49 protein-coding genes and 3 pseudogenes (1 of these 52 running past the window's edge) are annotated in these 57,671 nt (G+C 55.1%); 11 read left to right on the top strand and 41 right to left on the bottom strand.

What is annotated here, in order from left to right; translation table 11 throughout:
- Positions 1–440 precede the first annotated feature (440 nt).
- Positions 441–854 (top strand): heat shock protein HslJ, encoded by a 414-nt coding sequence (gene hslJ, locus K5I40_RS00005; RefSeq protein ID WP_223073981.1) that lies wholly within the window; start codon positions 441–443, stop codon positions 852–854.
- Here hslJ and K5I40_RS00010 read toward each other — a convergent pair whose 3' ends face one another.
- Positions 855–1,121, bottom strand: a complete 267-nt coding sequence (locus tag K5I40_RS00010; RefSeq protein WP_039028502.1) for a DUF333 domain-containing protein — start codon at positions 1,119–1,121, stop codon at positions 855–857.
- Positions 1,122–1,389: 268 nt separating this feature from the next.
- On the opposite strand from K5I40_RS00010, the gene nifJ reads away from it, so the two are divergent.
- From nifJ to K5I40_RS00025, 3 genes are all read left to right on the top strand, one after another.
- Entirely contained in the window at positions 1,390–4,914 is a 3,525-nt protein-coding gene (nifJ, locus tag K5I40_RS00015; protein ID WP_223073980.1) for a pyruvate:ferredoxin (flavodoxin) oxidoreductase, read from the top strand.
- Positions 4,915–5,315: 401 nt separating this feature from the next.
- Complete coding sequence (gene ompC, locus K5I40_RS00020) at positions 5,316–6,425, top strand: porin OmpC (protein WP_223073979.1); 1,110 nt, start codon at positions 5,316–5,318, stop codon at positions 6,423–6,425.
- Between the two features lie 197 nt (positions 6,426–6,622).
- A complete protein-coding gene (locus K5I40_RS00025; protein WP_039028499.1) occupies positions 6,623–6,835 on the top strand; it encodes a KTSC domain-containing protein in 213 nt (70 codons plus the stop codon).
- Between the two features lie 19 nt (positions 6,836–6,854).
- Here the strand turns inward: K5I40_RS00025 and K5I40_RS00030 are convergent, their stop codons facing one another.
- From K5I40_RS00030 to K5I40_RS00040, 3 genes are all read right to left on the bottom strand, one after another.
- On the bottom strand, positions 6,855–7,271 hold the full coding sequence (locus tag K5I40_RS00030) for a GFA family protein (RefSeq protein WP_223073978.1): 417 nt from the start codon (positions 7,269–7,271) through the stop codon (positions 6,855–6,857).
- Positions 7,272–7,356: 85 nt separating this feature from the next.
- Complete coding sequence (locus K5I40_RS00035; RefSeq protein WP_039028497.1) at positions 7,357–7,863, bottom strand: hypothetical protein; 507 nt, start codon at positions 7,861–7,863, stop codon at positions 7,357–7,359.
- Positions 7,864–8,077: 214 nt separating this feature from the next.
- Positions 8,078–8,155, bottom strand: coding sequence for a hypothetical protein (locus K5I40_RS00040; RefSeq protein WP_225759512.1), 78 nt, complete (start codon positions 8,153–8,155; stop codon positions 8,078–8,080).
- A 241-nt stretch (positions 8,156–8,396) separates the two neighbouring features.
- Here K5I40_RS00040 and ttcA point away from each other — a divergent pair, with 241 nt between their 5' ends.
- Positions 8,397–9,332, top strand: coding sequence for a tRNA 2-thiocytidine(32) synthetase TtcA (gene ttcA, locus K5I40_RS00045; RefSeq protein WP_223073977.1), 936 nt, complete (start codon positions 8,397–8,399; stop codon positions 9,330–9,332).
- Between the two features lie 45 nt (positions 9,333–9,377).
- Here ttcA and dbpA read toward each other — a convergent pair whose 3' ends face one another.
- From dbpA to K5I40_RS00060, 4 genes are all read right to left on the bottom strand, one after another.
- Positions 9,378–10,751, bottom strand: a complete 1,374-nt coding sequence (gene dbpA, locus K5I40_RS00050; protein WP_039028495.1) for an ATP-dependent RNA helicase DbpA — start codon at positions 10,749–10,751, stop codon at positions 9,378–9,380.
- Positions 10,752–10,779: 28 nt separating this feature from the next.
- Entirely contained in the window at positions 10,780–10,956 is a 177-nt protein-coding gene (locus K5I40_RS24050; protein ID WP_375540627.1) for a hypothetical protein, read from the bottom strand.
- 281 nt (positions 10,957–11,237) lie between these two features.
- A complete protein-coding gene (gene zntB, locus K5I40_RS00055) occupies positions 11,238–12,221 on the bottom strand; it encodes a zinc transporter ZntB (RefSeq protein WP_138369157.1) in 984 nt (327 codons plus the stop codon).
- Between the two features lie 155 nt (positions 12,222–12,376).
- Complete coding sequence (locus K5I40_RS00060; RefSeq protein ID WP_223073976.1) at positions 12,377–13,504, bottom strand: methyl-accepting chemotaxis protein; 1,128 nt, start codon at positions 13,502–13,504, stop codon at positions 12,377–12,379.
- A 543-nt stretch (positions 13,505–14,047) separates the two neighbouring features.
- On the opposite strand from K5I40_RS00060, the gene K5I40_RS00065 reads away from it, so the two are divergent.
- Complete coding sequence (locus K5I40_RS00065; protein ID WP_223073975.1) at positions 14,048–15,280, top strand: sensor domain-containing diguanylate cyclase; 1,233 nt, start codon at positions 14,048–14,050, stop codon at positions 15,278–15,280.
- Between the two features lie 48 nt (positions 15,281–15,328).
- The gene (locus tag K5I40_RS00070) at positions 15,329–15,898 is read left to right on the top strand and encodes a DJ-1/PfpI family protein (RefSeq protein ID WP_223073974.1); all 570 of its coding nucleotides are present in this window, start codon (positions 15,329–15,331) and stop codon (positions 15,896–15,898) included.
- 114 nt (positions 15,899–16,012) lie between these two features.
- Here K5I40_RS00070 and K5I40_RS00075 read toward each other — a convergent pair whose 3' ends face one another.
- The 25 genes and pseudogenes from K5I40_RS00075 to K5I40_RS00195 form a co-directional block, all read right to left on the bottom strand.
- Entirely contained in the window at positions 16,013–17,308 is a 1,296-nt protein-coding gene (locus tag K5I40_RS00075) for a VasL domain-containing protein (protein ID WP_223073973.1), read from the bottom strand.
- A gap of 23 nt (positions 17,309–17,331) precedes the next feature.
- Positions 17,332–17,784, bottom strand: coding sequence for a type VI secretion system baseplate subunit TssE (tssE, locus tag K5I40_RS00080; RefSeq protein ID WP_223073972.1), 453 nt, complete (start codon positions 17,782–17,784; stop codon positions 17,332–17,334).
- Positions 17,777–18,313 (bottom strand): type VI secretion system lipoprotein TssJ, encoded by a 537-nt coding sequence (gene tssJ / locus K5I40_RS00085; RefSeq protein WP_223073971.1) that lies wholly within the window; start codon positions 18,311–18,313, stop codon positions 17,777–17,779. Before tssJ ends, tssE begins: the two co-directional genes overlap by 8 nt.
- Positions 18,294–19,397: a type VI secretion system baseplate subunit TssG gene (gene tssG / locus K5I40_RS00090; protein ID WP_223073970.1), complete on the bottom strand. Its 1,104-nt coding sequence runs from the start codon at positions 19,395–19,397 to the stop codon at positions 18,294–18,296. The genes tssJ and tssG overlap by 20 nt, the downstream gene beginning before the upstream one ends.
- Positions 19,352–21,115, bottom strand: coding sequence for a type VI secretion system baseplate subunit TssF (gene tssF / locus K5I40_RS00095; protein ID WP_223073969.1), 1,764 nt, complete (start codon positions 21,113–21,115; stop codon positions 19,352–19,354). The genes tssG and tssF overlap by 46 nt, the downstream gene beginning before the upstream one ends.
- A gap of 20 nt (positions 21,116–21,135) precedes the next feature.
- Positions 21,136–22,730, bottom strand: a pseudogene (gene tssA, locus K5I40_RS00100) (type VI secretion system protein TssA).
- Entirely contained in the window at positions 22,730–26,149 is a 3,420-nt protein-coding gene (locus tag K5I40_RS00105) for an ImcF-related family protein (RefSeq protein WP_223073967.1), read from the bottom strand. Before K5I40_RS00105 ends, tssA begins: the two are co-directional and overlap by 1 nt.
- Complete coding sequence (locus tag K5I40_RS00110; protein ID WP_223073966.1) at positions 26,136–27,290, bottom strand: hypothetical protein; 1,155 nt, start codon at positions 27,288–27,290, stop codon at positions 26,136–26,138. Before K5I40_RS00110 ends, K5I40_RS00105 begins: the two co-directional genes overlap by 14 nt.
- 3 nt (positions 27,291–27,293) lie before the next feature.
- Complete coding sequence (locus tag K5I40_RS00115) at positions 27,294–27,560, bottom strand: PAAR domain-containing protein (protein WP_223073965.1); 267 nt, start codon at positions 27,558–27,560, stop codon at positions 27,294–27,296.
- A gap of 54 nt (positions 27,561–27,614) precedes the next feature.
- On the bottom strand, positions 27,615–28,508 hold the full coding sequence (locus K5I40_RS00120; protein WP_223073964.1) for an SUMF1/EgtB/PvdO family nonheme iron enzyme: 894 nt from the start codon (positions 28,506–28,508) through the stop codon (positions 27,615–27,617).
- 55 nt (positions 28,509–28,563) lie between these two features.
- Positions 28,564–29,456, bottom strand: a pseudogene (locus K5I40_RS00125) (formylglycine-generating enzyme family protein).
- Between the two features lie 55 nt (positions 29,457–29,511).
- Positions 29,512–30,405, bottom strand: a complete 894-nt coding sequence (locus tag K5I40_RS00130; RefSeq protein WP_223073963.1) for an SUMF1/EgtB/PvdO family nonheme iron enzyme — start codon at positions 30,403–30,405, stop codon at positions 29,512–29,514.
- Between the two features lie 15 nt (positions 30,406–30,420).
- Positions 30,421–31,875: a hypothetical protein gene (locus tag K5I40_RS00135; protein WP_309487348.1), complete on the bottom strand. Its 1,455-nt coding sequence runs from the start codon at positions 31,873–31,875 to the stop codon at positions 30,421–30,423.
- 154 nt (positions 31,876–32,029) lie between these two features.
- Positions 32,030–32,686: a hypothetical protein gene (locus K5I40_RS00140; RefSeq protein WP_251930989.1), complete on the bottom strand. Its 657-nt coding sequence runs from the start codon at positions 32,684–32,686 to the stop codon at positions 32,030–32,032.
- Positions 32,687–32,702: 16 nt separating this feature from the next.
- Positions 32,703–35,219 (bottom strand): type VI secretion system Vgr family protein, encoded by a 2,517-nt coding sequence (locus tag K5I40_RS00145; RefSeq protein WP_223073961.1) that lies wholly within the window; start codon positions 35,217–35,219, stop codon positions 32,703–32,705.
- A 302-nt stretch (positions 35,220–35,521) separates the two neighbouring features.
- Complete coding sequence (locus tag K5I40_RS00150; protein ID WP_223073960.1) at positions 35,522–35,974, bottom strand: putative T6SS immunity periplasmic lipoprotein; 453 nt, start codon at positions 35,972–35,974, stop codon at positions 35,522–35,524.
- Positions 35,975–36,011: 37 nt separating this feature from the next.
- A complete protein-coding gene (locus K5I40_RS00155; protein WP_251929513.1) occupies positions 36,012–36,521 on the bottom strand; it encodes a type IV secretion protein Rhs in 510 nt (169 codons plus the stop codon).
- A complete protein-coding gene (tssH, locus tag K5I40_RS00160; RefSeq protein ID WP_223073959.1) occupies positions 36,514–39,153 on the bottom strand; it encodes a type VI secretion system ATPase TssH in 2,640 nt (879 codons plus the stop codon). The genes K5I40_RS00155 and tssH overlap by 8 nt, the downstream gene beginning before the upstream one ends.
- Positions 39,154–39,322: 169 nt before the next feature.
- Entirely contained in the window at positions 39,323–39,814 is a 492-nt protein-coding gene (hcp, locus tag K5I40_RS00165; protein WP_045781831.1) for a type VI secretion system effector Hcp, read from the bottom strand.
- Between the two features lie 4 nt (positions 39,815–39,818).
- Positions 39,819–41,543: an OmpA family protein gene (locus tag K5I40_RS00170; RefSeq protein WP_223073958.1), complete on the bottom strand. Its 1,725-nt coding sequence runs from the start codon at positions 41,541–41,543 to the stop codon at positions 39,819–39,821.
- A gap of 3 nt (positions 41,544–41,546) precedes the next feature.
- Complete coding sequence (gene tssL, locus K5I40_RS00175) at positions 41,547–42,200, bottom strand: type VI secretion system protein TssL, short form (protein ID WP_223073957.1); 654 nt, start codon at positions 42,198–42,200, stop codon at positions 41,547–41,549.
- Positions 42,197–43,531 carry a type VI secretion system baseplate subunit TssK gene (gene tssK, locus K5I40_RS00180; protein ID WP_223073956.1) on the bottom strand — a complete coding sequence of 445 codons (1,335 nt, stop codon included), beginning with the start codon at positions 43,529–43,531 and terminating at the stop codon, positions 42,197–42,199. The genes tssL and tssK overlap by 4 nt, the downstream gene beginning before the upstream one ends.
- Before the next feature lie 15 nt (positions 43,532–43,546).
- Positions 43,547–45,082 (bottom strand): type VI secretion system contractile sheath large subunit, encoded by a 1,536-nt coding sequence (gene tssC / locus K5I40_RS00185; protein ID WP_223073955.1) that lies wholly within the window; start codon positions 45,080–45,082, stop codon positions 43,547–43,549.
- A 42-nt stretch (positions 45,083–45,124) separates the two neighbouring features.
- Complete coding sequence (tssB, locus tag K5I40_RS00190) at positions 45,125–45,616, bottom strand: type VI secretion system contractile sheath small subunit (protein ID WP_223073954.1); 492 nt, start codon at positions 45,614–45,616, stop codon at positions 45,125–45,127.
- 366 nt (positions 45,617–45,982) lie between these two features.
- The gene (locus K5I40_RS00195; protein WP_223073953.1) at positions 45,983–47,599 is read right to left on the bottom strand and encodes an ABC transporter substrate-binding protein; all 1,617 of its coding nucleotides are present in this window, start codon (positions 47,597–47,599) and stop codon (positions 45,983–45,985) included.
- A 185-nt stretch (positions 47,600–47,784) separates the two neighbouring features.
- Here K5I40_RS00195 and mpaA point away from each other — a divergent pair, with 185 nt between their 5' ends.
- Positions 47,785–48,498, top strand: coding sequence for a murein tripeptide amidase MpaA (gene mpaA / locus K5I40_RS00200; RefSeq protein ID WP_223073952.1), 714 nt, complete (start codon positions 47,785–47,787; stop codon positions 48,496–48,498).
- On the opposite strand, the gene ycjG is transcribed toward mpaA, so the two are convergent.
- The gene (ycjG, locus tag K5I40_RS00205) at positions 48,489–49,454 is read right to left on the bottom strand and encodes an L-Ala-D/L-Glu epimerase (RefSeq protein ID WP_223073951.1); all 966 of its coding nucleotides are present in this window, start codon (positions 49,452–49,454) and stop codon (positions 48,489–48,491) included. The genes mpaA and ycjG overlap by 10 nt on opposite strands.
- Before the next feature lie 105 nt (positions 49,455–49,559).
- Here ycjG and tpx point away from each other — a divergent pair, with 105 nt between their 5' ends.
- Positions 49,560–50,066 carry a thiol peroxidase gene (gene tpx, locus K5I40_RS00210; protein WP_223073950.1) on the top strand — a complete coding sequence of 169 codons (507 nt, stop codon included), beginning with the start codon at positions 49,560–49,562 and terminating at the stop codon, positions 50,064–50,066.
- Between the two features lie 39 nt (positions 50,067–50,105).
- Here tpx and tyrR read toward each other — a convergent pair whose 3' ends face one another.
- The 7 genes and pseudogenes from tyrR to pspA form a co-directional block, all read right to left on the bottom strand.
- Complete coding sequence (gene tyrR / locus K5I40_RS00215; protein ID WP_139565309.1) at positions 50,106–51,647, bottom strand: transcriptional regulator TyrR; 1,542 nt, start codon at positions 51,645–51,647, stop codon at positions 50,106–50,108.
- 128 nt (positions 51,648–51,775) lie between these two features.
- Positions 51,776–52,825: a YcjF family protein gene (locus K5I40_RS00220; protein ID WP_223073949.1), complete on the bottom strand. Its 1,050-nt coding sequence runs from the start codon at positions 52,823–52,825 to the stop codon at positions 51,776–51,778.
- A pseudogene (locus tag K5I40_RS00225) lies at positions 52,822–54,218 on the bottom strand (YcjX family protein). The gene K5I40_RS00220 and the pseudogene K5I40_RS00225 overlap by 4 nt, the downstream one beginning before the upstream one ends.
- A 111-nt stretch (positions 54,219–54,329) precedes the next feature.
- Positions 54,330–54,548 (bottom strand): phage shock protein PspD, encoded by a 219-nt coding sequence (gene pspD / locus K5I40_RS00230; RefSeq protein WP_223073948.1) that lies wholly within the window; start codon positions 54,546–54,548, stop codon positions 54,330–54,332.
- A gap of 14 nt (positions 54,549–54,562) precedes the next feature.
- Positions 54,563–54,919: an envelope stress response membrane protein PspC gene (gene pspC, locus K5I40_RS00235; protein WP_223073947.1), complete on the bottom strand. Its 357-nt coding sequence runs from the start codon at positions 54,917–54,919 to the stop codon at positions 54,563–54,565.
- Positions 54,919–55,143 carry an envelope stress response membrane protein PspB gene (gene pspB, locus K5I40_RS00240; RefSeq protein ID WP_039031876.1) on the bottom strand — a complete coding sequence of 75 codons (225 nt, stop codon included), beginning with the start codon at positions 55,141–55,143 and terminating at the stop codon, positions 54,919–54,921. The genes pspC and pspB overlap by 1 nt, the downstream gene beginning before the upstream one ends.
- A gap of 51 nt (positions 55,144–55,194) precedes the next feature.
- Positions 55,195–55,863: a phage shock protein PspA gene (gene pspA, locus K5I40_RS00245; protein WP_223073946.1), complete on the bottom strand. Its 669-nt coding sequence runs from the start codon at positions 55,861–55,863 to the stop codon at positions 55,195–55,197.
- A gap of 167 nt (positions 55,864–56,030) precedes the next feature.
- Here pspA and pspF point away from each other — a divergent pair, with 167 nt between their 5' ends.
- Together pspF and sapA are read left to right on the top strand one after the other, a co-directional pair.
- Entirely contained in the window at positions 56,031–57,005 is a 975-nt protein-coding gene (gene pspF, locus K5I40_RS00250) for a phage shock protein operon transcriptional activator (RefSeq protein WP_039031874.1), read from the top strand.
- Between the two features lie 88 nt (positions 57,006–57,093).
- On the top strand, positions 57,094–57,671 hold the 5' portion of the coding sequence (gene sapA / locus K5I40_RS00255) for an ABC transporter substrate-binding protein SapA (RefSeq protein ID WP_039031873.1). 1,063 nt of this gene lie beyond the right edge of the window; the window shows 578 of its 1,641 coding nt (coding positions 1–578); it begins with the start codon at positions 57,094–57,096; its stop codon lies off the right edge, out of view.

The following is a 57,671-nucleotide window of genomic DNA, read 5'->3' on the forward strand; positions in this document are numbered from 1 at the left end:
TAATGCTGTACAGCCGCAAGTCTGATATGAAAAGGATGTTTCATCGTTCTGGACCTCCAGATTCCGGAATCTGGTGTCCAGGATCTGGGGTTCAGTGCAGATAGCCCCCTTTACAAGTTCACGGGTGACGTGGTTTGCAGAGAAGCGGCGAATGTATAGTGAACGGAACTACCCTCAGTGCGGCATGTTCCCCTCACCCCAGCCCTCTCCCCAAAGAGGAGAGGGAGCAGACCGTGCGGCATGTTCCCCCTCACCCCAGCCCTCTCCTCAAAGGGGAGAGGGCGCAGACCGTGCGGCATTTTCCCCTCACCCTAACCCTCTCCCCAAAGGGGAGAGGGAATAAACCCCGCCCCACTTTCAGATTAACCCGCAAGACAATCTTATCCACCGCAATACACTATCCATTAGCTATTTACGCAGTGAATATACCGAGAAGAAACATGAAAACGCTCGTCGCAGTAACACTCCTCAGCATGGCGCTGACTGGCTGTGTCAATCCAGGAAAAGCCTCTGTACAGGAAGAACAACTCCAGCAGCACCGCTTCGTGCTGCAAAGCATCAACGGCACCGCCATAGCCCCGGTCGCCACGCCGCCGGAAATCACGTTTGGCGAAAAAATGGCGGTCTCAGGGGTGATGTGCAACCGCTTCAGCGGCCAGGGCAAACTGTCTGATGGCGAGCTTAAGGTTAAGGAACTCGTCATGACGCGTAAACTGTGTACCGAGCCACAGCTTAACGAGCTGGATCACGCCATTGGAACGATGCTGCGCAGCGGTACGCAGGTCGATCTGACGGAAGATGTGTTAACCCTGGCGACGGCCGAGTCGACGCTGGTGTTTAAACGCGCAGAGTAATCAGTAACTTCCGCACGAACCTACGGCAAGCGACTGTTCACTGCAGCGTTTGCCGTTAGGCAGCGCACACATGCCGATGGCGGAACCATCCAGCTGACGCGCAACGGACAGCGAGCCGCCAATCATGGCGCAATTGGCCTCTCCTGAACTGGACATGGCCGCCCTCATCCCCGGCGCGACGTGCGCGGCGGTTGCCTGCTGAACAGGTTCATTGCTACAGGCCGACAGTAACAAAGCGGCACACCCAACCCAAAATGCTGCGCGCATAATCTCTCCCCTCGTTGAATTGCAAAACCTATGCATAATAGGCACCCCACGCCCTGCCGTCGAGAGCCGAAGCGCGGTTTTATGCGCTGTGAAAACAATTGCAGATTAATTTCAGGCAAAAGTTTGATCAAACCATTGATGGCGTTAATGAGCAGGACACAAAAGCGAAAATCGTTTCAGCGCCCCTTTGCTAAACTTAAAAGATAACTACAGGCCCCGTCGAAGCGTCACGGGTCCCTCTTTTCTTTGCGCAATGTAAGGGTGTCATATGCAAACTATTGACGGTAATGGCGCAGTCGCGTCCGTCGCGTTTCGCACCAGTGAAGTGATCGCCATCTACCCCATTACACCCAGCTCAACCATGGCGGAACAGGCCGACGCCTGGGCCGGGAACGGGCTGAAAAACGTCTGGGGTGATACGCCTCGTGTGGTGGAAATGCAGTCGGAGGCCGGGGCGATTGCCACCGTCCACGGCGCGCTGCAGACCGGGGCGTTGTCCACCTCGTTTACCTCGTCCCAGGGGCTGCTGCTGATGATCCCGACGCTGTATAAGCTCGCGGGACAACTCACCCCTTTCGTGCTCCACGTCGCGGCCCGCACCATCGCCACCCATGCGCTGTCGATTTTTGGCGACCACTCCGACGTGATGGCCGTGCGCCAGACCGGTTGCGCCCTGCTCTGCTCCGGCAGCGTGCAGGAGGCGCAGGATATGGCGCTGCTCTCCCACATGGCGACGCTGAAAAGCCGCGTGCCGTTTATTCATTTCTTCGACGGTTTCCGCACCTCCCACGAGATCAACAAGATCAAGTCGATCGCCGATGACACGATCTTAAAGCTGCTGCCTCAGGCGGAGATTGGCGCCCACCGCGCCCGTGCGCTGAACCCGGAACACCCGGTGATCCGCGGCACCTCCGCCAACCCGGACACCTACTTCCAGTCCCGCGAGGCGACAAACCCGTGGTACGACGCGGTGTATGACCATGTGGACCAGGCGATGGCCGACTTTGCCGCTGAAACCGGGCGCGAGTACAAGCCGTTTGAGTTTTACGGCCATCCGCAGGCGGAACGCGTCATTGTGATCATGGGCTCTGCCATCGGCACCTGTGAAGAGGTGGTGGATGAGCTGCTGCGCCGGGGCGAAAAAGTGGGCGTGCTGAAGGTGCGTCTCTACCGTCCCTTCTCGGCAAAACATCTGCTGGCGGCGCTGCCGGAAAGCGCGCGGTCGGTAGCGGTGCTGGATCGCACCAAAGAGCCCGGCTCTCAGGCCGAGCCGCTCTATCTGGACGTGATGACAGCCCTGGCGGAAGCCTTTAACAGCGGCGAGCGCGAGACGTTGCCGCGGGTGATTGGCGGGCGCTATGGCCTGTCGTCGAAAGAGTTTGGCCCCGAATGCGTACTGGCCATCTTTAACGAGCTGAGCGCCGCGAAGCCGAAGCCGCGCTTTACCGTCGGCATCTATGACGATGTCACCAATTTGTCCCTGTCGCTGCCGGAAAACACCCTGCCGTCCACCGCGAAGCTGGAAGCGCTCTTTTACGGGCTGGGCAGCGACGGCAGTGTGTCGGCGACCAAAAACAACATCAAGATCATCGGTAACTCCACGCCGTGGTATGCCCAGGGCTATTTCGTCTATGACTCGAAAAAAGCCGGCGGGCTGACGGTTTCTCACCTGCGCGTCAGCGAACAGCCGATCCGCTCGGCGTATCTGGTATCGCAGGCCGATTTCGTCGGCTGCCACCAGCTGCAGTTTATCGACAAATACCAGATGGCCGAGCGCCTGAAACCGGGCGGGATTTTCCTGCTGAATACGCCCTACAGCGCCGATGAGGTGTGGGCGCGCCTGCCGCAGGAAGTGCAGGCGGTGCTGAACCAGAAAAAAGCGAAGTTCTATGTCGTTAACGCCGCCAGAATCGCCCGCGAATGCGGCCTGGCGGCGCGTATTAATACCGTGATGCAGATGGCGTTTTTCCATCTGACCCATATTCTGCCGGGCGACAGCGCGCTGATCGAGCTCCAGGGCGCGATTGCCAAAAGCTACAGCAGCAAAGGCCAGGAGCTGGTGGAGCGCAACTGGCAGGCCCTGGCGCTGGCGCGGGAGTCGCTGGCGGAAGTGCCGCTGCAGCCGGTAAATGCCCACAGCCCGAACCGCCCGCCGGTGGTGTCGGACGCGGCGCCGGACTTTGTCAAAACCGTGACCGCCGCGATGCTGGCCGGTCTGGGCGATGCCCTGCCCGTCTCGGCCCTGCCGCCGGACGGCACCTGGCCGATGGGCACCACCCGTTGGGAAAAACGCAATATCGCCGAGGCGATCCCGATCTGGAAAGAGGAGCTGTGCACCCAGTGTAACCACTGTGTGGCGGCCTGCCCGCACTCGGCCATTCGCGCCAAAGTGGTATCACCGGAGGCGATGGAGAACGCCCCGGCCAGCCTGCACTCGCTGGATGTAAAATCCCGCGACATGCGCGGCCAGAAATACGTCCTACAGGTGGCGCCGGAGGACTGCACCGGCTGTAACCTTTGCGTGGAGGTCTGCCCGGCGAAAGACCGACAGAACCCGGAGATCAAGGCCATCAACATGATGTCGCGCCTTGAACATGTGGAAGAGGAGAAAGTGAATTACGACTTCTTCCTCGATCTGCCGGAGATCGATCGCAACAGCCTGGAGCGCATCGATATCCGAACTTCGCAGCTGATCACCCCGCTGTTCGAATACTCCGGGGCCTGCTCCGGCTGCGGCGAGACGCCGTACATCAAGCTGCTGACCCAATTGTACGGCGACCGGATGTTGATCGCCAACGCCACCGGCTGTTCGTCGATCTACGGCGGTAACCTGCCGTCAACGCCATACACCACCGACGCCAACGGCCGTGGTCCGGCGTGGGCGAACTCGTTGTTCGAAGATAACGCCGAGTTTGGGCTGGGCTTCCGCCTGACGGTGGATCAGCACCGCGTGCGGGTGATGCGTCTGCTGGAGCAGTTTGCCGATAAGATCCCGGCGGAGCTGAACACCGCCCTGCACAGCGAGGCGACGCCGGACGTGCGCCGTCAGCAGGTGGCCGAGCTGCGCCAGGCGCTGGTCGGGGTGGACGGTGCGGAGCAGCTGTTAACCGATGCCGATGCGCTGGTCGAGAAGTCAATCTGGCTGATTGGCGGCGACGGCTGGGCGTATGACATCGGCTTTGGCGGCCTGGATCATGTCCTGAGCCTCACCGAGAACGTCAATATTCTGGTGCTGGATACCCAGTGTTACTCCAATACCGGCGGTCAGGCATCGAAGGCGACGCCGCTGGGCGCAGTGACCAAGTTTGGCGAACACGGCAAACGCAAGGCGCGTAAAGATCTGGGCGTCAGCATGATGATGTACGGTCATGTTTATGTGGCGCAGATCTCGCTGGGTGCGCAGCTGAACCAGACGGTGAAAGCGATTCAGGAGGCGGAGGCCTACCCTGGCCCGTCGCTGATCATCGCCTACAGTCCTTGCGAAGAGCATGGCTACGATCTGGCGCTCAGCCACGATCAGATGCGCCAGCTGACCGCGACGGGCTTCTGGCCGCTGTACCGCTTTGACCCGCGTCGCGCCGATGAGGGCAAACTGCCGCTGGCGCTGGATTCTCGCCCACCGTCAGATGCGCTGGCAGAAACGCTAATGCAGGAACAGCGGTTCCGTCGGCTCAATGCCCAGCAGCCTGACGTGGCAGAGCAGCTGTGGAAAGATGCCGCTGCGGATCTGCAAAAACGCTACGACTTCCTGGCGCAGATGGCCGGGAAAGCCGAAAAATCGGCCAGCGAATAACCCGTTCAAGCCCGGCATGTCCGGGCTTTTTACGCATAAAAAAGGCCCGCCAGAATGTTCAGGCGGGCCGCTTCCATTTATGAATAAATAACAGTTCAGCTATTTAAACCTTATTTGTTCATTGATCAGAAAAATTTACTACAGGCATATAACGGGGAAAGTGTACTGATTTCTACCGGGAAAAAGTAATTTTTATTTCATATGATTTAATTCAATACATTCACCAAAATTATAACTATTTCTTCAGCAGTAATTCCTTTAGATTTTACTTAACTGGTAACAATTATGTTTTATCGTCTGGCGAGAGAGTGATTTAGCATGAGACCACTTTCCAGCGCAGGAAGTTCCATGGAAAGTTTAAAAATATTTAAAATATAAAAACAGCATAAGGATTAGTCATCATGCAAAGAAAAGTACTGGCTCTGATGATCCCAGCCCTGTTAATGGCTGGCGCAGCACATGCAGCGGAAATTTATAATAAAGACGGCAATAAATTAGATCTGTACGGTAAAGTGGACGGCCTGCATTATTTCTCCGACAACAGCAGCGCTGACGGTGACCAGACATATGTCCGTCTCGGCTTTAAAGGTGAAACCCAGATCAACGATATGCTCACCGGCTACGGCCAGTGGGAATATAACGTTCAGGCAAATAACACCGAAAGTTCTGGCAACCAGTCCTGGACCCGTCTGGCGTTTGCCGGTCTGAAATTTGGCGACTACGGTTCATTCGATTACGGCCGTAACTACGGCGTACTGTACGACGTGGAAGGCTGGACCGATATGCTGCCAGAGTTCGGCGGCGACTCTTACACCAATGCCGATAACTTCATGACCGGTCGCGCCAACGGCGTGGCGACCTACCGTAACAGCGATTTCTTCGGCATGGTTGAAGGCCTGAACTTCGCTCTGCAGTATCAGGGCAACAACGAAGGTTCCGGCAACGGTAACGAAGGCACCAACAACGGTCGTGACGTGCGCCATGAGAACGGTGATGGCTTCGGTATCTCCACCTCTTACGACTTCGGCATGGGCATCAGCGCAGCAGCGGCATACGCCTCTTCTGACCGTACCAACGACCAGGTGAGCAACACCACCGCAGGCGGCGACAAAGCGGACGCGTGGACTACAGGTCTGAAATACGACGCCAACAACATCTACCTGGCGGCCATGTACTCCGAAACCCGTAACATGACCCCGTACGGCGACAACGAGCACGCGGTAGCTAACAAAACGCAGAACTTCGAAGTGACTGCGCAGTACCAGTTCGATTCAGGTCTGCGTCCGGTTGTCTCTTACCTGCAGTCCAAAGGTAAAGATCTCGGCAACGGTCAGGGCGATCAGGATCTGGTTAAATATGCTGAAGTGGGTGCGGTTTACTACTTCAACAAAAATATGTCCACCTACGTTGATTATAAAATCAACCTGCTGGACGAAGACGACCAGTTCTACAAAGATAATGGCATCGGCACCGATGACATCGTAGCCATGGGTCTGGTTTACCAGTTCTGATGAAATTAGCCCGCGTTACGGCGCGGGCTAACTCTTTATATTTCTAAGCCATTCTGATTCTTTATTATCCATATCCACATCCCGTTCAAATATCCTGACTTTATCCTCGCCTCTTTTACACACTTTTAGTTGCGCCGACCGGACAATCTGATACAAGATAAATCGCATGTCTGCCCGGCTGTAAAGGACTTGCTATTATGAATCATCATACCGTTAAATCTTCGCGCATCGCCTCGATTGCCTACGATAAATGCAATGAAACGCTGGAGGTCCGTTTTCTGGATCGCAGCGCCTGGCAATATCAGCCGGTTCCGGTACGGATTTTTAACGACTTTTTGAACGTGGTTTCAAAGGGTCGATTTTACGATGGCGTTGTGAAGGGAAAATTCAAAGAGAAAAGAATCGCCTGAGCCCCTCTCAACTGCATCTTTATTCGTCCGGAGTGGCGCGATAGCTCAACACGCCAGCAACGCCGCCACCGCCATCATTGGGGTGAACCCTGCCTTCCATCACCAGCACTTCCGGGAAATCAAACGGCGACACGCCCTCAATGCAGGCGACGTTGACGCCATACTGATTTGGGTTTGAACGCCGCTGATGGAAAGTGTAAATCCCACAAACAGAACAGAAATAGTGAACCGCCGTCTGAGTGTTGAAGCGGTACTCGGTCAGCAGCGACTCGCCCTGAATAATGTTGATACCGGATAACGGCGCGGAAACCGCGATCGCCCCGCGCATCCGACAGAATGAGCAGTTACAGCGCCGGATGGTATTGAACCCGTCCGAGAGTTCGACGGTAAAGCGGACCGCGCCGCAGTGACACTGAGCAGAGACAGTATTCGCCATTGCAGGCTCCTTTCAGGTAAGCATGCCCAACATGGGCGGCGTGACGCCACGCCGCGTACTGACTAAGTGTACGCCAGACGCTCCGTCAGCGGCGGATATATTCCTCCGCGCTCTTTTTCAAATACGCTTCCTGAAATATTTGTTCTGAATAGGTAAGCTTCATCACCGGCGATAAATAGGGCGCATCAAGCTCGATTAAATCGTCGTCATTCTGGTATCTGGCGTATTTATCTCCGGCGAAAGAGATCTGTTTTTTCTGCACGACATATTTATGCGCCAGCATACTTTCAACTTCATCAAATCGGCTCTTATCCAGCTCAAGCATAATGGCGGTGATCTTGCCGTCCTTATTGAAGATTACGGCGTTGTTTTTTACTCCTTCTAAACCCAGCTCCCGGTTAGGGATAGAGAATATATCGCCGTCGCTCCACTTACTGCGCCCTTCATGCAGGGACGAGGGATAAGCCGTAATAAATTGCTGTAACGTTGTTTTGCCTAACGTCAACCCCATTGCCGTTGTGTTTGCCCGGACGGATGAAAACATTGCCAGTAAAATAAAAATACCCGCCAGTAATTGCCACTGTTTACGCATCGTTATCACCTCATTGTAATAGTCCTGTTTTGCCCACCATCGTCTTTATTACCTGTCTCTTCTCTATCGTACAGGGTCAACTATTATCGGCCTATGCGCCTTTATGGTGAGTGGGTTGCAGTGATACAGCACTACCTACTGAGTGAGGAGATGGCGAAAAAGGCATAAAAAAGCCACCCGTAAAAACGGGTGGCGGGGTATGACTCACGTTCAGCTATTTTTTAACAGGTTGGGGCTTCTTGTCGCCCGATTCCGGCGCCTCGCGCGGGTCATCTTTTTCAACATACTGCATGAGTACCTCCCTTTTGTGGATGGACTACAACTATAGACTGCATTGCAGAAAAACAGCCAGGCGGCAAATAGCGAAAATCACGGTGTACTGGAACGCGAGCCTTTGCTGTAAAACGTGCTGACATTCATCGCCGTAATCCGTACCATACACGCCATACTTTTTCATGTTGATCTGCAGTCCGCCTTCTCCAGACCGGGCCGCCTGAGCTGCTTTAGCCACAAACGAATTGAGCCACTATTAAATGTCGCAAAATCAAGATATTACCAAGAAAGAACAGTACAACCTTAACAAACTGCAGAAGCGTCTGCGCCGTAACGTGGGCGAAGCCATTGCCGATTACAACATGATTGAAGAAGGCGACCGCATCATGGTCTGCCTGTCCGGCGGCAAAGACAGCTACACCCTGCTGGAAATTTTGCGCAATCTTCAGCAAAGCGCGCCGGTCAACTTCTCGCTCGTTGCTGTTAACCTGGATCAGAAGCAGCCAGGCTTCCCGGAGCATATTCTGCCGGAATACCTGGACAAGCAGGGTGTTGAGTACAAGATTGTCGAAGAGAATACCTACGGCATCGTTAAAGAGAAGATCCCGGAAGGGAAAACCACCTGCTCGCTCTGCTCCCGCCTGCGCCGCGGCATTCTTTATCGTACCGCCACCGAACTGGGATGCACCAAGATTGCCCTTGGCCACCACCGCGATGACATCTTACAGACGCTGTTCCTGAACATGTTCTACGGCGGCAAGATGAAAGGGATGCCGCCGAAGCTGATGAGCGACGACGGAAAGCACATCGTGATCCGCCCGCTGGCCTACTGCCGCGAGAAGGACATCGAACGTTTCTCCGAGGCCAAAGCCTTCCCGATTATTCCGTGCAACCTGTGCGGCTCACAGCCAAAACTGCAGCGTCAGGTGATTGCCGATATGCTGCGCGACTGGGACAAACGCTATCCTGGCCGGATCGAAACCATGTTCAGCGCGATGCAGAACGTCGTGCCTTCACACATGTGCGATATCAACCTGTTCGATTTCATAGGCATTAAGCACGGTTCTGAAGTGGTTAATGGCGGCGATCTGGCGTTTGATCGCGAAGAGATCCCGATGCAGCCAGTGGGCTGGCAGCCGGAAGAAGATGACTCTCAGCTGGATGAGATGCGTCTGAACGTTATTGAAGTGAAGTGATTTTAAAGCGTCTCAGCGTGAAGGCTGAGACGCTTTCCCACCCGCTTATTTCAGCAGACGAACCCGACAGTTTTTGCCTTTGATCTTACCGTTTTGCAGCTGTTTCCACGCCTTCTGCGCCACAGACTGACGCACCGCCACATACACGTGCGCCGGATGTACGGCGATTTTACCGATATCCGCACCGTCCAGGCCAATATCCCCGGTCAGCGCACCCAGCACATCGCCCGGACGCATTTTGGCTTTTTTACCGCCGTCGATGCACAGGGTTGCCATCTCTGCTGCCAGCGGCGTGATGCTGACGTTTGCCGGGGCATCCACCCAGTTCAGCTTAATTTGCAGCATTTCAGCCAGAATATTGGCGCGCTGCGCCTCTTCCGGCGCGCAGAAGCTGATCGCCAGACCGCTGTTACCGGCACGCGCGGTACGGCCAATACGGTGAACGTGCACTTCCGGATCCCAGGCCAGCTCGTAGTTTACTACCAGCTCCAGGGATTTGATGTCCAGACCGCGGGCGGCGACGTCGGTGGCAACCAGCACGCGGGCGCTGCCGTTGGCGAAACGCACCAGGGTCTGATCGCGATCGCGCTGTTCCAGGTCGCCATGCAGCGCCAGCGCGCTCTGGCCCGCCTCGGCCAGGGCATCACACACCGCCTGACAATCTTTTTTGGTGTTACAGAACACCACGCAGGAGGCAGGCTGATGAAGGCTGAGCAGCTTTTGCAGCAGCGGGATTTTGCCACGCTGGGTGGTATCGAAGAACTGCTGCTCAATGGCCGGCAGCGCGTCTACGGAGTCAATTTCAATGGCAAGCGGATTTTGCTGCACGCGACCGCTGATGGCGGCGATCGCCTCTGGCCAGGTGGCGGAGAAGAGCAGCGTCTGGCGTGTTGGCGGCGCAAAACGGGTCACTTCATCAATGGCGTCGCTGAAGCCCATATCCAGCATGCGGTCGGCTTCATCCAGCACCAGGGTTTGCAGCGCATCCAGAGAGACCGTGCCTTTCTGCAGGTGATCGAGCAAGCGCCCGGGCGTGGCAACGATAATGTGCGGGGCATGCTGCAGAGAGTCACGCTGCGCGCCGAAGGGTTGTCCGCCGCACAGGGTTAAAATTTTGGTGTTCGGCAGAAAACGCGCCAGCCGACGTAGCTCACCCGCAACCTGATCCGCCAGCTCGCGCGTCGGGCAGAGCACCAGGGACTGCGTCTGGAACAGCGTGGCGTCAATTTGCTGCAACAGCCCAAGGCCAAAGGCAGCCGTCTTACCACTGCCGGTTTTGGCCTGCACACGGACGTCGCGTCCTTCCAGGATCGCTGGCAGCGCGGCAGCTTGTACAGGGGTCATCGTCAGGTAACCCAACTCGTTAAGGTTATCGAGTTGGGCGGCAGGCAGTACGTTCAGCGTTGAAAAAGCAGTCACAGTTATTCTCGCGGTAAAAGACTCACAGTCAGCAGGCGCGTATCCTCGCAGATCTCTGCCTCTGATGCGACATTTTAATCGGCACTTCATCAGGCGGTGGATCCGGCATCGGCTGCGGGCGTGGGATAGGATCGGGAACGGGCACCGGATCGGTAGGCACCGGGTCCGATAGCCGCGTTTGTTGCAGCAGCAGTGTTAAGAGCATGGCCATATTACCCTCCAGAAAACGCGTTGGTCTCTTTTAGGGTAGTCGCTGCTGGATTGCAGGCAAAAAAAAGCCGACTTATTTAAGTCGGCGTCGTACGAATCAATTTTGCTATGCAGTAATTCAAAAAAGGAAGTAAGACAATATGGAGCGCAACGCCCATCGCTTGACGTTGCATTCACCTGCGGGAGAGATATTGCACCTTATGGGTAAATCGTTTTTTGACTTCGCTCAATTAAAATGGCGTTTTAAGAAAGTTATGACGTCAAAAAAATGTAAATTTACAGCCATTTACTGCGATGTAACCACCATGCAACACCACCAATCAATACCACTAACATGATGCAAAACAGCGAGAAGCCGAAGCGGAAATCGCCGCCGGGGATGCCACCAAGATTGACGCCGAACAGGCCGGTCAGGAAGGTGCTGGGCAAAAAGACCATCGCCATCAGCGACATGGTGTAGGTTCTGCGGGAGAGCGACTCCTGCATCACCTGGGCGATTTCGTCGGTCATGACCGCCGTTCGGGCGATACAGGCATCAATTTCATCCAGCCCGCGTCCCAGCCGCTCGGCGATATCCTGCATTCTGCGGCGCTGATCGTCGCTCATCCACGGCAGCCGTTCACTTGCCAGCCGGGCATAGACATCGCGCTGGGGCGCCATGTAGCGGCGCATAACAATCAGCTGTTTGCGCAGTAACGCCAGAAAGCCGCGGGGCGGTATCTGCTGGTCGATGAGATTGTCTTCCAGGTCGATAATTTTATCGTGCAGCTCTTCAATAAACTCACTGGCGTGATCGGTGAGCGCGTCGCAGACATCCACCAGCCAGCCGCCGCAATCCTGCGGACCGGTGCCCTCTTTTAAATCGCCGATGACATCGTCCAGCGCCAGCACTTTTCGCTGCCGGGTGGAGACAATCAGCCGCTCGTCCATATAGAGGCGCATCGCCACCAGTTGATCCGGCCGCTCATCGGTGCTGCCGTTAATGCAGCGCAGCGTTATTAACGTCCCCTCGCCCATGCGGGTGACCCGAGGACGGAGGCTCTCGCCCGCCAGCGCGTCGCGCACGTTGTTGGGTAATAACGGCGTCGAGGCCAGCCAGTGGGCGCTCTCCGGGTGGGTGTAGTTCAGGTGCAGCCAGCAAGGATGCTGCTGATCGATAACGTCATCGTCGGTGAGCGGCCTTGCTCCGCCTTTACCATCCAGTACCCATGCAAAAACTGCGTCAGGAACGTTAACTTCCGATCCTTTTATGCCTTCCACAGCGCCTCCGCCAGTAGCTGTTCTTTGCTGTCAGTCTAGCCACCCTGCCAGCTTAAGCAACACTTTCCCCAGGCATCGCGCTGAATTTATTCATAAAAGAGACTATTCCTGAACCCTATAGCGCGAAAAAAAGCCTGGCGAACCAGGCTTTATTGTCAGGCACGGGCGGGATAGCTTCGCCCGTCATACATGGGCGCAGAGGCTCCCGGATCCAGATGGAAGTTGCGGGTGCGTGTTTGCAGTTCAACGACCTGATTTTTCAGTACTGCCGATGAGCCCGATAGCTCCTCTACCATGACCACGTTGCTCTGGGTCACCTGCTCCAGATCGCTCAGCGCCTGGGTGATTTGTGCGATGCCCCTCTCCTGCTCGTAGGTGGAAGTGGAGATTTCGTCCATCAGTTTGCTGACCTGCCCGGAGCCGCTGACGATCTCATGCATGTTCTTTTCGGCTTCCGCCACTACCATCGCCCCCTGACTGACGTTGCTACTGGTGACGTCGATCAGGGATTTGATATTTTTGGCCGCTTCGGCGCTCCGATGCGCCAGGCTGCGTACTTCCCCCGCCACAACGGAAAAGCCTTTACCATGATCGCCAGCCCGGGCGGCTTCGACCGCCGCATTCAGCGCCAGGATGTTGGTCTGGAACGCAATGCCGTCAATCAGGGTGATAATCTCCGTCATCTGCTGGGCGCATTCAGTAATGGAGTGCATGTTGTTGGCAACCTGCCCCATCAGTTCGCCGCCTTTTTTAGCCTGATGTGTTGCGACACTGGCTTTCTGATTGGCGAGACGAGTGTTGTCCGCCGTATTTTTGGTGGTGGCGGCCATCTGTTCCATGCTGGCGGAGGTCTGGATCAGAGACGCAGACTGCAGCTCGGTTTTAGAAGCCAGCGCCGTGCTACGGGCGGCAAGTTGTTCGGAAAGCGTCATCGCGGTATGGGATGACGAGCGGATCTCGCGCACCAGGGTAGCGAGATTGTTCGACAGCGTGTTGATGCCCGGGATCAGTCTGCCAGCGCAGTTGTTACCAAATTCCGGGATAGTGACGCCCAGATTGCCAGAGACCACCTCTTCGATACTCTTCTTCACCGTATTGATTGGCACGACCAGGTACTGAGTCATGTAAAGCCAGAGAAAACCCCATGTGATGACAAATAAACAGTTAAGTAATATTAACAAAGACATTTGTGGCGCTAAAAATACTACCAGTCCATCAATTACCAAAAACACAACTACCAGATAACTCAGAATAAAAGTCCTCACACTTATATTTCTAAGCATAATAGATCCTACAACGCTATTTTCAGAAGGTAACAACTATATAGCATTCAGTTTTTATTTTTTCACTTACATTTCGTAGAGACAAACTATTAATGACATTCACTCCATGGTTTACCTTAAGGCAGAATATAAACCCTGATCTCCCTGTGCGAATGGGTGTTCCACCTGAATCATTGCTCACCCAGCTCTTTTTACGGATTATATGCTTAACAATGCCAATTAACCTTTATACTTAAGCTGCATAGCTGTTCCGAGGTGTGGTATTTAGCCCTGCTTAAATAGCATGACGCGGGTTATTTCTTCTCTCAATGCAAAATAATATTAATGTTTTCATATCAGCGATCCGATACTGAATTAAATAGATAGCTCCGGGCGTAGTGGCGAATAAAACTGTTCCAGTTGGTAAAATTAATACGAAATTCACGCTGATATCACAAAAAATTCTGCCCGAGCGGATGAAGTGGAGTATGTTTCAAAGAACCCGGCGTGTGCCGCTCCGTCGTGGCCTTCCGGTATTTCGGTTGACGATAAATGAGATGAGCTATGTCGCCTTCAGGGTTTGATGCACTGGATATGCTTAAAACGCCCGTATGGTTAGTATCCCCGGTAACGGAGGATGTGCTGTTCGCCAATACGGCAGCCAAAACGATTATGCAGGATGCGACACTGGACATGCTGCGTAAAGGTGTCTGCTCGGCCCATGCCCAGGCGACACTTGCGATGTACGTGCCGGATTTAAAAGCCCGTCAGGAAATTATTGAAGTCTGGAGCGTGGTGGCGGATCGCCAGCAGACTAGCCTAACGTGTCGCCTCTCGCTGGCCGTTTTTGACACTCTCGGCGAGGTGATTGTCTTTGAAGGGATGGCGCGGCAGCCGGTAACGGGCCTCAAGGCCACCCGTTCAGGCACCTATCAGCGCAAGAAACAGGGCTTTTACGCCCGCTTTTTCCAGACTAACAGCGCGCCAATGCTGTTAATCGATCCCGCCCGGGACGGCCTGATCGTGGATGCCAATCTCGCAGCCCTCAACTTTTACGGCTATATCCATGAAGAAATGTGCAGCAAGCACACCTGGGAGATCAACACCCTTGGGCGCAACATTATGCCGGTGATGATGGAGATTGCGCGTCTGCCCGGCGGCCATAAGCCGCTCAACTTTATCCATCGCCTTGCCGACGGCTCCACCCGACACGTACAAACCTATGCCGGGCCGATTGAGATCTACGGCGATAAACTGATGCTCTGCATTATTCACGATATCACCGAGCAAAAACGTCTTGAGCAGGAGCTTGAACACGCCGCGCTGCGCGACTCATTAACCGGCCTGCTCAACCGCCGTCAGTTTTATAATCTCACCGATAATACCTCACCGAACCATCTCCCGGCCCAGCAGGAGTTCAGCCTGCTGCTGGTGGATACTGACCATTTTAAGGGTATCAACGATGTGTTCGGGCATCAGAAAGGCGACGAAGTATTAATTGCCCTCGCACGGACGCTGGAAAGCTGTAGTCGGAAAGACGATTACGTGTTCCGCTGGGGAGGTGAGGAGTTTGTGCTGCTGCTGCCCCGCACCTCTCTGGATGCAGCGATGCAGATCGCAGAGACCCTGCGCGCGGCCATCGCCCGCATTGCCATTCCCGGTCTGCCCCGCTTTACTGTGAGTATTGGCGTTGCGCGGCATAACCCGGATGAAAGCATCGACGAGCTGTTTAAGCGTGTGGACGATGCGCTGTATCGCGCCAAAAATGATGGTCGTAACAAAGTGCTGGCGGCCTGACAGTGCCTGCCGGCGTCATCTGTTTTTCAGTTTATTGCGTGAGGAGTGATGATGAGCAAGAAGATTTTAATGCTGGTCGGGGATTACGCTGAAGATTACGAAACTATGGTGCCTTTTCAGGCATTACAGATGATTGGCCATCAGGTTGACGCGGTTTGCCCTGACAAAGCCAAGGGCGATTATATCATGACGGCGATCCATGATTTCGACGGGGCCCAGACCTACAGCGAGAAGCCCGGGCACCGCTTTGTTCTCAACGCCAATTTTACCGGGGTGAAGGAAGCGGATTACGACGCCCTGTTAATTCCTGGCGGACGCGCGCCGGAATATCTGCGTCTGAATGAGCAGGTGCTTGAACTGGTGCGAGATTTTGACCAGGCAGGTAAGCCGATCGCCGCCGTTTGTCACGGTCCGCAGCTGCTGGCCGCGGCTGGCATCCTGAAAGGACGAACCTGTAGCGCCTACCCTGCCTGCGCGCCGGAAGTTCGACTCAGCGGCGGAGAGTATGCCGATATCGGTATTGACCAGGCGCACGTCGACGGCAATCTGGTTACCGCTCCGGCCTGGCCTGCCCATCCGCAATGGCTGGCGAAATTTGCCGAGGTGTTGCAGAAGTAAGAGTTGAATTTAGACAGGCTGGCGGTTCAGGCCAGCCTGTCGACAGCGTCAAAATAACGCTCTCTGGCTAACACGCTGTCGTCCCTGAAATTTTCTGTTTGCCCCAAACAGCCTTTATTCAGCCAGGCCATGTTTCAGCGCAGCATAAGAAGCAATCAGCTGCTGCAGATGTTGCTCCACCTGGCTCTGCCGCACGGCGTTACTGGCTTGCCCGGGGGGAGTAACGGAGAGCTGGCGCAACTGCTCCTCGGCAGGAACGGTACGGTTAAGCGACTGCAGAATGGCAAAGACCGCCGATTTCAGTTCGCTGACGGTCATATATTTGCCCTTCTGCTCGTCCAGCGCGTCAAGCCGGGCCGCCAGTTGCTCAAGCTGCGTCACACCCTGATGCCAGCCGGTCAGATTTTCCGGTGCCAGGGTAATAGCCACCTTCTGCTGCTGCCACTGCTGCGCCAGGCTTTTTCCTTGCTCCGGCCAGAGCCTGAACGCCTGCTGAACCAGGTTATCGCCATAGCTCAGCGCCCAGTCTGGCTTTAAGGCTATTAACTGTGCCAGTTGCTGCTGTGTATGAAGAATTCCACTCTCAGCTGACTGAGGAGACTGTTGCAGCGTCTGCAACTGCTCAGTAGAAAGCGCAGTGGGTAACGAGGTAAGCTGCTTCTCTACAGGATCGGGTTGATGCATTGCCCGCCATCCCCCTGTCAGGATCCCCCCCACCACCAACATGGTCATCATACCGGCGGCAAAAAGCTTCCAGGGCTTCCCGGCTGATGGAGGCACGGGCAACGATTCAGCTTGAACAACAGGATCGCATTTAACCTCTATCGCTTCATTCAACGATTGAGCCGGGGCGTTAACCTGCACAGGAGGCTTGTTATCCATCCCATTGCTTTTTCTCAACCGTGTCGCAGCGCTATGCATCTGCGCACGCAGGGTGTCGAGCTGGACGACTCGCGCAACGTCCAGACGCTGTAATACGTCGTCCAGCACGTTCAGATACTCCTCCGCCTGAGAAAGCTGAATGAGTTCGGCATGCGCCGGGGACTGGCTACGCAACACCCGCTGGAGCCTTTGACTCAGGGTGTTAAGGATTTCCATGCGGGCCTGGGCCGGTTGCGGCCATAGAGTGTCCCACTCACGCGTCACCAGCGTGGTCACAATCGCTAAACCTTCGTTTAGTCCAGGCAACCCGGCCAGGTGTGCGCGTGCCAGGGTATACCAGGCCGCGGTTTGCAGCTCCACGCCGTTATGTTCAAACAGGGTCAGGCTCAGTTTTTCCGCATGCTGCCAGTTCACATCCGGACGCGCCGGATGCGTCAGCTTATTCATTTCATTACGTAGGGCGACATAGTCCGCAAGCGTGCGCGGATCGCCCCCGGTTTTATAGGGGCGCTCAGAAGGTGTTGTCATAATATTTTCAGTCTGAAGAAGGGCTAAATTGCGGAGCGGGCATCCAGATACTGCTGTTGTTTAAGGTGCCGGATAAGCACCCGGCCTTCAGGCATGAATTCGGTGCCGTAGCGCACAAGGCCGATGCCTTTGAGTTCTGCATCGATTGCGTAGCGCAGTTCCCCTGGCTGCGTCTGCTCCAGCATCACCACCGTGACCCTGCTTAAGCGCGGCTCATACTTCAGCAGTACCGCGGACAGTATGGTAATCAGCTGATGCGCTGAACCCGGCATCCCCTGAAGAATTTTGGTCATATCCGGCAGGCCGTAATCCGGGAGATGCGCCAGCGTACCGGCGCGACAGTTGAGGATACGCTGCATGTTATCCAGCACAGAAATGATGGTCTGGTTTTGCTCACTGACCTGATGCAGGTCGAGGCCACCGGTGAAATTGCCATAAAGTGTTTCATACAATGAAGGACGGGGTGACTCATTCATCTTTCAGCGCCTGCAGGGTCAGCCGGTTGTTGCCCGCTTCAATGACGCGTGCCTTATCCGGATCAAGGTCATCGCGGCTCAGCACCATCCGCCAGGTGTTGTTCTCCTGGTCCGGCGACATAAACATGCCAGCCACCGCCACATACTGCACAGTTTGCTCCATCGGCATATCCACCATCACCGCCCCACCCGGCTGCAGACGAATATCTTTCTCCGCCACCAGGTCTGCCTTGATGGCCTGACTGTCAGCCTTAAACAGTGACGGATAGTCCGTGGTGTCGAACGTTTTCCGATCCCTGAGCTGGTAAATGCGCACCACCGTCGACAGTGCCACGCCGCCGGCGTTGTGGTTCACGGCCTCGCGGGCGCGAATATCCAGATGCAGGGTCTTTATCTGCTTATAAAATATCGATTTGGTCACGGCAACGGTGCCGTCCTTGACGCTCTGGGTCAGCCCACAGCCAGCGAGCATCAGTGTGATACCCGTGGCCAGTGCAACCAGGGGGAATTTACCAGCGGTATTCGCCATCTTCATCGGTCTCCCTGCGGTGAATATTTTCCTGTACCCGCTCATAGCGGCCCAGATTAATGGTGATTGTTTTTGGGTGTGATGCGGTGTTAGCCGTATTCAGCGGTCGCATCACGGCGGTGCGGCCCAGCAGCACTGCTCCGGCACAGGGTTTCGTGCTCATTGTCGCGTCCGGCAGCAGTCTTCTGTCGACACACAGTTGCAGGCGGGCATCGAGCCGTGCCCCAAGATACACGTGCAGCAGCGCCATCAGGTCCGTGTGAAGCTCCCCGCCCGGTAACCAGCCCTGCACTTCTACCGGGTCAGTGGTGGTCAGCCGCATCAGCACCTGACTGCTTACGTCGGTAACATAGTTGCCCATCACCGGTCGGCTGGTCAGGGTGACGGGCTGGCTGACGCTTATGGTCAGTGGCTTCTTCAGCGGCACACGGCGTTTGTCGTGGTGCCAGATTTTCGGCTGCGTGTTGGGTGCCAGCAGGCGCACCAGCGAGGCCATGCCTTCTGCGGTACGCCCCGGCAGTAACATGACTGGCAGCAGTGCCAGAAAGCCCGAAGCCGGGGTCGCGATACTGTCCGTGCAGCCGTTAATCCCGAGCCCGGCCAGTCCCAGCAGGTACTGCGAGGTGTTGTCCTTACCGCCTTCTTCGAAAGTCGCCGGGTATGAATATTTACGCCAGATACGATAGTACTGAGCAATCAGCCGGTGGTTGAAGATATCGAGGAAATCCGCGGTGGCCTCATACCCTTCCCGGCGCTGGGTGATGTCATCGATATAGTGCGTTGGCAGCGGGGACTCCACGCCGTAGAGCCCCATAAAGGTGATGCGTACCGTCGGCGGCAGATGCGAATGCTCAGACTGCTCAATCCCTTTGACTTCAGATGCCGGAAAGCCCATCCCCGGGTGTGGCCGAAAACGTACTGGTTCATGACGTACCTGCCAGGTACTGCCCGTAACCGGTTTGTCCGGCTGGCTCTGCTCCAGCAACTGGCAGAAGCGGTAAAAGTTAATATATGGCAGCCGGTCCCCCAGTTGCGCTATCAGCCGGGCAGACGCGGACTGTGATTCTCTTTCCACCGGATGCATTTTCCTTCTGGCTGAACAATGAGGGTGAGCTGGTTAAACTGGTTCATATCGGCATACAGCGCAAAGAACCGGTTGAGCATTTCACCGAACAGGTGAATATCGCCCTCACCGGTGAAGCCGTTGCTGTCGAGGGTCACTTCGATATCCAGCCCCCGAAGCAGGTAGCCCTGTTCAAAACGTTGAAGGCGATGGTGCTCTACATGCTGAATCGCCTCCAGACGTCGGGTGTTCAGTTCATCTTCCTGCCAGTTGTAGAGCGCAAGCGTCCCGCGCAGCACTTCGGCGGTACTCATCATGTTCAGGAAACCGGATCCCAGGTGGCTCAGAACCCGCCAGTGAAACCGGTCTTCGGAAGGCGGATAGACTGGCAGCGTCGGTTTGCAGAGATTGCGTACTGAAAGTTGTGTACTGACCACCTGCTCACAGCGGTCAAGCAGCGTACTCTGTAGTGCACGGCGCGGCAGCTGGCCGTTGGTGCCGGTGATTTGCAGCGAGACAGCTTCACGCTCAAACAGGCGGTCCTCTTCCCACTGGTGCCCCCCAAGGATAAGCCAGGTGTCATACAACCCGGTCACGCTGCGCTTCACGCGGGTGTGGTAGTAACGGGGTGGTGCATGACGGCGCATCATCCCGCCCTTGTGCCTGAAGCTGCTGAACGGCACATACTCTGCGTCACTGGTCCGGTTTGAGCCTGTCACCGAATCCACCGAATAAATCTCGGTGTGTCCGTCCTGCAGACGTTTGGGGCGCAGCAGGTACTCACTTTCAAGCCCGGTAATGGTGAGCGGGTCAGCTTCCAGTGTGAAAAGGTTAATCACCGGCACACAGTGCAGACGAACCGCGTCATTGGTGACCGGCAGCTCTGATGGCCACGGTGTGCTGAACACGACTTCGATGTCGAAATACTCCGCTCCGGCAGGCGGTGTAATGCCATCCAGGCCGTTGAGGTGGACAAACATAAACTTGTCACGGAAGGTGAAATACTCCAGCAGCAGCTGGTAACCACTGAAGGCGGTATCGCCCTTGGGCCACAGGCTGTCTTCCTCCGCAAAACCACCCGGCGAGAAATACCCGTCGAGGCGAATACGGTCGGTCTGCCCGGGCAGACGCATATACAGGGCAGCCTGTCGTTTGGTCAGCATCAGATGCAGCTGGCTGCTGACGGGCGCATCCGCCCCGAGATAGAGACTCAGGTGGCTGAGAACAGCATGGGACCAGTCCGCCTGGGTGCTGCAGGCAAAACGCATCCGCAGCAGCGAGCGCCCGTCCGGCTCAGTGGTCATGGTCACCCCAGAGATATTCAGCGGATTGAGCATCACATCGCGTGTTGTGCGGTAACGGCAGACCGTGTTTTTCGGCCCCACCGGGCGGGAATACACTTCCAGCCCCGCAGGCATCACCTCTGCCACCTTAACGGTCTGAAGCGCAGGCGTGAACGCGACCACCGAGAGTGACGGAATGGTTCGCAGGTAATGTGGCCAGAGCATACTGACCAGCCCCTCGGTCAGTTCCGGCAGTTCGTCGTCGATCTTCTCCCGTAGCCGTCCCATTGAGAAAGCAAAGCCTTCGAACAGCCGTTCAACATACGGATCGGGTGTGCCGGCCTTATCCAGGTCGAGCATTGCTGCGCGATCGGGATGGGTTTGAGCGAACTCTTTCGCGGCTTCACGGAGGTAGCGCATTTCCGCGTCGTAATAACGCAGGGTCAAATCTTCCATTTATTTCTGTTCCTGTGGATTTAACCGCAAAGCACGGCGGCACGGGCGGGATCGACGGCGATCAGCCCGGCAAGTAGCTGGTCCATTACCGGCGTAAGGCGGGCCTTATCAGCCTCACTGCGACCGGCTTTCAGGCGCAGGAGTTTCAGATGGCGGGCCTGTACCTCAAACAACAGCTCAGGCTCCCAGTTGCTGAGGGTCACTTCTTTTGCACGCTCACCCAGTTCTGCAAATAGGTGCACCGCCAGCTCATTTTTACCGTACTGCTCAGCAATGCGGCCCATCAGCAGACGCAACAGCCACTTTTGACGATCGGTGGTTATACCCGGCCGGTCTGTAGCCAGCCCAGCGCCGCCTCCGGGCCTTCACTGTCGGCCAGCGCCACGGCTTCCGGCTCCAGCGCCAGAATGTCATCGTTACCGGCGGTGACCGAAGCGGATGGGGTGTCGTTGCCCCAACCGTCGACCGTATCCAGCACACCCTGCTGGATCCAGTTCAGCGTCACTTCGTCCGCAAACGGGGTACCGTCACTGAATGCCAGCGTCTCCAGCCCGGACAACCGCAACAACAGCCCTTTCAGGTCAGCGGCGACAATACCGGCCAGTGTCTCCTGACCGGATTTAGTCAGCGCCTGGTGGATATACCACTGCAAATCCAGCCACAGGTGATTGGCACCGCGGGAAAACGTGCTGTCAGCCGTCTCCAGTATTTCAGTCCAGCTCTGTTGCAGGTACAGACGTTTGAGAAGAGCACGCTGATCCGCCCTTGGCGGCTCGATGCGTGTACGCCCCTGCTCATCCGGGGCCGGGATAGCCCGCAGGGTGTCGTGACGCAGGCTCTTCATCAGATGGTGTGCTGACAGCCAGCCATTCGGCTGCTCGCGCAGATATTCAGTGAGCGTACGGGCCTGGGCCAGTAAATCCTGACCGGAGGTGATCCGCCCGATGGCCGGGGCGTCGCTGTGACTGGCAGACGACGGGGTTTCGCTGGTACTGGCGTTCTGCGGTACAACCGCATCCACACCTCCGGCTTTCTGCAGGCGGCTTTCCAGCGCACTGTACAGTGCATTTAGCTCAGGGCGGGTTTCATCCGGCTCGTTTTCGGTAAGCCCGGCTATCAGCAGCAATGCCCCTGTGGTACGCAACGCCTCCTCCCTGACCACTTCCGGGTACAGGGAAAGCGAGTCGGTCATCCGCGATCCTGCCAGCCACTCCAGCGCCGCCTTACGGCTGCGGTCACGCTGCGGGTGCAGCTGTGGTCCAAAGCGTTCCAGCAGACCGGCCAGCAGCTCGAGTCCTTCGGCCAGCCCCTGCTCACCTTCGCGGTGCAGCTTCGCCCAGCAGTAGTACGTCGCCACACGAATATCTTTAGCGGTCGTGGTCAGCAGCTTCTCTGTCAGCCGGCAGATGAGTTCGGTATCCGCGCCGGAGAGTTTGTTGACCTCCTCGCGCATCTGCTGGAAGTCATCGTCATAGCCAGGATCCTCGCCAGCGGGCGGCGAACCGGACAACGGCTGCAGCCAGCCGTCCCATTGAGCTACCCGTTCACGGGTTACTGCAAGTAAAGGTTCCTGTTCGGCCTGACAGGTGCTGAGTAAGGCATTGAGCGTGCTCATCAGTAAACCTCCTCTGCGTCGTTGCCTGCGCTGGCAACCTGGTTTGGTGATATCGCACCGGTGGTGCTGAAGATGGTCTCAGGCAGGCGGAAATTGCGCAGCTTCAGCAACGCCAGCGGGCCTTCGCCCGCTTCGGTACGCAGGGTGTAGTTAAGCGTGCGACCGTCCTGGGCTTTCCAGCTCAGGCTGTAGCTGCTGCCAACACCCGGATAGGCTTTCACTGCAGCCAGATCAAGCAGGCGTATCCATCCCCAGGCTCCGGGGATATCGGCGTACTGGCGGGTGCCCGCCTGCGTGCTAATCCAGCTCAGGTTCGCCCCCGGGGCTTCCGTATCTGCAGGCCAGGCGAAGCGCTTCCATGCCGGCAGCTGGTTCACATAGTTCAGCTTCTGACTGTCGATGATCATGTCAGTCTGCATTACCCCATCGGCGGTGCCCGGGCGCAGCTCGAAGTTCATGCCGGCACTGCCTTCGGTGAAGGCCACATCCGAGATATGGCTAAGGGTGTTGATGGCATTTATGAACGCCGGGTTAAACGCCAGCCCCTGCGAGTTGATGCTGTCAGGCACCCAGTGGTTACCTTCTTTGTGCAGCACGCCTTTGAGACGGGTCTGCAGGAACCGGGCAATACGCCCGGAATCCGCATTGAGGTATTTAGCCAGCAGCGGCAGGGATACATCACTGCTGGAATTGTTAAACGGATAGCGTCCACCAAAGGCACTGTTCCACTCAGCCACCACCGCCTGTTGCCACTGGGCATTGAGGCTTTCGGCCGCCGGGGTCAACACCTGCTGCCAGGCCTGCTCCATTGGACTCACAAACACTGTCCGCCCGAAGCCACTCCACTCCTGGCCCAGACCGGCGGCAATCAGGCTGCCGTAGTCGCGGGTTTCGGTCAGGTCCACGGCTTTGCCCTGGAATACGGTCTGGGCAATGGTCTGGGTCATCGCCTGCGGGTCGGCAGCATTAGTCACCTGCTGCAGGCGCAGACGCACCTGCGTCACCCGGGTCAGGTACGACTGCAGGCTCAACTCCTGTGCACCTGTCTTGTTTTTGTCCATCAGTGCCAGTATCGGACCAAAGGTTGCATCTAGCGGGCCGTGAACACCGGCGCTCTGATCAATGGCATCCTGGTCATCACCGCCGAGCAGATTCTTCGCCGATTTCACCAGCGAATCCGAAATCGCCACCCCGGTCTGTCCGGTACGCCCCTGCACATTCAGGGTGTTCATCAGCGCCACCAGTGGTGACTGACGCACGTCGGCCATCAGGGTCAACTGGTCAATGGAATCCGACAGCGTGGCCGCCTGTTTCCAGTGCAGGCTGTTCAGAAACTCCAGCCAGACACCGCCAAAGTCGGCAAAGTAACGTTCCGTCAGGCGAGTTTTCAGCGCTTCAGGTGAAGTCTCGTCCTGCTTATTCACCTGACGCTTGCTGTCAGTCAGCACCCAGTCGAGCTCGTCCCGGCGCGCTTTCACCACCTTCTCAATAGAGGGCTGCACGGCCTGCTCCCAGGCCTGGCGGGTGAACATGCCCGGCACGATTTCCGTGGTGCTGAACAGACGGGATGCATCTGTATCGCCGGTCATGTCCTGGAGGCGCATATCGACATACAGGTGCGCCACCTGAGAGAGCATCTTCTGGTACAGGGTTAATTCGCTGTTACGTACGCCCATCAGGCGAACCAGCAGGGAACGCGCCTGGCTGACCAGGTTTTCATCAGCACGCAGTTTCCATTCAGGGTGCGCAACCAGCTGCGCGCCATAAAACGACAGCAAAGAAGGAGCCATCCCCTGCCAGACGCCGTCTTTTACACCGTTACGCGTCGGCCAGTCGTTAAGCAATGCAGAGCTGAACCAGGCCGCGTCCATATGTTCCGGACGCGCCAGCATCAGGTAGAGTTTGAGCTGGTCATAAGTGTTTTTTGCCATCTGCTCGCGCAGCGGGCTGCCCGGCGGCAGAGCATTGAAGGCATTAATGTGTTTTTGCAAATGGTCAGCGGCTGCATCCCGCAACAGCGGCAGTGCGCTGTCCTGATAACGTGGCCAGAGTGCGGCCAGCAGGGCATTGTTCTGGCTCAGTCCGGCCTGCTCGTACCACGGCACGCCATGCTCTGAACGGTATTGCAAACGAGCCAGGATTTTCTGGAGTTCAGACAACGCGTGCAGGCGCTGCTCCAGCGGCTGATTCTGTCGGGCGGCAAGTGCTGCCTGGGCATTCGCGCCATCAATCTGACTGCGGTTGGTGACATAGGCGATGCTCATCCAGAGAGCCCAGCCCACCATCGCCAGGGCGACAACGGACGAAAACACTTTGCGCCATGGAATGCCCGGTTTATGCGGACGCAGCCCGGCAGGAAGCGTCCGGACAAACTCAGGCAAAACATCCCAGCGTTTATCCATGCCCCAGTGGTGCGGCACGGCACGTTCAGCACCGGCAGAGGGCTGACTGAACACCACGCCGGCCAGCGGCAGCGGGCGGTACGGATTGAGCATCACTGACAGCGGTGCGGTCACGCTTTGTGGCTCACGAATAAGCTGGTCGGCAAGCGTCAGTAAGAAATTATGCTTCACCTCACTGCAGGTCTGCTGCAGACCCTGTGAAGTCAAATCCGGCGTCAGGGCGGTGAGTTGTTCTGCCAGCCCTTCAGTACGACAACCGGCAGGTAACAGGCAGCCGGTCGCTTGCGTAATGCGTCCTTCAGGTTTACCGGCGCGCGGGTGCAGGGACCAGACATACAGCGGGAGTTTCCAGCCAAGCGTTTCCATACGCGCGCTGATGGCGTGAGACAGGGAATCCATGGTGCTTTCAGACAGCACCGGCAGCGGCTGCTCCAGCCCCGGCGCTGAAATCTGGTCAAAGGCCGAGGTGACCCACACCAGCCCATCCACCGGGCGACGGCGCAGTTTGCGCAGCGCGGTCAGCCAGGCACTGTCTGCTGGCGTATTGAGGTCTCCGCCCCACAGCAACAGTGTGCCGCGGTCTTCCTGCCAGAGCTGAGCTGTAAGACCTGGAGTCAGTTGTTCGACCTCAGAAACGGTGCCAGTGACCAGCAGGATGCGCGTTTTACGGCCCCAACGCCGACCGTAGAGGTTACGCATGGCCTCACGGATGGTGTCAATAGTGACATTGCGGGGCGCGGTCTGCTTGACGCGGCCTTCATCGGCTGGCAGAACATTCTTTCGCTTAGACTGTAAACGATGCCAGCCCTGTTTAATGGCGAGCGTAATGGTTTTGCCGTGGCGGAACAGCATCAATAAAATCAGGGCTCCGACAATGACCAGCCCTTTAAGTAACGGGGTATGCAGCCCCATCTGATCACCATAGTGCCAGATGCCCCAGGCAATCCCGCCCGCTAAAAGCGCGGAGAACCCCAGTTTTCCCCAGCCTCCGCGCCATGCTGAATCACCCGTTGTCATCGTTTCTGTTCCCTGTTTGCACGGTATTAATAAATTTCTGCTCACCATCTGTAGAAAGCATCAGACAGTCGGCTTTTTGTATATTCACAATATCGCTGGCGACTGCGGCCATTACCCATGGAGAAAAGGGGCCGCTGAGCCCGGCATATTTTTCCAGCCAGTGGAGCTGTTCAGGTTTCCAGTGCCCTGTGTATACGGCAGCTGCTTCAAGCAGGTCAGGAAATGCATCACCCCAGGCAGCCTGATCGCCGATGATATTTTCTGTGACACAGGCCTGAGTCTGCGTTGAGAAAAACGTATCCAGTGATTGACAGATATCAACCATATCTAACGACATTGGCCGTAGCAGGCGGGCATCATGTGTAAGTTGATATTTTGTGGCAACATCATCTGATGTCAGCAACAAAGAGGCCAGGATGTCGCTATAACACCCTTTCCCCTGAGTCTGATGCACCAGAATAAGATCCACATCCAGCGTTGGCGATTTGATCCTTTCTTCCAGCCAGATAAAGGTCTTTGCGGTCTGTATATTCATAACAGGGACAGGGCGTAAAGGAACTGTGTCCTGCCAGACCTTCGCAAATTCGTCCTGCAGTTTCAGGGGATCTTCCTGCGAATCCGTCAGCAAAGAAACACTGAGGGGTAAGTCTGATGGAACCCTGACCAGGGCATCACTCGCACATTCAAGTAGTTGTGAGAAGGAATTTTCTGGAGCTGTGTGATGAAAATGCTGCGTCAAAGTTGTGTACTGCATCTGCTCTGCTGAGGCCTGCAAAAAGCGAGATGGCGTCAGAGCCTCCGGAAAAATGACACTGCTATGGAGCACTGCAATGTTTCTCCCGGCCCATTCAGTCCATTGTTGCTGGGCGTAATCAGCCTCATTAGCCTCGAACTCGTGCTTATCAAATGCACTATTGAAGACCCAAGCCCGCAGGCAAAGGAAGAAAAACCAGATAACTATGGGGCTTGCTGTGACGACCCAAATATTGAATGCCTGTAAAGGCCCTGAAAGCTTATTAGCATGCAGGACGAACAGCATCACACTCCCTACAACTGCAACAACTCCCAACATAAGCCAAAGAACAAAAGAAGGCTCTTCAGGCTTCTTGGATACCGTTGATTTCTGACGCTCCCAGCTCATTAGTTATCCTATTACACAATCCGGCGCGCTGGATATCAGCTGACAACCACATTCACAGCGGCAACCATTCACAGCAATCGCTTTACCGTCTGAAGACCATTCAGGCGAACCTTCAATAATGGCATTAACACCATGTCCTTCTTTCGGACAGCTAACTTTGTCTCCGATCAGTGCAACCTTTTTACCATTAACAATCATGGTCGATGACGCAGAAAGCACCTGCCCACCATGTGTAGTTTTATCACCGAGTAAAACGAATCCTTTAGACATAAACAGTTCCAGTTACAAATGGTGTTTGAGATACGGCGCAACGACTAAAATTTACTATTTATTCATCACACAATGGAATACATACTGTGGACCAATGCCAAACTTCTCATAATCGTCATCAGCATTGATCTTTGGAATTGGTAATTTAGATTGTCTGAACATTGTTAATAAATATTGGGGGTTACTTCCAACGGCCCCTCTCAACACTTTTTTAGTTCCGGTCTCCGGCCCTTGCGGATCCCTTTCAGGAGAATGCTCATAATAATTAGCTGAATACCAATCATTAGTCCACTCAGAGCCACTTAGTCCCATATCATAAAGACCAAGAGGATTTGGTGGATATTTACCTATGGGATAAAATGGAAAACCAAACCCATCAGTAAACTTATCTAACTCATCATCGCTTGATATATTCTTACCTTTTTCAAACTTACCATTATTGGTTGCAAATGGTAGATATTGGCCTCGAGATCTCGCGGCATATTCCCATTGAGCTTCCGTAGGTAAATCAATATTCTTTCCTGCCGTATGGCCCAACCATTGACAATAATCTTTGGCCTGTTGCCAAGTGACACTGACAGAATAATCACCTCCACCTAAAGAGGGATAATCCTTAACAAGAATGTTAACTGGTGGTTTTTCTTTTCCAGTTGCATTCAAATAGACAAGATAATTAGCATTTGTAACCTTAAATTTTGAAATTGAAAAATCACTTAAAACAACCTTGTGTAATTTTTTATCATCTTGGTTAATGCTAAATGGAAGTTTCTCACCTATCAGTGGGCCAAAATCGCCCATGAGAAACTCACCTCCCTGAACAGGGATCATGTTCGCGATGGACTTATCTGCAAGGATTTTCGCGGCCTGAGTATCGGCTGCGGCACTACCCTGATCGCAACCGGTCAGAAAACAGACTCCCACCGCGACCGCTATTAGCTTCTTATTCATCTCATTCCTTAAGGATTACGCCATCATGGTCCTTTCATGATGGTCGATGTAAGCGTTACTGGTTCATCACGCAGCGGAATACGTACTGTGGGCCAACACCATACTTCTCGTAATTATCATCTTTGTCGATTTTAGGTACAGGCTCTGACGATTGTCTGAACATGGTAAGAGCATATTGGCTGTCACCACCAATATAGCCTCGCAGCACTTTCTGAGTACCATTCTCTGGCCCATGAGGATCTTTCACTGTAGAGTGAAAGTAATAGTCTGATGCGTACCAGTCATTCACCCACTCGGAGCCACTTAAGCCCATGTCATAAAGCCCCAATGGATTTGGGGGGTATTTACCGATGGGGTAGATAGGCAGCCCCATTCCATCAGTGTATTCATCCAGTTGTTCTTCGCTGGGAATATTCTTGCCTTTCTCGAATTCCCCGTTATCGGTAGCGAAGGGAACGAATTGCCCTCTGGACCTCGCGGCGTACTCCCACTGCGCTTCGGTCGGCAGGTCAATCTTTTTACCTGACACCTTACCCAACCACTGGCAGTAATCCTTAGCCTGTTGCCAAGTTACGCCAACAGAGTAATTATCTTTTGCCAATGATGGATAATCTTTCAACAATATGTTGACTGGGGAGGCTTTATCCCTGTAGCCTTCAGATAAGCTTTGTAATCCGCATTTGTTACTTTGAACTTTGATATACCAAAGTCACTCAAAACGACCTTATGCAGCTTCTTATCATCCTGCTGAATACTTAGCGGCAGCTTCTCTTTTACTAAAGGACCAAAGTCCCCCATTAGAAACTCACCTCCCTGAACAGGGATCATGTACGCGATAGACTTATCTGCAAGAATTTTCGCAGCCTGGGTATCGGCTGCTGCGCTACCCTGATCGCAACCGGTCAGAAAACACATACCCAACGCGATAGTTATAAGCTTCTTATTCATCTCATTCCTTAATGATTACGCCATTATGGTGATTTCATGAGTCTTGATGAAAGTGCTACTTATTCATCACACAACGGAATACGTATAAAGGACTCACCCCATACTTTTCATAGTTGTCGCGCCCCCCGAATTTAGGAACTGGTTGAGACGATTGTCTGGACATCGTCAGGGCATATTGGCTGTCACCACCAACATATCCGCGCAATACTTTCCGGGTGCCTTTCTTTGGCCCCTGAGGGTCATTCACTTGGGAGTGAGAATAATAGTCAGATGCGTACCAGTCATTCACCCATTCAGAACCACTTAAGCCCATGTCGTAGAGCCCCAACGGGTTTGGGGGGTATTTGCCTATGGGGTAGATGGGAAATCCGTAACCATCTGTGTATTCATCCAGTTGATCTTCACTGGGTACATTCTTACCTTCCTCAAACTTACCATTGTTGGTTGCAAAGGGGAGATATTGTCCCCTGGACCTCGCGGCGTATTCCCACTGTGCTTCGGTCGGCAGGTCGATCTTTTTACCTGACACCTTACCCAACCACTGGCAGTAATCCTTAGCCTGTTGCCAGGTTACACCGACAGAGTAATCGTCCTTTGTCATTGATGGATAATCTTTCAACAATATGTTGACTGGGGGATGTTTTATTCCAGTAGCCTTCAGATAGGCTGCGTAATCCGCATTAGTTACCTTAAATTTTGAAATCCCAAAGTCACTCAAAACGACCTTATGCAGCTTCTTATCATCCTGCTGAATACTGAACGGCAGCTTCTCTTTCACAAGAGGACCAAAGTCTCCCATGATAAACTCACCTCCCTGAACAGGGATCATGTTCGCGATGGATTTATCTGCAAGGATTTTCGCGGCCTGAGTATCGGCTGCGGCACTACCCTGATCGCAACCGGTCAGAAAACAGACTCCCACCGCGATAGTTATTAGCTTCTTATTCATCTCATTCCTTAGTGATTACGCCATCATGGTGTTTTTCATGAGGGAGTTCGCGGGGTGTTGTTCATCCACCATCGCAAGGTACTCATCCATTTCATGGTCCGGGATAGAGACAAAAGGATCGTCGTGGTCGACAGAGGTGCGCAAATTGCCATATAAGAGCGCCAGTTTTTCGCCGTAGTGAGTGTAGAAAAATAGACTCCGTTCGCCTATACCAAGGAACTTAATAACATCCTGCTCATTAAGACCTTTATCACCTTTTCTCTCTCCAGGTGAAGTTGTCAGGTGCTGCATAACATTGTTGTAATCCGCCTGACTTTGTACCCACTTTAACGCCTTAAAAACGGCCTGTTTTCGGCGTTTCAAAGGGCCAATCTTCCAACTGTTAACCGAGAAAAAATCATTATTCTGGTTTCTGGGATCAACCCAATCCGCCCAGTTGTTATCTATCAGGGTGGCGATTACAGCTCCCTTTGTTTCTGGTGGGGTATATTTTAGTTGGTCAGGGTTATTGAGGATACTTTCCATTAACTTAACTCGGGAATTTTCATCCTCAAGATCTAATTTTAACCCATCAATTATGTTCGAAGATTCTTTATACATTGCGTCAATAGCTTGAATGCCCTGAGCAGCCATGACCAACGGAATAGCGCACAACGCTCGGAAGGCATCTCCCTTCATCATTTGCTCCAGCTTCTGATAGTCCACATTGCGGAGCATATAAAGAAAACTTTTCATAAAGGCAGCAAACGAATTACCGTCAACTTCAAAGCCTAAAGACCCCTTGGCACCAACACCCCAGCAAAGTGCTGCCTTGCAATATATTCTGAAACGGCTGTTAATATATGTTACGTAGAAAACTGCAGTACCCCCAGCCCCGGCCTGTGCCGTTACTCCAAGAGACAGTTTGGCAATCGCCGTAAACTTAGCCTCTTTATTCACAATCTGCTTATTACTGTCTTGAACATTTTTATTGCCATCATCAGGATGCGGATCAAACCATTCAATGGCCCCGCTGACATTACCTCCCGCCTGAACACCAGCAAAAACACCAATTTCTGCGCCCGCCTGGATATCAGGCTGGGGAATGGTCAAATTGATCGTCCTCTGACCGGGAGGTGGCGGCGGTGTCAGCTTCGCCGGACTTCCCTTAATTCCATAGCCCTTTGCCATTTCTCCACTAAAATCAGCTTCCACACCCAGCTCAATACCAAGGCTTGCCCCGGCATTACCGGATAACACCGCATTAATCGTGTAGCGGATAGCCCCCATATTACAGACACCACCTGCTACACCCGCAGTTGCCTTGGCAGGAAACAACAGTGCAGTACCCAGCCGATCGGGAATAAAAAGTTCAGCGGACGCTTTTGCCTCACCCAGTGCAAAACTTGAATGGCCTTCCATCTTCGCGGAGGCTTTCTTTTCTAAAGGGTTAAATTCAGCAGACAGCCCAGCCCCCTGGCTATAGCGCATCAGCTGTGCCTGTGCGCTGATGTCGACGTACTGATGATAAGTAGACTCATCGTCAGGCTTATCATTTTCTTTGGGCCAGGTAAGCCCTTTATTCATTTTTTTCGCCCAGTCAGTAAGAACAAAATTGCAGTCTTCTAATAATTCATCTTCAAACTTAAGGCTTACTGATGCTTCTTTTAGTTGTTTTTTTAACTCTTCGGCGTCTATTTTCCCTGAACGAACTATTTTTTGTTTCATTACCATCCGCATCGATACCAGTAACTTCTTTAGCTTCATATTTAATGAAGCTGGCTTCACCTCTTTTCTTATCAACTTCACTGAGTTTGTATTTTCGCCAGTGACTACGAATTTTATCCGAGCGAACATAAGTACTCTTAAATCCAGCAGTCTTTTGAAGAGGAATCAACTCCATAAGGCCGATAGCTGACCCTTTTGAGTTTTCATCAAGCAGTTCCCCCTCAGGAACCTTTGCAGTCAACGTTTTAAGCTCTGCTTTTAATTTTTCGTTAGCGTCATTGAGTTGTTGATAGGTACTCTGAAGTTTGCTCTCATAAGCACGTTGTGGTTGCTTGCCTGCCTGAGTCAACATTTCGAAATTGAGTTCATCCAGTGCAATTTGCGCTTTCTTCTGGTTTTCCAGCAACGCTGTCATTTTCAGCTGTTCCTGTATGAGTAAACGGTTATCTTTTGCATCAACGCAAAGTAACGTTGCACTGCCCGGGTGAAAATAAACCTGAGGGCCATGCTCTCCGTTGACGACAGTGTTTTTACTCACATTATCCAGACTACTTTGCTGTGTACCTTTAGTCATTATCTAACTCCCTGAATTAGCCGCCAAGCAGTTCAATATTGATTTTGCTTTTTGCCGCACCGAATATTTCAGCCGTCTTACCTTCACTGTCAGTACGCCCTTCATAAACAGAACCATCGGCAGTGGTTATCCGATATCGCGTGTTAGCCAGGATATCGCCAGACTCCTTATCCTGTGCAACAAAGTTCTCGCTATACCCTTGCGGAAGTTCTGGTTTAGGTGCGTCATAGTCCGCACTTCCCATTTTCTGAACGTTGGCACACTTCAATAGAATATTTCCCGGAGCACCGAGCTCCATATTTCCACCTGCCAGCTTCATAAATGCACCGTCACAGTTAACAACCAACTCTGTTGCACCCGTGATGACAACTTTACCTTCCACACTGGTCACCGTGACGTCTTTTTTCGCAATTGCCTCAAGCGCATCATCCTGTGCCTGAATTTCAACTTTTCCCTTAGCGGCAAAAAGTTTCATTCCGGCTTTTCGGGCCAGCATACTCACTGCTTCCCCCGCAGCCACAGTAAAACGCTTGAGCGCGCTGATATCAGTATTTTGCTGGGACATTATCCCTACACTGGCTGCACCAGAAGCTACACGCACAGCCTGAGGACTGGTGATACTCACCCCTTCAGGTGCATTCAATATGATCCCCGGTTTAGCGAGCTCTTTTAGAGCTGCGTTAAGCGTCTGCTGACTCGCAGTATCTGCTGAAAGGGCATCGGCCCCTTCAGCAGCAGATGACAAACTTTTTGCAATCGTCAGAGCATTTTCCAGTTGGGCAATGGCCTCTTTCATGGAGAGCATTTTGTCCCCGGCGAGCGTTTGTTTATCTGCCGTAATAAACACCCCAGCCCCACCTCGAATGGAAACATGTCGGTCAGTACGCAGCTCAGCGCCTTCACCGCGCAGTTCGCGGGAAGCATTCACGTTGTGACCTAAACTGAGTTGGGTTTTGCCACCGTACTCTGTACTGAGCTTGATGTGCTCTTCGCCGCGCTTATCCTCCATCCGCAGCTTGTTCAGGCCAGCTGTGCGGATAACATTGCGCGTGCTATTGGCCTCAGTGACGTGGTCGACGTGGCGGGAGTCGTGCATGGCATGGGCTATATACGGACGATCCGGATCGCCTTCGTGGAACGCAATGGCGACTTCAGTGCCCTGTATCAGCGGGAAGTGGAAGCCGTACTTGTCACCACCGTAAGGCTTAGCAAAACGCACTGGCATGCTTTCCATACCCTGGCATTTATCATCACGGTCGGCATCGAATTTCACCCGGTACATGCCTGATGCATCCTGCCAGGCGTAGATATCGTTATCTTTGGCGCTGGTCACGCGCGCCATCAGGGTGCCGCTGACCACCGGGCGTTTTTTAGCAGCAGGTCGCCAGCATCGGTTCTCGTAATATGGCATCCCCTCCCACATCACCATCAGGGCATCTTTACGACTGGCGATATAGCCCGTGCGGGTAATGACAATGCCGTTGTTCGTTTCTGATGGCAGGGTAGGCGACACCACACGTTCACTGATGGTCAGCACCTGGGCCGGAGAAAGCAGGGCATCATTACTGCAGCCGCTGACAGTCGTCTGCCCGGACAGGAAACGTTCATGTTCAAGGCGTGCCCAGAAGTTGCCAGTTTCTGCTATGGGGGTAATTTTGTCGCCACGTTCAAGATGACGTGGCAGGTAGTGATACACATCACCGTAGGTCACACCTTCACCATCCCCCCTCGTCATGTCTGCCGGTACAGAAGTCATGATATTCTGGGCTTCACGGTGATTGTAATCACTGGCGGTGACAGAGCGCTCAACCACATTCTGCCGGACGTTAACCCCCCATACCGAGTCCGCTGCATTGTCACTCATGCCCGATGGACTGCTCAGTGGCAGCGACTTACCGAACGTCCATGCACTCTGCTTGTCTGCAAAATGCACCACCTCAGTCTGGGTGTCAGGGTGCAGGGTAAAGAAGTAGAAAATCCCCACTTCAGCCAGCAGACGCTCAATGAACGCGAGATCGTTTTCCTTGTACTGGTTAATCTGTTCACGCTTCGGATAGTCGGCTTTGAGGGTGAATTCATACTCCCAGCCTTTCAGGCCATGCTCCTGCAATACTTCGGCGACGACTTCCGGTACCGACTTATTGACAAAAAACCGGTGGGTACGAAATTGCTTGCGCAGCAAAGACAGGAACGGCTCAATAATAATCTGGTACGTCGCCTGGTCACGTGAGCCACTGATACGCTTAAAATGCGTCACCACGCCATGCACCACTTTCTGCCCGGTGAGCCCCATCAGCGGCCCCGTTCCCATGGTCAGCGTGGCGGGCTTAGTCAACAGTTGCGCTGAGCTGATATTCTGGTCACTGCTGGTAAAGATTATCTGATAGTAGTAAAGCTCACTCATAAACTCCTTACCGGTGAAACTTTCCACATCCAGTGCTGCTGTACAGGATGCAATATCCAGGCGGTAGCGGTTCAGCCCACTTTCAGTTAATGCAGACAGGGGATTCTTAAGCGTATCGGTCAGACTCATTATATTGACTCCATGGGATAACCTGCTGTCCATGATGCTATTGCCGACGAGCACATTACAGGTTTAATCAGGGTACTCAGCGAGTACGAAAAAGAGTGATTACTACTTAGATCCAGTAGCGCGCATAAAGGTCTTTATTAGCGGCGCGATCATTTCAAAATTATCCATCGCATATTTCTCATCGCCACTAATGAGAATAAAATGCTAAACTGATATGTGAATAAAAGCTTCAGGAAGGAATAACACATCCGCCATCGCTAAACTAATAATGATAAAATCTTCATTATTTTGATAGCCAAGCCCTATTCAGATACCTCAATCGCGCCGTACGGCCTTGTAAACTCCCGACCGGACAAAGGAAAATTGTACACTTGATTATTATTAACACCCATGCCAACAACAAAACTTCTTGATTCATCATTATTTCGTTTCGAACGTAATATAAACTCGATAATATATTTATTGCCATTTATAAACCCATAAAAAGTTGAGGGAATGCAAAGCTCCCCATCAGAAACAATAAGATTGGGCGAAAAGTTATATTTTTTTTCTTTCGATGGTGTTCCCCGTAAATTGATAGCAATAGCAACGGGTTGATAATCCTGCGCATCTTTGATCTCAATACATACCTTCCCTCCCTTCCGGCTGGCCAGCGAGGTTTCATCCGGCACTATTCTGTCACCCGGACCAGGACACCCTGTAAGCATCATTACGCTAATACTGAGTAACAGTGTTGTAGATAATGTCCTCACCATGGAAAACCTCGCAATGCATTTCTGTATTGTTCTCTTATTATCGATTCAGATGTATCGCCATCAAGGGTAACAACCGGGTATTTTTTATTTCAAGATAATTCCATGCGTCATATCCAAACCTCTGGAGAACAAAATTATCGGCAATAATCTGTGCCTGCTGCTCCATCGGATATTCACTTAAGAGGCGTCCATCAAGCGTATAACGGTAGCTCACCATCCAGCTAACCAGCCCTCTGACGATGACATTCATCCCTTTTTCACGTTGCCAGACGTGACCCATTTCATGAATGAACAGATGCTGAAGACTGTCCGTTGTCAGGGAGAAATCATCGCAGTATTGATCGCGAAAATAGATCTCCCCGTCCGGCGTCATCGCCGTATTCTTGTCCTGTAAATTGAAAGGGAGGTAACTTTCCCTGTGGATCCATACTTTCGAATAATCAATAGTGGATAAAAAAACAGAGTGTGCCAGCTGTATCTCACCCGTCGTAAGTAGCCTGACACCACCTTCTTTAATTCTGAACGGATCCTGAGTTTCTTCAGCCATGTTTAAACTCCAGCCCAATCCCCTCTTCATCACTCCAGCCAAGCATCAGGGTATGTGGTTTCTGTTTCGCGGCCATGTGGGTCAGCAGTTGCTGACTCAGCACTGGCAGAATTTGTTGATTGAGCAGGCTGTCGACGTTGCGCGCGCCGGTATCCGGCAGCAGACAGGCGGCGGTCAGCGCGCCATACAGGCTCTCATCAATACGCGTGGTCAGGCCATAGTGACGGTTCAGGCGCTTACTGACCTGTGCGATCTTCATCTCCACTATGGTACGCATGGCAGCTTCCGTCAGCGGACGGTAAATCACGGTCTGGAAGCGGGCCAGTAGCGCCGACTGGAAGTGGTCGCGTAAAATCGGGCGCAGCAGTTCGTGCAGGTCACCTTCGGTGGCGTCCGGTTGTTCATCAAGCAACTGCATCAGGTGGTCGCTGCCGAGGTTGGAGGTCATCAGAATGACGGTGTTGCGGAAGTCGATTTCGCGCCCTTCGCCGTCGCGCATAAAACCGCGATCAAACACCTGATAGAACAGGTTCATGACGTCGCGGTGAGCCTTTTCCACTTCATCCAGCAGCACAACGCTGTACGGGCGTTTGCGCACGGCTTCGGTGAGAATGCCGCCCTGGCCATAACCGACGTAGCCCGGCGGTGAGCCTTTCAGCTGCGACACCGTGTGCGGCTCCTGGTACTCGGACAGGTTGATGGTGATGAGTGACTTCTCGCCGCCGTACAGCACATCCGCCAGCGCCAGCGCGGTTTCGGTTTTACCGACACCACTCGGGCCGACCAGCAGGAACACGCCCTGCGGGCCGTTCTCTGACGTCAGTCCGGTTTTCGCGGCACGCAGGCGCTGGGCGATGGCTTCCAGTGCCACATCCTGCCCGACCACACGCTTGCCGATTTCATTTTCCATGGTCAGCAGTTCAGTCTGCTCGTCTTTCATCAGCGACGACAGCGGTACGCCGGTCCAGTCGGCAATCACGTTGGCAACCGTACGGGCGTCCACATCCACCTGAACCAGCACGTCGCCCTGCTGCGCCTGCTCCAGCAGCTGCTGCAGGTCAGAAATTTCAGCCTGCAGGCTGATGTCCTGACGACTGGCCATCAGCTGCTGTGCCAATGCCTTTTCATTGCTGAAACGTGCTTCCTGCTCCTCGATACGTGCACCCAGTTCAGCCCGCTGCTGCTCAATGACGCTCAGGCGGTCACCATGACGGTTGCTGCCGGCGGCGATGTCTTCCAGCAGCGCCTGCTCTTCCAGCGCCAGCGCGGTCAGCTGCGCTTTCAGGCGCACAATTTGTTCAGGCACGGTGTCGAGGCTCATGCGGACGCGCGCAGCGGCAGTATCCAGCAGGTCAACCGCCTTGTCCGGCAGCTGGCGGCCGGTCAGGTAACGACGGGACAGCGTGACGGCGGCACGGACCGCGTCATCGGTGATGTGCACGTTATGATGTTCGCCATAGCGGGATTTCAGCCCCCGGAGCATCAGGCACGCCGTGTCATCGTCCGGCTCGTCCACCTTCACCATCTGGAAGCGACGCTCCAGCGCGGCATCGCGCTCGAAGTACTGTTTGTACTCGCTCCAGGTGGTCGCGGCGATGGTGCGCAGTTCGCCGCGGGCGAGTGCCGGTTTCAGCAGGTTGGCCGCATCTGCACCACCTGCCTGATTGCCAGCCCCGATGATGGTGTGAGCTTCGTCGATAAACAGTAGAATGGGCACCGGCGACTGCTGCACGGCGTCGATGACGTTTTTCAGGCGCTGTTCGAACTCGCCCTTCACACCTGCGCCCGCCTGCAGCAAACCGAGGTCGAGAGTACGCAGGCTCACCGGTTTGAGAGATTCCGGCACGTTACATTCAGCAATTCGCAGCGCCAGGCCTTCCACCAGGGCCGTTTTACCCACGCCCGGTTCGCCGACCAGAATCGGGTTGTTTTTGCGACGGCGCGAGAGAATGTCGACCATCTGGCGGATTTCGGTATCACGGCCAAACACCGGGTCGATTTTGCCCTCTTTGGCTTTGGCGGTGACATCAAGCGTAAATTTGTCCAGAGCACTCTGCAGCGCCGGGGTCAGCTCACCCTCTTTGAGTTCTGCAACCACCGGACGCCCCACAAACTCGACCTCACCGCCGTGACTCTGCGCCAGCTCTGCTTCCTGCTGCACTTCCGGACGTTCATCCGACTGCGCATCGAGCAGTGGTCGCAGACGCTCCAGCTGGCCCTGGCCAAGTGTCAGCAACGGCCACAGACCGTCACAGCGCACCAGATTCTGTTTTTCTACCAGAGCCATCAGCAGGTGCTGGCTTCGGATTTGTTCTTCACCGTTAAGCGAGGCAATCAGCCAGGCTTCCTGCATAAGCGACTGCACCGCGTCCGACAGCTGCGGGCGGCTGCGTACCGAACGCGGTTGATTATCCAGCCAGCCCAGCAAATCCTGCCAGATGGCGTCCATATCCCACTCATAGCGACGCGCCAGCACCGTCAGGTCCCCTTCTCCCTGCTCCAGCAGTTTCAGCAGCCAGTGTTCCGGCAGAATTTCTGCCTGGGCGCGGGTCTGACACAGCGAGGCAGCCCCTTCCATGGCGCGGGCGCAGTAAGGGTTGAGACGTCGAAGAAGGATTGCCGGGTTTTCCATGTTTGCTTGCTCACTGTTGAGGACCGTTCAGGCACGCTACCGCCCCTGGCCGTTACCGAGGCCCATAAGGTCTGTTTCCGGGATGTGATGTTTTTTGCTCAACGCCCGCGCAGGCAGACGCTCAGCAAAAACAAAAAAGGCGGACAGAGAAGCTCTGCCCGCTCGTGACTTACGCGGTGGCGCGTTCGTTCCAGGAATCGGAATGAATGATGTTGCCGTCTTTGTAGGTCCAGGTGATTTTTTCGTAACGCAGCTCGATCTGCTCGAGGTGGTTATGCTTCTCGAAAGAAGGATCCTTGACGTCGTGCATCACCGGATTCACTTTCACCACTTTGACGTTCTCGAGTTTGGTGTTGAAGTACTCAACTTCCTGACCCGCGTCGTTGATTTTGTACCACTTGAATTCCGCAGACTTGAGGGTCTGACCGGTGGTCACAGCTTTGTACAGGTACGGGCTGGACGAGTCGATTTCCTTAGTGAACAGGAACGGAGTGTGGATACGGGTACCAGTCAGCTTGCCGGTGTTGTTGTCGGTCGGGATGTACAGGTTATGCTCCTGAGCGACAACTTCGATGCTGCCTTCGCGATCCTGAACGTCCACAGAACCTTTAATGTCCGCGCCGCCGTCGTCTTTCAGCCAAAGATAAACAGGAATTGCCATGGAATTACTCTCCATTGTGTTGTGATGCGCCATCATCCTGCGATGACGCCTGGGTGTGGCCCGGTATCTGGCAGGCATTGGCCTGCGGTACCAGACTGATTTCGACACGACGGTTGAGCGCTCGCCCATCCGGGGTGTCGTTGGTTGCGATAGGACGGCTTTCACCATAGCCCTGCACCGCAAAACAGCTTTCCGGCACATCACCGGTATCACGCATCCAGTCGCGTACCGCTTCGGCACGTTTCAGGGACAGCGTCTGATTAAGCTTCGGGTTACCGGTGTTATCGGTATGGCCCGACACGACAATCAGCCAGCCCGGCTTCGCCTTAACGCCGACCAGCGAATTCACGAGCATTTTGGTGGATCCGGCTTTCAGTGCCGATTTGCCCGAATCGAACAACGACATGCTGTCGAGGCGAATGGTTTTCGGACCCTGAATGATTTTCTTAATGACCGGTGGAGGCGGTGGCGGTGGTGCCCAGTCACTGACGGCAACCTCAACAGGTGGAACCAGGCGCAGCCCCTGATACAGACCCAGGCGATAACGCAATGGCTCCCCGCGACGCGCCCAGTCGTCCAGCAATGCGCCATCGGCCCGCAGGCGCTGCTGCGCCCGCAGTTTCGGGGCAACAGGCTTACCCGTCAGTTGGTGATATATCGCCAGGTGATCGCCAACATTACGAATGAGACGCTGGTTGTTCATCCAGGACGCCAGCATGGCAAGTGCCAGAAAAATCCCGCCCAGTAATCCGGCATAACGCCAGAACACCATTCTGCGGCTGACACCATGTCGACGAGGCAACGCCGGCAGCAGCAGTTCAGGCAGCGGCAGTGGCCCGGTGGTGACAACGGCATCCGGTGGCAGCGCCGTCACGGAAGTGATGTGCTGTTGCCAGAGATTGCCCGTGATACCGCTCACCGGCACCATGCACATGCCCTGCACGCAGGGCTTCATCACCGGCAGTTCGCCCTGTCGTACCGACAGCAGGTCATTCACCGCGCTGTTCTGCCAGGCAAGCAGACTGTCCAGCCACAGCCCCTGACTCAGACGCGAAAGACGTCCGTCTGAGCCGGTCTCCCGGGTCCACTCCGTCAGTGACACATTGCCCTGACCAGGCTGATACACCTGAATACCGCTCCGCTGGCTGACCGTGGTAAACCAGACGGGCTCCGCCTCCTCGCAGGCCACAGGGGGCGATACCCAGGTCACAGTCCACAGCGGAGGGAGAGTCCCAAATGCCGCACGGCACTGCACGACAGCTCGTTGCCAGCCCCGCAGGGACTGGGTAAAATCATCGCCGGAAGTGTGCTGCTCAGGTACCACAGCCAGCATGACGGAGATTTGCGACACCAGGGTCGGGCGCACCAGGCTCAGGTGCTGTGCCAGGAGGGGCAGATGTTCCGCATCCTTCACCCACAGATACCATCCCTGCCGGGTTTCCCGGTGACGGGAACCGGACACAAACAGCGGAGCGTTGTCGCCACAAACGAGGATCACTGCCCCCTGAAAATCTTCCGGCGGCAGGTTTTCATCCACAATCTCCCGGACAGCGGTCGCCCGCGCCTGTGAAGCCCGACGCTGACGCCAGAACATCACCCCGGAGACCAGAACAACTAGCAAGCTGAGTGCCACACGGCTGCCCGTGGACAGTGGCCAGAATCCCAGAATGAGCCACAGCGCCAGAACGGCACCCAAGGCAGTTAACAGAATTCGGTACGCATCCCGCATCGCTTACCCCGGCCTGACGGTCTGGCTTACCAGGTCGGTAAGCGAAGACGAAAGGAAGAACCAGAGCGCCACCAGGGCAACAGCAGCCACAACCCAGGTCAGCCAGTACCAGCGACGGTCGCTGCGCAGGCGTGAAGCCCGGGCAACAATGGGAGCGTCCTGTGCCAGTGTGAAGGCCGGCACCCGTTCCGCGAGCGCACGAACGATATCTTCCCGACGCTCATCATCCTGGGCGCGATATTGCCCCACAAATCCCAGCTGCAGAGTCCGGTACATGCAGGTCAGAACAGCGGCGTCAGGAGCAGTTTCTTTCAGAAGGTTGCGGATCCGTTCCCACATCTCCTCGCCAGCATTGAGGGTGCCAAAGAAGTGTGCCTGCAGCGGATCACGGCGCCAGGTCAGGTAACCATCATCGGTGGTTCCCCGGTTCATCACACTTTCATCAAGCAGTGCACACAGGGCATACACCATATGGTCACGACTGATGTCGCTGTAACCTGCCTCCGTGAGCGCCCCTTTTGCCTCCTGCACCAGACGACAGGCCCGGCGATAGAGCCCTTCCCCGTCCCTGACTTCCTGACCACCTCGCAGCTGGCTGGCCATCAGCCAGCCCGGGTAGAAAATACGCTCAATTTGACTCATTTCTGATGTATTCATGTGCGCAGCACCGCAAAGAGTTCAAGTTTCACATCCCCCAGTGAGCGCGGGGTATAGAAGGTGCAGCTTCCCGCTTCCAGCATCGCCCGCGCTGCCTCACTACTCAGATCCAGCGAGAAATACTGGTTCTCAAGGCGTAACGGGATAGCGGCCGGCACATGGGTCAGCGGCTTGATAACCATCCCGCTCAGAGCCACATTCACCACATCCGACACATCTTCAAAGCTACCCGCTTTACACAGCTGCGGGAATTTCGTCTGAAGCTCATAGTTCGGCATGGAGGAACGTACGGAGAGGTAGAAATCCGCCCCTTCGCGCAGGCGCGCATCGTGCAGGGCACCTTTCCAGATCTGATCCTGATGCTCCAGGTGGACACTCACCACCCGTGACGGCAGGCTCGCTTCCAGAAGCTGGTCCAGCAGGGTAAACAGCGGCGGGAACACCTGCTCCGGCGCGTCATGCCGGTAACCGGGGATATCGTCAGTGTTGTGTTCGAGGGAGAAGGTCAGGAGGCTCCCGGCCAGCCTGGCCAGCTCGCGGTACAGCAGTTCAGGATGACGGGACGGCGTCTGGTACAGCTCCGTCAGTACCGGCTCCGCACTGTTCAGCGCATTAAGCAGCCAGAACAGGGAGACATCCGCCACCGCGAAATCCGCCATCCGTTCATTGCTTTCGCGGCGCATCGCCATCAGCCGCTTACGCCGGGCCGCAAGACGGTGCAGAAGATCCTTCAGCTCCCCCGTCAGTAAGGGACTGGCGGCGAGCGACAGCAGCGGAGGGATAAAGCCGGCATCCCGGGCCCACTGTCCCTGAGCGTTACGGGCCAGCCTCGCCACCGGGCAGGTCAGGTAAGCCCCGTTTTCCTGGGTGGAAAGACGCAGCGTCAGCGTATGGCGCAGTACCGCCAGCTCGCTACGTTCATGCCCGGCCAGCTCCTGCACCGTCACCCGCTCAGACTGCCAGCGGCGCGGACGCGCACTATCGCGCCCGTCATCCAGATTGCCGCCGTTCGCGCTGAGCAGAGGCAGGCACAGCAGCACCTCCACGCTCTCCTGCGCCACCGAAGAGACATCACACACCGGTGGCAGGTTATCGGCCAGCCCCGTGTCAACCAGCGTCCCGTCAGCGAAACGGACAACCAGTTTCGTCGCGTTCAGGCGTGAGAGCGCAAGCGCGCCCTCGTCGAACTCCGCGCACAGCACACCCCACGGGTGCGCCAGCGCCATCCGGGCCACGGTGTCGGCCACATGTGCATCCCAGCGGGCCTGCTGCTGGAACTGCTGCGGGGCCAGAAAAGCCCCGTCTTCCCATAACGGACGATAAATTTTCATCCCCGCTCCCGCGCCTTACGCCTTCGCCTTCGGCATCTGCGATACCAGAGACAGGTTCACGTCCATCCCTTCAACCTGGAAGTGCGGCACCGCATACAGCTTCACGCGGAAGAAACCTGGGTTATCTTCGATATCTTCCACAACCACTTTCGCGTCGCGCAGCGGATGCGAGGCCTGGAGCTCGTCGCCCGGATCGGTCATTTCGGTGACCAGGCCGCGTACCCAGGTGTTAAGTTCCAGCTCCAGCAGACGACGGTCTTTAGTGGTACCGATGTTTTCGCGTTGAATCAGCTTCAGGTAATGCGCGATACGGGAGAGCAGGAAGATATACGGCAGGCGCGCGTTGATGCGGCTGTTAGCGGTGGCATCCGCAGTGTCGTACAGCGCCGGTTTCTGCGTGGAGTTCGCCGAGAAGAAGCAGGCGTAATCGCGGTTTTTGTAGTACGACAGCGGAATAAAGCCGAGATTCGCGAACTCAAATTCGCGGGTTTCCGGGATCATTACCTCAGACGGGATTTTCACCTGGTTGCCGGTACCGAGATCGTACAGGTGGATTGGCAGGTCTTTCACCGCACCGCCGGCCTGCGGGCCACGGATCTGCACGCACCAGCCGTTATTAATGAAGCTCTTCACCATATTGGAAGCAAAAGAGAACGACGCGCTGGTCCAGAGATATTTCTCGTGATCCGGGCCTTTGACCTGCTCAACGTAGTTGAAGCTGCGCACCGGAATGGTATCCGGGCCATAGGGCAGACGCCCAAGTACGCGCGGCATCACCAGACCGATATAGCGGGAGTCGTCTGTATCGCGGAAAGATTTCCATTTGATGTATTCGGCGCGATCAAAATAGTTGCCGATATCTTTAATCGCAGCCACCTCTTCCATGGATTCTTTCAGGAAGAATTTTGGTCCAACAGAACCAATAAACGGCATATGCGCCGCGGCAGACACTTTAGAAATATTACGCAGCAGCGCCACATCCTGCGGGCTTGCGTCAAACTCATAAGAAGAGATCACCGAGCCAATTGGCTCACCGCCTGGGGTGTCGTACTCGGCAGTGTAGGTGTGCCAGTATAGTCCGCTTTGAATCAGCTCCGGCGCGTCTTCAAAGTCCTGGCGCAGCGCATCTTTGGAAACATCCAGAATTTCAGTTTTCACGTTCTGGCGGTAATCGGTGTTATCGACCAGCTGCTTCAGGCCGCGCCACAATGACTCTACTTTCTGGAACTCTTCATGGTGCATCACCGCGTCCAGCTGGCGGCTGATTTGATAATCGAGCTCCGCGATATGGTGATCGATAAGCGTTTTGTCGAGCTTATCTACCTGCTGGCCGGATTTACGGATACAGTCCATAAATACCTGCATCGCGGCCGTGAGGCGCTCACCCGCTGAGGCCTCGGCCAGCGCAGCATCATCCAGAAACGCATTAATATCTCCCAGGCTGGACGCCGGGGTCAGATTAATTTTTTCAAACAGAGAGGCATAAACTCCCTCTTTTTCCAGTACGGTAGTTTGCCCTTGAACAGAGCCATTTTCAGTATTTAAAGACATCAGCATATTCCCGGTTAATCCATTAAAAGACGTGTCCACACTTTATTTCGGGGCAAGTGCACTCATTTCGTCGCGCAATTCCTGAGACAACGCTGGATCTTTAAGAATTTTCTCGAGCTCTTTTCTGAAAGTGGCGTTATCAAGGAGATTGGATTTGAGATCGCGTAATAAATTGCGCATCGCCAGCATCGCGCGCAGTTGTGGAATTTGGCGGGCAACCTGTTCAGGTTCGAAATCTTTCATGCTCGAGAACTGAAGTTGGATATTCTCTTCCGCACCCTCTCCCGCCAGCGTGTTTTGTACGGCCAGATTAATTTCCGGGTTAAACTCTGAAAGTACGCTATCAAAGTTATTTTTATTGACGTTGATTTTCTCACGTTCAGATAGAACGCGTGATTCTTTACCATTACTGAAATCGCCAACCGTAAGAATTTTAAGTGGCAATTCAACTTTCTTCTGCGCGCCTCCGGTATGAAGAGCCAGTTTTAAATTTATTCGTGCCTTAGGCACTTCATTCTGGAACGAATCAGCCATAGCGGTCCCTTTTCCTTAAGGAATAGTTGTCGAGTAAAATTACATTTGTTCACGCACAGATATTAGAACACACAATTACAGAGGATCAACTAACTATTGTTCCAAAGTTGGACATTGACCCTACAACAGCCTGTAATTAAAATTGCAAGTATTACTACCTGACCTTTTCATATTAATAACACAAGACGCATCTTCACAAATAAATAAAAAACAATCCACAAAGAGATATGTATATTATATTTATTTTGAATTACTAATTTTATTGCAATTGATGATAATTATGATTTACCAGGAATAAAGAAATAAGGGCAAAAAAAGGCGCTGAAGCAGCGCCTTTTAAAAGTTATACGCATATTCTGATATCGATTAATGCTTCTCGATATACATCGTGCGGCTGTAAGCCACATCTTCAGGGTTGTTAATCGGATACCCTTTCACCCAGGGTTTGATCAAACGCCCGTTGGTGTACTGATAGATCGGCGCGATGGGTGCTTTTTCGGCGATGATTTTTTCTGCCGTATTGTAATCAGCGTTACGGGCCTTCTCCGTGGTTTCCATCGATGCCTGATTAATCACCTTGTCATACGCCGGATCGTTGAAGCGGGAGATATTGCCGGTGTGCGTTGAGGTCAGGAGTGAAAGGAACGTTGACGGCTCGTTGTAGTCCCCGACCCATGAGGCGCGGATCACATCGAAATTACCGGTATTTCGGCTGTCGATATAGGTTTTCCACTCCTGATTTTGCAGCTTCACATCGACGCCGAGGTTCTTTTTCCACATCGACGCCACCGCAATAGCGATTTTCTGATGGTTCTCGGAAGTGTTGTACAGCAGCGTCAGCTTCAGTGGTTTTTGCGCATTGTAGCCCGCCGCCTGCAGCAGCGTTTTTGCCTGAGCGTTCATCTCTTCCTGGCTCATCTGCTCAAACGGCGATGGCTCCGGGGTAAAGCCTGCGGTCACGTCCGGGGTGAAGTGCCACGCCGGTTTCTCGCCGGTGCCCAGCACTTTCTCGGCCATAATGCGCCGGTCGATGGTCATGCTGAGCGCCAGACGCACCCGGGCATCCGCCGTTGGGCCTTTCTGGGTGTTAAACGCGTAGTAGTAGGTGCCCAGCTGCGGCGGCGTGTAAACCTGGCCCGGGATCTCTTTCATCAGTTTCTGGTAGAGATTTTTCGGGAACGACTCGGTGATATCGATACCGTCCGCCAGGTAACGCTTGGTGGCTGAGGACTCCTGGTTGATTGGGACAAAGGTCACTTTCTGCAGGACGGTTTTGCCGTTATCCCAGTAATGGGTGTTGCGCTCGACCACCAGCTTCTCGTTGACCACCCGATCTTTCAGGATGTAGGCGCCATTGCCTACCAGCGCGCCAGGACGGGTCCATTCCGCGCTGCTCTCCACATTGGCTTTCTTTACCGGGTAGAAGGCGAAGCTCGCCGTCAGGTTAGCAAACCACGGCAGCGGCTTGTCGAGCTGCACGCGCAGGGTTCGGTTATCCACCGCCGTCACGCCGAGCTTATCCGGCGGTGCTTTACCGTCAATGATGGCCTGGGCGTTAACTATCCCGGCCAGCGCTGCAAACCAGGCGAAAGGCGACGTGGTTTTTGGATCGACCAGACGCTGCCAGCTGTAGACAAAATCCTGAGCGGTAACCGGCGTTCCATCAGACCACTGCGCATTCTCGCGCAGGGTGAAGGTCCAGACGCGGTTATCATTACTCTGCCAGCGGGTCGCGACACCCGGCACCAGTTCGCCCTTTTCGTTCTGATTCACGAGGCCTTCGAAGAGGTCGCGGATCACCTGAATTTCAGGCAACCCCACCGCTTTCGCGGGATCAAGGGAAGCAGGTTCATCTTTGATATGGCGCACCAGTTCCTGTTTTGAAGCCAGCGACGTTCCGGAGGGAACGTCCGCCGCAAAGGAGTAAGAAGAGAGGCCACACAACAGTAAGGCAGAATAAATCAACGAAACCGGATGCTTCATGAGATCCCCTTTGAAATGATGGGTAACGAGCAGATGCGTAATTATTTGTTTCAGAACAGGGAAATGCAAACAACTTCCATCGGAAAGTTGAGATCTGCCGGTTTTATCCCCAGGCTGAAACTATTTGAAAAACCGTGTGTTTTGCACAACACTGCCAGTAATACAACTCTGATCCAGGAACGACTATGTCACATACCCGCCCAAGAACGGAACGTGGCGCTTTCCCGCCGGGAACCGAACATTATGGCCGCTCTTTCCTCGACGCACCTTTAATCTGGTTCCCTGCCCCTCAGGCCGATCGCAACAGCGGCCTGATCATTGCCGGTACTCACGGAGATGAAAATTCATCGATTGTGACCCTCTCCTGCGCGCTGCGCACCCTTGCCCCGGAACTTCGCCGCCACCATGTGGTGTTAACCGTTAACCCGGACGGCTGCCAGCTGGGGTTACGCGCCAATGCCCGTGGCGTGGATTTGAACCGTAATTTCCCGGCGGCCAACTGGCGGGAAGGCGAGACGGTCTATCGCTGGAACAGCTCAGCCGCAGATCGGGACGTGGTGCTGCTGACGGGCGATAAACCCGGTTCCGAGCCGGAAACCCAGGCGCTGTGTAACCTGATCCATAAATTGCATCCGGCCTGGGTTGTTTCGTTTCACGATCCGCTGGCCTGCATTGAAGATCCGGCCCACACGGCTCTTGGTCGCTGGCTGGCGGATGCCTTCTCGCTGCCGCTGGTGACCAGCGTTGGCTATGAGACGCCAGGCTCGTTTGGCAGCTGGTGCGCCGATTTAAGCCTGCACTGTATCACCGCCGAATTCCCGCCAATCTCTTCTGATGAGGCCAGCGAAAAGTATCTGAAGGCGATGACCGAACTGTTGCGCTGGGAGCCTCAGAGATGAACAACGCCGGTGCTGTAATGCAGCGCCGGAGAGACATCCACCGCCAGCCAGGTCGGGCCATCGAGATCGGCAAACCTCACTTCATTGGCGAGCGGCAGCGCGGCGCCAATCGCCCGCGAGGTGCAGAGCATACAGCCGAGCATTAGTGAAAACCCCTGCTGGCGCGCCTCGGCGGCCAGCGCCAGCGCTTCGGTGATACCGCCGGTTTTATCCAGTTTGATGTTCACCATATCGTAACGCCCTTTCAGCGTCGGCAGGCTCTCCCGCGTGTGGCAGCTCTCATCAGCACAGATGGGCAGCGGGTGGATGAAATTCGCCAGCGCGGCATCCTCTCCCGATGGCAAAGGCTGTTCGAGCATGGCGACATCCAGATCTGCCAGCAACTGGCAGCGGGCGGCCAGCCCTTCGCTGTGCCAGGATTCGTTGGCGTCGACGATCAGCGTGGCCTGCGGCACGGCGCCGCGAATAGCGACCATCCGCTCGCTGATCAGACGATCGTCCAGCTTCACCTTCAGCAGGCGCGCCCCGGCGTCATACAGCGCTTTGGCACTGGACGCCATCTGTGCAGGCTCGCCGATCACCACCGTTTGTGCGGTGACCAGCGATTGCGGCAGCGTCACGCCCGCCAGCGCCGTCAGAGAGATCCCCTGCTGACGCGCGGCTAAATCCCACAGGGCGCAGTCAACGGCGTTACGTGCCGCACCGGGTGGCAGAAAACTTTGCAGCGCTTCCCGGGTCATACCGCGCTCCAGTTCGGGAGCCAGCGCCATGATTTGCGCCATCACCGAGTCGATGCTCTCGCCGTAACGGGGATAAGGCGTGCACTCTCCCACCCCTTTGACACCCTCTTCTTCTATTTCGACCACCACCACACGGGCCTCGCTCCGGGTTCCCCGGGAGATAACAAACGGCGTATGTAATGGCCAGGCTTCTTCATAAACCTTGAGGGTTCTCATCACTCACTCCTGTATAGCGGCTTCGCGTAAATAGGGTTTGCTGTGCTATCGGCTGATGACATACACTAACGGCGACGTTAACTATATGTAAACAGGAAGATAACTATGTCACAACTCGTTCATTTCCAGGGCAACCCGGTTTCTGTTGCAGGATCCATTCCTCAGAAAGGCAGCAAAGCGCAGGCGTTTACGCTCGTGGCAAAAGATCTGTCTGACGTCGTGCTGAGCCAGTTTGCCGGCAAGCGTAAAGTGCTGAACATTTTCCCAAGCATCGATACCGGCGTATGCGCCGCGTCCGTGCGTAAATTCAACCAGCTGGCGACCGAAATGGACAACACCGTTGTGCTGTGCGTCTCTGCCGACCTGCCATTCGCTCAGTCCCGTTTCTGTGGTGCTGAAGGCCTGAGCAACGTTATCACTCTGTCGACCCTGCGTAACCCGGAATTCCTGGAGCAGTACGGTGTGGGCATCGCTGAAGGCGCACTGAAAGGCCTGGCTGCTCGCGCGGTTGTGGTCATCGACGAAAACGACACCGTCGTGTTCAGCCACCTGGTGAACGAAATCACCACCGAGCCGGACTATGCTGCCGCGCTCGAAGCGTTGAAAGCGTAACGACAAAAAGAAAGCCTCCCTACGGAGGCTTTTTTATGTTTACTCATCACCTTTCTTCTGGCTCAGGCCGTACTCGCGCAGCTTGTTGGCGATAGCGGTGTGCGACACCCCCAGCCTTTTCGCCAGCTTACGGGTGCTGGGATAGTTACGGTACAGCTGAGTCAGCACCGAGCGTTCAAAGCGGCTGGTAATGTCATCCAGCGATCCTTCCATCGCCTCTTCCCCTACTGCCACCGTTCCGGCGTCATAATCCGGCAGTAAAATATCCTGCGGTCGCAGTTCATAGCCTTCAAGCTGGGTCAGGGCACGGTAGATCGCGTTTTTGAGCTGACGGATATTTCCCGGCCAGCCGTAGCGAGTCAGCACCGTGTTGAGATCCGCCGAGAACTTCGGACGAGGAATGCCCTGCTCGTCGGCAAAGCGGGCCACAAACAGCTCGGTCAACGGCATGATGTCCTGCGGGCAGTCGCGCAGCGGTGGGATGTTCAGGGTCAGTACATTCAGACGGTAATAGAGGTCTTCCCGGAACACGCCCTTCTGCACCAGCTCCACCAGGTTCTTCTGGGTGGCGCAGATGACGCGCACATCCACATGCACCTCATGATCTTCCCCCACCCGACGGAAGGTGCCGTCATTAAGGAAGCGTAGCAGTTTCGCCTGCATGCGCGGCGACATTTCGCCGATCTCATCCAGCAGCACCGATCCGCCGTTGGCCTGCTCGAAGAAGCCTTTTTTACCTTCCGGCGCGTGGCCGAACAGTTCGCTTTCAACGGCATCTTCCGGAATGGAAGCGCAGTTCAGCGCCAGGTAAGGTTTGGCCGCGCGCGGACCTGCCTGATGCACCGCATGGGCCAGCAGATCTTTGCCGGTGCCGGTATCGCCGGTAATAAGAAGCGGCGCGGTGAGGTTCGCCAGCTTACGTGCCTGATCCACCACGTGACGCATTTTCGGGCTGACGGCGATTATCTGGCTGAAGGCACCCATATCCTGGCTGGACAGATTCTGCAGCTGGCGCCCCATACGTACCGTGGAGCGCAGCATGATCACCGAGCCGGTCAGGGTTCTGTCGTCGTTTTCGCCCTGCAGATAAACCGGGGTGATCTCCATCAGGAAGTTCTGTCCGTTGATGATCACATGCTCGCTGTGGGTCGAGCGCGGGCTGCTCTCGAGCCAGCGCTGGAAATTGAAGCCAGGGATCAGCTGGGCGGCGTTGTGGTTGCTCAGTTTCTCTGGCTCCTGGGCAAACAGCTGGCAGCTCGCCAGGTTTGCCCGGTCAATTTTGCCCTTCAGATCCAGGGATAAAAACGGCTCAGGCATCGCTTCCAGCAGCGCGCTCAGCGCCAGATGTTCACGTTCGGAGGGCATCCATGGCACGGTGCGCACATCCGTAACGCCAGCGATACGGCGGATTTCAGCCATTAAGCTGCTGAATGTATCGAAGGCAATTTCAGCAAAATTCAGGTAAATCTTCCCGATTGGGTCAATCTCAATTCCGCGCAGGTCAATACTCCGCAAAACAAGGAGATCGAGTAACTCGCGAGTCAGGCCGAGACGGTCCTTACAAAACACTTCGAGACGCATGGGAAAATCACTCTATAAGCCGGTAACCCTGAAATGATAAGCCAGATATGCGTAATCGGGAAGATGGCTGTCAACAAATATTGACAGCCTGTGAGCGTGGTGACGGAATTTTGTTCGAGGAAGAGACGTTATTGCGGTTTTTTATTGAGTGTTTCTTTCAGCTGGCCGATTAATTCCCGACGGAAATCGCCAAGCCGGGGTTTATCGTTCTCTGTCCACGGCAGAGGACGGCACAGTTCCATCGCTTTGATCCCCAGCCGCGCGGTCAGCAATCCTGCGCCAATCCCCTGCGCCGCACGGGCAGATAGACGGGCAGCCAGGTCCTGCGACATCCAGTCCATCCCCACCTCGCGCACCAGTTCGCTGGCCCCGGCGAAGGCCATATTGAGCAGCACCAGGCGGAACAGGCGCAAGCGGCTGTAATAACCCAGCTCAATACCATACAGCGTGGCAATGCGGTTGATCAGACGCAGGTTGCGCCAGGCGATAAAGGCCATATCCACCAGCGCCAGCGGGCTGACGGCAATCATCAGCGTCGATTCTGCCGCCGAGCGGCTGATCTCCCGCCGCGCCTGGCTGTCCAGCACCGGCTGCACCAGATGGGCATACAGCGAGACCACTTCCCGGTCGTTTTGCGTTTCGTGAATGGCTGCGTACCAGCGCTGCAGCGCCGGGTGAGACTGATCGAGCCCGGCCTGTTTTGCCAGCTTTTCACAAAATGCCCGCCCGTTACCGGTGCCGTGGCTGTGCAGCAGATCCCGCGCTTCATCCCGCTCGTGGGCACGCTGGCGCAGCCGCCACAGACGTCGCCATTCGGTCGCGATCGAGCCCACGCCCGCCCCGACAATCAGGGCACCGGCCGCGCATCCGCCCAGCGCCACCCAGTCCTGGTTTTGCCAGGCGTTAATCGCCCACTGCACGCCTTGCCCCACCACTGTTACGCCCGCCACTACCAGACCCGCGCTGACCATTTTGCGCCACAGGCTACGTTTAGGCCGCAGCGCAGCCTCAACGACGGCTTCGGCCTGCCCCTCTTCGGCCGGGAGCATATCGGTCACCACCGGGGCAAAGTTCCCGGCCTGGGCGTCATCAAAGGTTTGAGCCGCTTTGAAGGCTTCGCGATTTTCCTCTTCCAGAGTGCCGGTAAAATCCATCCGCGGTTTTAAGGGTTCGGTCATCGCAATTTATCTCCAATTAAAAACTCCAGCGCGGCATCCAGGCGAATATGGGGTAGCGGCTGGTCAACATTCATGGTCTGCGGGCGGAAGGCTTCAAACTGGAAGCCCTGCTTCTCCCAGAACGCCTGACCGGGCAGCCGGGCAGGGACTTCGCCAGGATAGACCGTCAGCGGGGCCCGTCGATCAGACGATGGCCGCGCAGCGCCGGGATCTTATCGCCATTAACGTCAATCAGGCCACTCTGGGTGGCCTGCACCGAAGCCAGGCCCAGACAGTCCATGCTGATGCCCTCAAACGCGGCGTTCTGCCAGGCATCCTGAACCAGCTGTTGCAGGAGCGACACCATATTGGCGTGCTGATCCACCGTGACGTGATCCGCCTTGGTGGCGGCAAACAGCAGCTTGTCGATCACCGGGGAGAACAGACGCCGGAACAGCGTGCGCTGCCCGTAGTGGAAGCTCTGCATCAGCTGGGTGAGCGCGAGGCGCATGTCGTTGAAGGCCTGCGGTCCGCTGTTGAGCGGCTGGAGGCAGTCCACCAGCACAATCTGGCGGTCGAAGCGTAAAAAGTGGTTGGTATAAAAGCCCTTGACCACTTTTTCACAGTAATAGTTGAAGCGCTCGCGCAGCATACCGGCGTTGGTGTGTTTGTCGGCCTGGGCAAGTTTTGACTCGCCAAAGGCGTCCACGTCCGGCCACGGGAAAAACTGCAGCGCCGGCGCGCCCGCCATATCCCCCGGCAGTACAAAGCGGCCAGGCTGAATGAAGTGCAGGCCCTCTTTCTTGCACTGGTGCAGATAATCGGTCCAGGCTTCAGAGATCGCCGCCAGCCGGTTTTCGTCGGCAGGGGCCAGCGGATCGAGCCCCTCACAGAGCGAACGCCAGCGGGCGGACCACTCCGCACGTTGCCCCTGTAACAGGCCGGTCATCTGCCGCGACCAGCTGAGATAATCCTGGGTCAGCATCGGCAGATCGAGCAGCCATTCGCCAGGATAGTCGACGATCTCCAGATAGAGAGTCGAAGTCTCTTTGAAGTGACGCAGCAGCGAATCGTTGGAGCGAAAGCGCAGCGCCAGACGGATTTCGCTCACCCCGCGGGTGGGCGTCGGCCAGGTCGGCGGCGAGCCGTACAGCTGGGCCAGCCCTTCGTCATAGGTAAAACGGGGAATGCCGAAGTCGCGCTGGGGCACGCGCTTCACGCCGAGCAGACGCTCTTCGCGCACCGCACTCAGCAGGGGCAAACGCGCTCCGGCATGCAGGTTAAGGAGTTGATTGACCATCGCCGTGATAAAGGCGGTTTTGCCGCTGCGGCTCAGTCCGGTGACCGCCAGGCGCAAATGACGGTCAACCCCACGATTAACCAGAGAATTGAGTTCATTTTTAAGTCGCTTCATCGCCGTCCTGTTTTGCCTGAAGGAATTATTGTTGTGAGAAATATGACATGGGGGCAAGGAGAAAGGAATAAAAGCAGCGCAACGGCACGTCCAGTAATGTGCCGTTGCTGGTTATTTCAGTTTAGTGGAAAGTCGGTTGGCGAACTTCTTCAGCATCGGCTCGAGCGCCACCGCAAGCAGCATGCGGACAGGCTTACGGGCGACCGATTTAATCGCCCAGCCCGCTACGCCCGCCGGGCCGTAACGCAGTGCGGTCAGTAATACCAGTTTCCCTGCGATTTTCATGCCCGGCTTAACGCGCTGCCCGGCCTGTTGCCAGCGTTGGTTCATATCAGGTCTCTCAGTTAAAGCTGACGAAAACGGCTTCGCAGCGTAAAGGTGTCAGAGGTGACGTACCGCTCCATTTCCCGCAGGCGCTTTTCGCCTGCCGACAGTTCGGCATCCACCGCATCCAGTAATTCACTGCTGGTGGGGGCATTGTCATCGCTCATCGCGCCGTCCGGCATCGGGTCCAGCACGAAGGATAAAATGATATAGGCCACCAGGGTAATAAAGGCCAGGCCAAAGAAAATGGAGAGCACCGTCACCACGCGTACCAGTTTCACCGGCACGTCGAGGTAATGCGCCAGCCCGGCACAGACGCCGCGTACCATCCCCTGCTGGGGTATACGCCATAATTTTTTATTCAGGTTCAGAGCCATTAGCGATCCCTCCAGTTCGGATGTTCCGCATCCAGGATCGCTTCCAGCGCCTGAATACGTTCGCGCATTTTATTTGCGTCCTGAGTTAATTGCGCCAGGCGCTGGTGTTCGCTTTGCGACAGCTCTCCCCGGGAAGAACGGTTACTGTAGTGCAGCCACAACCAGATCGGCAGGACAAACAGCACGAAAATGGTCAGCGGAATGGCAAGAAAAAGCGCGCTCATGTCTACTCCTTGTTTTATGAGTGGCGGCGCCAGCAGGCGCCGCAGTCGTTATTATTGGTTGTCTTGTTTCATTCTGGCCTTCAGCGCGGCCAGTTGCTCGCTGATTTCATCATCCGCTTTCAGATCGGCAAACTGCTGCTCCAGCGTTTTCTGTTTGCCAAAGCTGTGGCTTTCCGCCTCGGCTTCCATCTGATCGATACGGCGTTCGAAGGATTCGAAGCGGGCCATCGCCTCGTCAATCTTGCCGCTGTCGAGCTGACGGCGCACATCGCGCGAAGAGTTGGCGGCCTGGTGACGCAGCGTCAGGGCCTGCTGACGGGCGCGTGTTTCGCTCAGCTTGTTCTCCAGCTCCGCAATCTCTTTCTTCATGCGGGTGAGCGTTTCATCCACCAGGGTCACTTCCTGCTCCAGGGTAGCGACGATATCGGTCAGCTTCTGTTTTTCGATCAGCGCAGAGCGGGCCAGATCGTCTTTATCTTTACGCAGCGCCAGCTCCGCTTTTTCCTGCCATTCGGCCTGCTGGGCGGTCGCCTGCTCAATACGGCGCGTCAGCTGTTTCTTTTCGGCCAGCGCCCGGGCAGAGGTGGAGCGCACTTCAACCAGCGTATCTTCCATCTCCTGAATCATCAGACGGACCAGCTTCTGCGGATCTTCCGCCTTTTCCAGCAGCGAGTTGATGTTGGCGTTCACGATGTCGGCAAAACGAGAAAAAATACCCATAATTGAATCCTCACATTTTCTGTTATCGGGCTGAGCCCTGCTGTTTAGCTAATACAATTCCCGTGCCAGTTTTTTATCTTATTGATTTTACGCGAGGTGATTGCTTTTTCGCCCAACCCGCCCTACTCTCGCTTAGTGAATCACACCAATAAGTGGTTAATTTCATCATGGCTGAATTTAAAGACACATTACTGGGGGAAGCCAACAGCTTTCTCGAAGTGCTGGAGCAGGTCTCCAGGCTGGCGCCGCTGAATAAGCCAGTGCTGATTATCGGCGAGCGTGGCACGGGTAAAGAGCTGATTGCCAACCGCCTTCATTACCTCTCCGGGCGCTGGGATGGACCGTTTATCTCCCTGAACTGCGCCGCGCTGAATGAAAATTTGCTCGATACCGAACTCTTTGGCCACGAGGCGGGGGCCTTTACCGGCGCGCAGCGTCGCCATCCCGGCCGCTTTGAACGCGCCGATGGCGGCACGCTGTTCCTGGATGAGCTTGCGACCGCCCCGATGCTGGTGCAGGAAAAACTGCTGCGGGTCATTGAGTATGGCGAACTGGAGCGCGTGGGCGGCAGCCAGCCGCTGCAGGTAAACGTGCGCCTGGTGTGCGCCACTAACGCCAACCTGCCGGAGATGGTCGAGCAGGACAGGTTCCGTGCCGACCTGCTGGATCGGCTGGCGTTTGACGTTGTAAACCTGCCGCCGCTGCGCGAACGGCGCAGCGATATCATGCTGCTGGCCGAGCAGTTTGCCATTCAGATGTGCCGCGAGCTGGGTCTGCCGCTGTTTCCCGGCTTCAGCCAGCACGCCCGGGAAACGCTGCTGGACTACCGCTGGCCGGGCAATATTCGTGAGCTGAAAAACGTGGTTGAGCGCTCCGTCTACCGCCACGGCAGCAGCGAAACCGAGCTGGATGAGATTGTGATCGATCCTTTTCATCGTCCCGCGCAGTCGCCTGTCAGTAAACCTCAATCTGCAAGCCCCACTCTGCCGCTGGATTTGCGTTTGTTCCAGCAGGAACAGGAGAAGCAGTTGCTGGAACAGAGCCTGCGCGAGGCGAAATTTAATCAGAAACGCGCGGCTGAACTGCTGGGCCTGACCTACCATCAGTTAAGGGCATTGCTCAAAAAGCATCAGATGCGCTGAGATATTCAGCACTTATCCGCAGACATTTTTACGAAGCAGGTGTAAGTGCGATACACTTTGCAGATCGTCACTAAAAACCTTAAAAATTATGCGTCTGGTTTTCTCATCCCTGATTGCGCTCGGTCTGCTCAGTAGCCAGGCCTTTGCCGCGCCTGAGCAGGCGGATAGCGCGGATATTCGCGACAGCGGCTTTGTCTACTGCGTAAGTGGGCAGGTCAATACCTTCAATCCGCAAAAAGCGAGCAGCGGCCTGATCGTCGACACCCTCGCCGCCCAGCTCTATGACCGCCTGCTGGATGTGGATCCTTATACCTATCGTCTGGTGCCGGAGCTGGCTGAAAGCTGGGAAGTGCTGGACAGCGGTGCCACGTACCGTTTTCGTCTGCGCGATGACGTCAGCTTCCAGACCACACCGTGGTTTAAGCCCACCCGCAAACTCAATGCGGATGATGTGGTTTTCACCTTCCAGCGCATTTTTAACCGCAACCATCCGTGGCACTACGTTAATGGCGGCAACTTCCCCTACTTCGACAGCCTGCAGTTTGCCGACACGGTGAAGAACGTGCGCAAACTGGATAACCGAACGGTGGAGTTCACCCTGGCGCGCCCGGACGCCTCTTTCCTGTGGCATCTGGCGACGCACTACGCCTCGGTGATGTCTTCTGA

Source organism: Leclercia sp. LTM14, from assembly GCF_023736175.1.
Lineage (GTDB): Bacteria > Pseudomonadota > Gammaproteobacteria > Enterobacterales > Enterobacteriaceae > Enterobacter > Enterobacter barmai.

Bases quoted from the DNA above. Each gene is read 5' to 3' on its own strand.
- hslJ (WP_223073981.1), top strand. From the start codon at position 441: ATGAAAACGCTCGTCGCAGTAACACTCCTCAGCATGGCGCTGACTGGC.
- K5I40_RS00010 (WP_039028502.1), bottom strand. From the start codon at position 1,121: ATGCGCGCAGCATTTTGGGTTGGGTGTGCCGCTTTGTTACTGTCGGCC.
- nifJ (WP_223073980.1), top strand. From the start codon at position 1,390: ATGCAAACTATTGACGGTAATGGCGCAGTCGCGTCCGTCGCGTTTCGC.
- ompC (WP_223073979.1), top strand. From the start codon at position 5,316: ATGCAAAGAAAAGTACTGGCTCTGATGATCCCAGCCCTGTTAATGGCT.
- K5I40_RS00025 (WP_039028499.1), top strand. From the start codon at position 6,623: ATGAATCATCATACCGTTAAATCTTCGCGCATCGCCTCGATTGCCTAC.
- K5I40_RS00030 (WP_223073978.1), bottom strand. From the start codon at position 7,271: ATGGCGAATACTGTCTCTGCTCAGTGTCACTGCGGCGCGGTCCGCTTT.
- K5I40_RS00035 (WP_039028497.1), bottom strand. From the start codon at position 7,863: ATGCGTAAACAGTGGCAATTACTGGCGGGTATTTTTATTTTACTGGCA.
- K5I40_RS00040 (WP_225759512.1), bottom strand. From the start codon at position 8,155: ATGCAGTATGTTGAAAAAGATGACCCGCGCGAGGCGCCGGAATCGGGC.
- ttcA (WP_223073977.1), top strand. From the start codon at position 8,397: ATGTCGCAAAATCAAGATATTACCAAGAAAGAACAGTACAACCTTAAC.
- K5I40_RS24050 (WP_375540627.1), bottom strand. From the start codon at position 10,956: ATGCTCTTAACACTGCTGCTGCAACAAACGCGGCTATCGGACCCGGTG.
- K5I40_RS00060 (WP_223073976.1), bottom strand. From the start codon at position 13,504: ATGCTTAGAAATATAAGTGTGAGGACTTTTATTCTGAGTTATCTGGTA.
- K5I40_RS00065 (WP_223073975.1), top strand. From the start codon at position 14,048: ATGTCGCCTTCAGGGTTTGATGCACTGGATATGCTTAAAACGCCCGTA.
- K5I40_RS00070 (WP_223073974.1), top strand. From the start codon at position 15,329: ATGATGAGCAAGAAGATTTTAATGCTGGTCGGGGATTACGCTGAAGAT.
- K5I40_RS00075 (WP_223073973.1), bottom strand. From the start codon at position 17,308: ATGACAACACCTTCTGAGCGCCCCTATAAAACCGGGGGCGATCCGCGC.
- tssE (WP_223073972.1), bottom strand. From the start codon at position 17,784: ATGAATGAGTCACCCCGTCCTTCATTGTATGAAACACTTTATGGCAAT.
- tssJ (WP_223073971.1), bottom strand. From the start codon at position 18,313: ATGGCGAATACCGCTGGTAAATTCCCCCTGGTTGCACTGGCCACGGGT.
- tssG (WP_223073970.1), bottom strand. From the start codon at position 19,397: ATGCATCCGGTGGAAAGAGAATCACAGTCCGCGTCTGCCCGGCTGATA.
- tssF (WP_223073969.1), bottom strand. From the start codon at position 21,115: ATGGAAGATTTGACCCTGCGTTATTACGACGCGGAAATGCGCTACCTC.
- K5I40_RS00105 (WP_223073967.1), bottom strand. From the start codon at position 26,149: ATGACAACGGGTGATTCAGCATGGCGCGGAGGCTGGGGAAAACTGGGG.
- K5I40_RS00110 (WP_223073966.1), bottom strand. From the start codon at position 27,290: ATGAGCTGGGAGCGTCAGAAATCAACGGTATCCAAGAAGCCTGAAGAG.
- K5I40_RS00115 (WP_223073965.1), bottom strand. From the start codon at position 27,560: ATGTCTAAAGGATTCGTTTTACTCGGTGATAAAACTACACATGGTGGG.
- K5I40_RS00120 (WP_223073964.1), bottom strand. From the start codon at position 28,508: ATGAATAAGAAGCTAATAGCGGTCGCGGTGGGAGTCTGTTTTCTGACC.
- K5I40_RS00130 (WP_223073963.1), bottom strand. From the start codon at position 30,405: ATGAATAAGAAGCTAATAACTATCGCGGTGGGAGTCTGTTTTCTGACC.
- K5I40_RS00135 (WP_309487348.1), bottom strand. From the start codon at position 31,875: ATGCGCTATAGCCAGGGGGCTGGGCTGTCTGCTGAATTTAACCCTTTA.
- K5I40_RS00140 (WP_251930989.1), bottom strand. From the start codon at position 32,686: ATGACTAAAGGTACACAGCAAAGTAGTCTGGATAATGTGAGTAAAAAC.
- K5I40_RS00145 (WP_223073961.1), bottom strand. From the start codon at position 35,219: ATGAGTCTGACCGATACGCTTAAGAATCCCCTGTCTGCATTAACTGAA.
- K5I40_RS00150 (WP_223073960.1), bottom strand. From the start codon at position 35,974: ATGGTGAGGACATTATCTACAACACTGTTACTCAGTATTAGCGTAATG.
- K5I40_RS00155 (WP_251929513.1), bottom strand. From the start codon at position 36,521: ATGGCTGAAGAAACTCAGGATCCGTTCAGAATTAAAGAAGGTGGTGTC.
- tssH (WP_223073959.1), bottom strand. From the start codon at position 39,153: ATGGAAAACCCGGCAATCCTTCTTCGACGTCTCAACCCTTACTGCGCC.
- hcp (WP_045781831.1), bottom strand. From the start codon at position 39,814: ATGGCAATTCCTGTTTATCTTTGGCTGAAAGACGACGGCGGCGCGGAC.
- K5I40_RS00170 (WP_223073958.1), bottom strand. From the start codon at position 41,543: ATGCGGGATGCGTACCGAATTCTGTTAACTGCCTTGGGTGCCGTTCTG.
- tssL (WP_223073957.1), bottom strand. From the start codon at position 42,200: ATGAATACATCAGAAATGAGTCAAATTGAGCGTATTTTCTACCCGGGC.
- tssK (WP_223073956.1), bottom strand. From the start codon at position 43,531: ATGAAAATTTATCGTCCGTTATGGGAAGACGGGGCTTTTCTGGCCCCG.
- tssC (WP_223073955.1), bottom strand. From the start codon at position 45,082: ATGTCTTTAAATACTGAAAATGGCTCTGTTCAAGGGCAAACTACCGTA.
- tssB (WP_223073954.1), bottom strand. From the start codon at position 45,616: ATGGCTGATTCGTTCCAGAATGAAGTGCCTAAGGCACGAATAAATTTA.
- K5I40_RS00195 (WP_223073953.1), bottom strand. From the start codon at position 47,599: ATGAAGCATCCGGTTTCGTTGATTTATTCTGCCTTACTGTTGTGTGGC.
- mpaA (WP_223073952.1), top strand. From the start codon at position 47,785: ATGTCACATACCCGCCCAAGAACGGAACGTGGCGCTTTCCCGCCGGGA.
- ycjG (WP_223073951.1), bottom strand. From the start codon at position 49,454: ATGAGAACCCTCAAGGTTTATGAAGAAGCCTGGCCATTACATACGCCG.
- tpx (WP_223073950.1), top strand. From the start codon at position 49,560: ATGTCACAACTCGTTCATTTCCAGGGCAACCCGGTTTCTGTTGCAGGA.
- tyrR (WP_139565309.1), bottom strand. From the start codon at position 51,647: ATGCGTCTCGAAGTGTTTTGTAAGGACCGTCTCGGCCTGACTCGCGAG.
- K5I40_RS00220 (WP_223073949.1), bottom strand. From the start codon at position 52,825: ATGACCGAACCCTTAAAACCGCGGATGGATTTTACCGGCACTCTGGAA.
- pspD (WP_223073948.1), bottom strand. From the start codon at position 54,548: ATGAACCAACGCTGGCAACAGGCCGGGCAGCGCGTTAAGCCGGGCATG.
- pspC (WP_223073947.1), bottom strand. From the start codon at position 54,919: ATGGCTCTGAACCTGAATAAAAAATTATGGCGTATACCCCAGCAGGGG.
- pspB (WP_039031876.1), bottom strand. From the start codon at position 55,143: ATGAGCGCGCTTTTTCTTGCCATTCCGCTGACCATTTTCGTGCTGTTT.
- pspA (WP_223073946.1), bottom strand. From the start codon at position 55,863: ATGGGTATTTTTTCTCGTTTTGCCGACATCGTGAACGCCAACATCAAC.
- pspF (WP_039031874.1), top strand. From the start codon at position 56,031: ATGGCTGAATTTAAAGACACATTACTGGGGGAAGCCAACAGCTTTCTC.